Source organism: Citrobacter sp. Cf088 (assembly GCF_030334295.1).
Taxonomy (GTDB): Bacteria; Pseudomonadota; Gammaproteobacteria; order Enterobacterales; family Enterobacteriaceae; genus Citrobacter; species Citrobacter freundii.
The window spans coordinates 399,567-457,237 of sequence record NZ_JAOWEE010000053.1 but is presented as its reverse complement, the minus strand read 5'-3'; the positions used below and the strand labels follow the sequence as shown (position 1 = coordinate 457,237).

General features: G+C 48.7%; 54 protein-coding genes, 1 pseudogene and 1 other annotated feature (1 of these 56 only partly in view). Of the genes and pseudogenes, 11 read left to right on the top strand and 44 right to left on the bottom strand.

The features are described from left to right. The 3 genes in view from phsC to phsA are tightly spaced (at most 14 nt apart) and all read right to left on the bottom strand, a layout consistent with a single transcriptional unit that may run on beyond the window. A protein-coding gene (phsC, locus tag OGV71_RS14975) for a thiosulfate reductase cytochrome B subunit (RefSeq protein WP_003838979.1) crosses the window boundary here: on the bottom strand, nucleotides 1–21 show its beginning. The gene continues 747 nt to the left of window position 1, outside the view; only the first 21 of its 768 coding nucleotides appear in the window; the start codon lies at nucleotides 19–21; the stop codon falls past the left edge of the window. Continuing rightward, nucleotides 18–596 carry a thiosulfate reductase electron transport protein PhsB gene (gene phsB, locus OGV71_RS14970; RefSeq protein WP_003838976.1) on the bottom strand — a complete coding sequence of 193 codons (579 nt, stop codon included), beginning with the start codon at nucleotides 594–596 and terminating at the stop codon, nucleotides 18–20. The genes phsC and phsB overlap by 4 nt, the downstream gene beginning before the upstream one ends. 14 nt (nucleotides 597–610) lie before the next feature. Continuing rightward, nucleotides 611–2,884 (bottom strand): thiosulfate reductase PhsA, encoded by a 2,274-nt coding sequence (gene phsA / locus OGV71_RS14965; protein ID WP_046670014.1) that lies wholly within the window; start codon nucleotides 2,882–2,884, stop codon nucleotides 611–613. A gap of 400 nt (nucleotides 2,885–3,284) precedes the next feature. Between phsA and sbcB the strand changes: the two genes are divergently transcribed. Continuing rightward, nucleotides 3,285–4,709 (top strand): exodeoxyribonuclease I, encoded by a 1,425-nt coding sequence (gene sbcB, locus OGV71_RS14960; RefSeq protein ID WP_220393190.1) that lies wholly within the window; start codon nucleotides 3,285–3,287, stop codon nucleotides 4,707–4,709. 59 nt (nucleotides 4,710–4,768) lie between these two features. On the opposite strand, the gene plaP is transcribed toward sbcB, so the two are convergent. From plaP to OGV71_RS14945, 4 genes and pseudogenes are all read right to left on the bottom strand, one after another. Beyond that, nucleotides 4,769–6,130, bottom strand: coding sequence for a putrescine/proton symporter PlaP (plaP, locus tag OGV71_RS14955; RefSeq protein WP_003030167.1), 1,362 nt, complete (start codon nucleotides 6,128–6,130; stop codon nucleotides 4,769–4,771). Then, the gene (yoeI, locus tag OGV71_RS25500; RefSeq protein WP_099045591.1) at nucleotides 6,120–6,182 is read right to left on the bottom strand and encodes a membrane protein YoeI; all 63 of its coding nucleotides are present in this window, start codon (nucleotides 6,180–6,182) and stop codon (nucleotides 6,120–6,122) included. Before yoeI ends, plaP begins: the two co-directional genes overlap by 11 nt. 162 nt (nucleotides 6,183–6,344) lie before the next feature. Then, nucleotides 6,345–7,329: pseudogene (locus tag OGV71_RS14950) on the bottom strand (LysR family transcriptional regulator). Nucleotides 7,330–7,370: 41 nt separating this feature from the next. After that, on the bottom strand, nucleotides 7,371–8,195 hold the full coding sequence (locus OGV71_RS14945; protein ID WP_003030163.1) for an SDR family oxidoreductase: 825 nt from the start codon (nucleotides 8,193–8,195) through the stop codon (nucleotides 7,371–7,373). A gap of 174 nt (nucleotides 8,196–8,369) precedes the next feature. Here OGV71_RS14945 and hisL point away from each other — a divergent pair, with 174 nt between their 5' ends. The 9 genes from hisL (at nucleotide 8,370) to hisIE (ending at nucleotide 15,601) form a co-directional block, all read left to right on the top strand. Next, nucleotides 8,370–8,417 carry a his operon leader peptide gene (gene hisL / locus OGV71_RS14940; protein ID WP_100250077.1) on the top strand — a complete coding sequence of 16 codons (48 nt, stop codon included), beginning with the start codon at nucleotides 8,370–8,372 and terminating at the stop codon, nucleotides 8,415–8,417. Continuing rightward, nucleotides 8,393–8,515 (top strand) — a sequence feature (His leader region). (Overlaps the previous gene by 25 nt.) 46 nt (nucleotides 8,516–8,561) lie before the next feature. Next, complete coding sequence (gene hisG / locus OGV71_RS14935; RefSeq protein ID WP_003030161.1) at nucleotides 8,562–9,461, top strand: ATP phosphoribosyltransferase; 900 nt, start codon at nucleotides 8,562–8,564, stop codon at nucleotides 9,459–9,461. 5 nt (nucleotides 9,462–9,466) lie between these two features. Further along, nucleotides 9,467–10,771, top strand: coding sequence for a histidinol dehydrogenase (hisD, locus tag OGV71_RS14930; RefSeq protein ID WP_204583467.1), 1,305 nt, complete (start codon nucleotides 9,467–9,469; stop codon nucleotides 10,769–10,771). Beyond that, nucleotides 10,768–11,847: a histidinol-phosphate transaminase gene (hisC, locus tag OGV71_RS14925; protein ID WP_048218054.1), complete on the top strand. Its 1,080-nt coding sequence runs from the start codon at nucleotides 10,768–10,770 to the stop codon at nucleotides 11,845–11,847. The genes hisD and hisC overlap by 4 nt, the downstream gene beginning before the upstream one ends. Beyond that, nucleotides 11,844–12,911 carry a bifunctional histidinol-phosphatase/imidazoleglycerol-phosphate dehydratase HisB gene (gene hisB, locus OGV71_RS14920; protein WP_071697561.1) on the top strand — a complete coding sequence of 356 codons (1,068 nt, stop codon included), beginning with the start codon at nucleotides 11,844–11,846 and terminating at the stop codon, nucleotides 12,909–12,911. Before hisC ends, hisB begins: the two co-directional genes overlap by 4 nt. Continuing rightward, on the top strand, nucleotides 12,911–13,501 hold the full coding sequence (gene hisH / locus OGV71_RS14915) for an imidazole glycerol phosphate synthase subunit HisH (protein ID WP_060854673.1): 591 nt from the start codon (nucleotides 12,911–12,913) through the stop codon (nucleotides 13,499–13,501). Before hisB ends, hisH begins: the two co-directional genes overlap by 1 nt. Beyond that, nucleotides 13,501–14,238, top strand: coding sequence for a 1-(5-phosphoribosyl)-5-[(5-phosphoribosylamino)methylideneamino]imidazole-4-carboxamide isomerase (gene hisA, locus OGV71_RS14910; protein ID WP_204583466.1), 738 nt, complete (start codon nucleotides 13,501–13,503; stop codon nucleotides 14,236–14,238). The genes hisH and hisA overlap by 1 nt, the downstream gene beginning before the upstream one ends. After that, nucleotides 14,220–14,996 carry an imidazole glycerol phosphate synthase subunit HisF gene (hisF, locus tag OGV71_RS14905; RefSeq protein ID WP_019077116.1) on the top strand — a complete coding sequence of 259 codons (777 nt, stop codon included), beginning with the start codon at nucleotides 14,220–14,222 and terminating at the stop codon, nucleotides 14,994–14,996. Before hisA ends, hisF begins: the two co-directional genes overlap by 19 nt. Next, entirely contained in the window at nucleotides 14,990–15,601 is a 612-nt protein-coding gene (gene hisIE, locus OGV71_RS14900) for a bifunctional phosphoribosyl-AMP cyclohydrolase/phosphoribosyl-ATP diphosphatase HisIE (RefSeq protein WP_046670018.1), read from the top strand. Before hisF ends, hisIE begins: the two co-directional genes overlap by 7 nt. A 60-nt stretch (nucleotides 15,602–15,661) precedes the next feature. On the opposite strand, the gene wzzB is transcribed toward hisIE, so the two are convergent. Then, the gene (gene wzzB / locus OGV71_RS14895) at nucleotides 15,662–16,645 is read right to left on the bottom strand and encodes an LPS O-antigen chain length determinant protein WzzB (RefSeq protein ID WP_286533572.1); all 984 of its coding nucleotides are present in this window, start codon (nucleotides 16,643–16,645) and stop codon (nucleotides 15,662–15,664) included. A gap of 398 nt (nucleotides 16,646–17,043) precedes the next feature. On the opposite strand from wzzB, the gene OGV71_RS14890 reads away from it, so the two are divergent. Further along, a complete protein-coding gene (locus OGV71_RS14890; protein WP_286533570.1) occupies nucleotides 17,044–18,048 on the top strand; it encodes an NAD-dependent epimerase in 1,005 nt (334 codons plus the stop codon). A gap of 58 nt (nucleotides 18,049–18,106) precedes the next feature. Here OGV71_RS14890 and ugd read toward each other — a convergent pair whose 3' ends face one another. The 36 genes from ugd to OGV71_RS14710 all read right to left on the bottom strand — a co-directional run bounded on the left by ugd (nucleotide 18,107) and on the right by OGV71_RS14710 (nucleotide 57,447). Beyond that, nucleotides 18,107–19,273: a UDP-glucose 6-dehydrogenase gene (gene ugd, locus OGV71_RS14885; RefSeq protein ID WP_204583464.1), complete on the bottom strand. Its 1,167-nt coding sequence runs from the start codon at nucleotides 19,271–19,273 to the stop codon at nucleotides 18,107–18,109. 198 nt (nucleotides 19,274–19,471) lie between these two features. Further along, complete coding sequence (gene gnd, locus OGV71_RS14880) at nucleotides 19,472–20,878, bottom strand: NADP-dependent phosphogluconate dehydrogenase (protein ID WP_204583463.1); 1,407 nt, start codon at nucleotides 20,876–20,878, stop codon at nucleotides 19,472–19,474. Between the two features lie 149 nt (nucleotides 20,879–21,027). Continuing rightward, the gene (locus OGV71_RS14875) at nucleotides 21,028–22,650 is read right to left on the bottom strand and encodes an LTA synthase family protein (RefSeq protein ID WP_241745222.1); all 1,623 of its coding nucleotides are present in this window, start codon (nucleotides 22,648–22,650) and stop codon (nucleotides 21,028–21,030) included. A 47-nt stretch (nucleotides 22,651–22,697) separates the two neighbouring features. Beyond that, nucleotides 22,698–23,777, bottom strand: coding sequence for a DUF1972 domain-containing protein (locus OGV71_RS14870; RefSeq protein WP_286533566.1), 1,080 nt, complete (start codon nucleotides 23,775–23,777; stop codon nucleotides 22,698–22,700). Between the two features lie 14 nt (nucleotides 23,778–23,791). Next, the gene (locus OGV71_RS14865; RefSeq protein WP_194857600.1) at nucleotides 23,792–24,691 is read right to left on the bottom strand and encodes a glycosyltransferase family 2 protein; all 900 of its coding nucleotides are present in this window, start codon (nucleotides 24,689–24,691) and stop codon (nucleotides 23,792–23,794) included. Further along, on the bottom strand, nucleotides 24,684–25,649 hold the full coding sequence (locus tag OGV71_RS14860) for an EpsG family protein (protein WP_194857599.1): 966 nt from the start codon (nucleotides 25,647–25,649) through the stop codon (nucleotides 24,684–24,686). The genes OGV71_RS14865 and OGV71_RS14860 overlap by 8 nt, the downstream gene beginning before the upstream one ends. Before the next feature lie 66 nt (nucleotides 25,650–25,715). Then, the gene (gene rfbC, locus OGV71_RS14855; protein ID WP_194857598.1) at nucleotides 25,716–26,273 is read right to left on the bottom strand and encodes a dTDP-4-dehydrorhamnose 3,5-epimerase; all 558 of its coding nucleotides are present in this window, start codon (nucleotides 26,271–26,273) and stop codon (nucleotides 25,716–25,718) included. A gap of 34 nt (nucleotides 26,274–26,307) precedes the next feature. Beyond that, on the bottom strand, nucleotides 26,308–27,345 hold the full coding sequence (locus OGV71_RS14850) for a glycosyltransferase family 4 protein (protein WP_257651072.1): 1,038 nt from the start codon (nucleotides 27,343–27,345) through the stop codon (nucleotides 26,308–26,310). Continuing rightward, nucleotides 27,342–28,595: an O-antigen translocase gene (locus OGV71_RS14845; protein ID WP_286533564.1), complete on the bottom strand. Its 1,254-nt coding sequence runs from the start codon at nucleotides 28,593–28,595 to the stop codon at nucleotides 27,342–27,344. The genes OGV71_RS14850 and OGV71_RS14845 overlap by 4 nt, the downstream gene beginning before the upstream one ends. A gap of 23 nt (nucleotides 28,596–28,618) precedes the next feature. Further along, nucleotides 28,619–29,725: a DegT/DnrJ/EryC1/StrS family aminotransferase gene (locus OGV71_RS14840; RefSeq protein ID WP_286533802.1), complete on the bottom strand. Its 1,107-nt coding sequence runs from the start codon at nucleotides 29,723–29,725 to the stop codon at nucleotides 28,619–28,621. Then, a complete protein-coding gene (locus tag OGV71_RS14835) occupies nucleotides 29,712–30,185 on the bottom strand; it encodes an acyltransferase (protein WP_257651204.1) in 474 nt (157 codons plus the stop codon). The genes OGV71_RS14840 and OGV71_RS14835 overlap by 14 nt, the downstream gene beginning before the upstream one ends. Next, on the bottom strand, nucleotides 30,172–30,582 hold the full coding sequence (locus tag OGV71_RS14830) for a sugar 3,4-ketoisomerase (RefSeq protein ID WP_194857594.1): 411 nt from the start codon (nucleotides 30,580–30,582) through the stop codon (nucleotides 30,172–30,174). The genes OGV71_RS14835 and OGV71_RS14830 overlap by 14 nt, the downstream gene beginning before the upstream one ends. Before the next feature lie 13 nt (nucleotides 30,583–30,595). Further along, nucleotides 30,596–31,477 (bottom strand): glucose-1-phosphate thymidylyltransferase RfbA, encoded by an 882-nt coding sequence (rfbA, locus tag OGV71_RS14825; RefSeq protein WP_286533563.1) that lies wholly within the window; start codon nucleotides 31,475–31,477, stop codon nucleotides 30,596–30,598. A gap of 53 nt (nucleotides 31,478–31,530) precedes the next feature. Continuing rightward, nucleotides 31,531–32,430 (bottom strand): dTDP-4-dehydrorhamnose reductase, encoded by a 900-nt coding sequence (gene rfbD, locus OGV71_RS14820; protein WP_003841822.1) that lies wholly within the window; start codon nucleotides 32,428–32,430, stop codon nucleotides 31,531–31,533. Continuing rightward, nucleotides 32,430–33,515 carry a dTDP-glucose 4,6-dehydratase gene (gene rfbB, locus OGV71_RS14815; RefSeq protein ID WP_194857591.1) on the bottom strand — a complete coding sequence of 362 codons (1,086 nt, stop codon included), beginning with the start codon at nucleotides 33,513–33,515 and terminating at the stop codon, nucleotides 32,430–32,432. The genes rfbD and rfbB overlap by 1 nt, the downstream gene beginning before the upstream one ends. A 373-nt stretch (nucleotides 33,516–33,888) precedes the next feature. After that, on the bottom strand, nucleotides 33,889–34,782 hold the full coding sequence (gene galF, locus OGV71_RS14810; RefSeq protein ID WP_286533562.1) for a GalU regulator GalF: 894 nt from the start codon (nucleotides 34,780–34,782) through the stop codon (nucleotides 33,889–33,891). A gap of 165 nt (nucleotides 34,783–34,947) precedes the next feature. Next, nucleotides 34,948–36,342, bottom strand: coding sequence for a colanic acid biosynthesis protein WcaM (gene wcaM, locus OGV71_RS14805; RefSeq protein WP_086504311.1), 1,395 nt, complete (start codon nucleotides 36,340–36,342; stop codon nucleotides 34,948–34,950). Nucleotides 36,343–36,353: 11 nt separating this feature from the next. Beyond that, nucleotides 36,354–37,574: a colanic acid biosynthesis glycosyltransferase WcaL gene (wcaL, locus tag OGV71_RS14800; protein ID WP_086504312.1), complete on the bottom strand. Its 1,221-nt coding sequence runs from the start codon at nucleotides 37,572–37,574 to the stop codon at nucleotides 36,354–36,356. Beyond that, nucleotides 37,571–38,851, bottom strand: a complete 1,281-nt coding sequence (gene wcaK / locus OGV71_RS14795; RefSeq protein ID WP_086504313.1) for a colanic acid biosynthesis pyruvyl transferase WcaK — start codon at nucleotides 38,849–38,851, stop codon at nucleotides 37,571–37,573. Before wcaK ends, wcaL begins: the two co-directional genes overlap by 4 nt. A gap of 23 nt (nucleotides 38,852–38,874) precedes the next feature. Then, nucleotides 38,875–40,353 (bottom strand): MOP flippase family protein, encoded by a 1,479-nt coding sequence (gene wzxC, locus OGV71_RS14790; RefSeq protein WP_204583462.1) that lies wholly within the window; start codon nucleotides 40,351–40,353, stop codon nucleotides 38,875–38,877. Nucleotide 40,354: 1 nt separating this feature from the next. Continuing rightward, a complete protein-coding gene (gene wcaJ / locus OGV71_RS14785) occupies nucleotides 40,355–41,749 on the bottom strand; it encodes an undecaprenyl-phosphate glucose phosphotransferase (RefSeq protein WP_204583461.1) in 1,395 nt (464 codons plus the stop codon). A 54-nt stretch (nucleotides 41,750–41,803) separates the two neighbouring features. Beyond that, nucleotides 41,804–43,174: a phosphomannomutase/phosphoglucomutase gene (cpsG, locus tag OGV71_RS14780; protein ID WP_204583460.1), complete on the bottom strand. Its 1,371-nt coding sequence runs from the start codon at nucleotides 43,172–43,174 to the stop codon at nucleotides 41,804–41,806. A 136-nt stretch (nucleotides 43,175–43,310) separates the two neighbouring features. Continuing rightward, the gene (gene cpsB / locus OGV71_RS14775) at nucleotides 43,311–44,747 is read right to left on the bottom strand and encodes a mannose-1-phosphate guanyltransferase (RefSeq protein WP_204583459.1); all 1,437 of its coding nucleotides are present in this window, start codon (nucleotides 44,745–44,747) and stop codon (nucleotides 43,311–43,313) included. A gap of 2 nt (nucleotides 44,748–44,749) precedes the next feature. Further along, on the bottom strand, nucleotides 44,750–45,973 hold the full coding sequence (gene wcaI / locus OGV71_RS14770; RefSeq protein WP_204583458.1) for a colanic acid biosynthesis glycosyltransferase WcaI: 1,224 nt from the start codon (nucleotides 45,971–45,973) through the stop codon (nucleotides 44,750–44,752). Continuing rightward, nucleotides 45,970–46,449 (bottom strand): GDP-mannose mannosyl hydrolase, encoded by a 480-nt coding sequence (locus OGV71_RS14765; RefSeq protein ID WP_016150604.1) that lies wholly within the window; start codon nucleotides 46,447–46,449, stop codon nucleotides 45,970–45,972. The genes wcaI and OGV71_RS14765 overlap by 4 nt, the downstream gene beginning before the upstream one ends. Nucleotides 46,450–46,451: 2 nt before the next feature. Then, nucleotides 46,452–47,417 carry a GDP-L-fucose synthase gene (gene fcl / locus OGV71_RS14760; protein ID WP_148373894.1) on the bottom strand — a complete coding sequence of 322 codons (966 nt, stop codon included), beginning with the start codon at nucleotides 47,415–47,417 and terminating at the stop codon, nucleotides 46,452–46,454. 2 nt (nucleotides 47,418–47,419) lie between these two features. Beyond that, nucleotides 47,420–48,541 carry a GDP-mannose 4,6-dehydratase gene (gene gmd / locus OGV71_RS14755; RefSeq protein WP_003036748.1) on the bottom strand — a complete coding sequence of 374 codons (1,122 nt, stop codon included), beginning with the start codon at nucleotides 48,539–48,541 and terminating at the stop codon, nucleotides 47,420–47,422. Between the two features lie 24 nt (nucleotides 48,542–48,565). Next, entirely contained in the window at nucleotides 48,566–49,120 is a 555-nt protein-coding gene (gene wcaF, locus OGV71_RS14750; protein ID WP_003036750.1) for a colanic acid biosynthesis acetyltransferase WcaF, read from the bottom strand. 9 nt (nucleotides 49,121–49,129) lie between these two features. Further along, nucleotides 49,130–49,876, bottom strand: coding sequence for a colanic acid biosynthesis glycosyltransferase WcaE (gene wcaE / locus OGV71_RS14745; RefSeq protein WP_204583457.1), 747 nt, complete (start codon nucleotides 49,874–49,876; stop codon nucleotides 49,130–49,132). A gap of 5 nt (nucleotides 49,877–49,881) precedes the next feature. Further along, complete coding sequence (gene wcaD / locus OGV71_RS14740) at nucleotides 49,882–51,099, bottom strand: colanic acid polymerase WcaD (protein ID WP_204583456.1); 1,218 nt, start codon at nucleotides 51,097–51,099, stop codon at nucleotides 49,882–49,884. Next, entirely contained in the window at nucleotides 51,074–52,291 is a 1,218-nt protein-coding gene (gene wcaC, locus OGV71_RS14735) for a colanic acid biosynthesis glycosyltransferase WcaC (RefSeq protein WP_204583455.1), read from the bottom strand. The genes wcaD and wcaC overlap by 26 nt, the downstream gene beginning before the upstream one ends. Next, nucleotides 52,288–52,776 carry a colanic acid biosynthesis acetyltransferase WcaB gene (gene wcaB, locus OGV71_RS14730; protein WP_003036758.1) on the bottom strand — a complete coding sequence of 163 codons (489 nt, stop codon included), beginning with the start codon at nucleotides 52,774–52,776 and terminating at the stop codon, nucleotides 52,288–52,290. Before wcaB ends, wcaC begins: the two co-directional genes overlap by 4 nt. Before the next feature lie 2 nt (nucleotides 52,777–52,778). Further along, on the bottom strand, nucleotides 52,779–53,621 hold the full coding sequence (gene wcaA, locus OGV71_RS14725) for a colanic acid biosynthesis glycosyltransferase WcaA (RefSeq protein WP_003841790.1): 843 nt from the start codon (nucleotides 53,619–53,621) through the stop codon (nucleotides 52,779–52,781). A gap of 72 nt (nucleotides 53,622–53,693) precedes the next feature. Next, nucleotides 53,694–55,856, bottom strand: a complete 2,163-nt coding sequence (gene wzc / locus OGV71_RS14720) for a tyrosine-protein kinase Wzc (protein ID WP_204583454.1) — start codon at nucleotides 55,854–55,856, stop codon at nucleotides 53,694–53,696. Then, nucleotides 55,853–56,302 carry a low molecular weight protein-tyrosine-phosphatase Wzb gene (wzb, locus tag OGV71_RS14715; RefSeq protein WP_003036763.1) on the bottom strand — a complete coding sequence of 150 codons (450 nt, stop codon included), beginning with the start codon at nucleotides 56,300–56,302 and terminating at the stop codon, nucleotides 55,853–55,855. Before wzb ends, wzc begins: the two co-directional genes overlap by 4 nt. Before the next feature lie 5 nt (nucleotides 56,303–56,307). Continuing rightward, the gene (locus OGV71_RS14710) at nucleotides 56,308–57,447 is read right to left on the bottom strand and encodes a polysaccharide export protein (RefSeq protein ID WP_003036765.1); all 1,140 of its coding nucleotides are present in this window, start codon (nucleotides 57,445–57,447) and stop codon (nucleotides 56,308–56,310) included. Nucleotides 57,448–57,671: the final 224 nt, after the last annotated feature.

Below are 57,671 nucleotides of genomic sequence, written 5' to 3'. Positions count from 1 at the left end.
TGCTCCCCAGATAGAATTCATGCTTTACCCTCCTGATGGATCTCTTTACGCCGATAAACACTCACCGGGCCGCTACGCGTATCCTGCTGGCGATAAACCTCTTTTTGATTTATCCAGTGCTGAATTTCCGGGTCGTCACGACGACCAAATTTCAGCGCATCCGTCGGGCAAACGGAAACGCAGGCGGGCGATTGTCCAGTCTCCAGTCGGGTATCTGCACAGAAGTTACATTTGTCGGCAATTCCCGTTTGCGGATTGAGATAACGGACGTGGAACGGACAAGCGGCAACGCAATAGTCACAGCCAATACAGCGAGACTTATCCACTTGCACAATGCCATTTTCGTCGCGAAATGACGCACCGGTCGGACAAACGCTGACACACGGCGCATCTTCACAATGCTGACAGGAAACGCGAACAAACTGGAAGTGGGATAGCACCTCGGGTTCATGTTCGGGTGAACGGATCTGCACCTGTAGACGGCTAAATCCCTCTGGCACGTCATTCAAAACTTTGCAGGCAACCGTACATGCCTGACAGCCGATACAGCGTTTCTCGTCATGCAGCATGACATAAGGGTTTGTTGCTTGATTCATGATGTTCTCCTTTCTCATGCCCGACGAAGCGTAACGCCAGCGGTGTGGACCACCGTACCGGAAACCGGACTGGTGACATGCGGAAGCAAATTACCGCAATGGATACCGTGCGTTGTCGCTGCGGTTTTGGCTCCCGCCTTGGCGCCAAATCCCATATAAACAAACAGCGTATCGGGCCGAATTCCGGCGGTGACCAGCGCTTTGCCTTTTTCCTTGCCGGTCGCATTTTCCAGCCAGATGTCATCGCCGCTTTTGATGCCTTTTTCACGGGCCGTTTGCGGGTGGATCCACACCGCGTTGTCCCACATCAACTCGCTAAGCAGTGGCACGTATTGCGTCGCACCGTTGGTATGAACCGCCACTTTTCCCTGGATAAAATAGAGCTCGCTATCGCCTTTGAGCGCAAAATTGCGCGCGCGCGGAATACCGTAGCCAGGCAGGAGCGTCTCCAGCTCTTCAGAATAAAGTTCTATTTTTCCTGACGGAGATTTAAAGCGCAGTTGCTCGCCATAGGTACCGTCGCTGTCAACCGCCACCGCGCCCGGATAGCGTTCCACAAACTGACGCACCGCTTCAGGTTCACGCAGCAGTAACGGAACACCCCACTCCCGATACCCTTTCTCACGCAGTTCAGCAGACAGCGCATGATCGCCATTAAGCTGGTATAACTGACGCGTTTGCATATCCTGCCATGGGTAGAATTGCCCAAGGCCTAACTGCACGGCCAGCTCTTTCCAGATTTGCCAGCTTGGACGCGCATCACCAATAGGTTCTACTACCTGCTGGCGCAGGGCATAGGCTGGATTCAGACCCGACATGTCTGAAACTTCTTCATCGCGCTCAAGGTAAGTACATTCAGGCAAAAGGTAGTCGGCATACGCCGCGCTTTCGCTAAGATAGACATCACAACTGACCACAAGGTCGAGCTGTTCAACGGTTTTGACCAGATCCGGTCGACATGTAACGGTTTGGAAAGGGTTGTGTCGGGACATAATCCATCCCTTCACCGGATAAGGCGTCTGGTTTAACACAGCATCAATAATGCTTTGCACCACACCACCGCCCGCCGCGATGTACTTAAACTGCGGGGCTACCAGATCGATACGCTGCGCCGTTGGCTTGGGTAATTTGACATCGGGTTTTGCCAGCACCGGAGCGACCTTCTCTCCGGCCAGCTTATTATAAGTTGCCGCCGCTTTTTTCTGGTACAAACCGCCTTCACGCTCAATATTGCCAAGCAGCACATTGAGGGTAAAAATCATGCGCCGCATATCAATTTCTTCTTGCGAGAACGTCGCGCGATGGCCCGGGCTGACAATAGCATGAGGCGCGCAGGCGGCCATTTCTCGGGTGACCCGAACAATGACATCAGCAGGCACATCAGCTTGCTTTTGCGCCCATTCCGGCGTGGTCTCTTGTACTGCTTCTGCCAGTTGGTCAAACCCTGTGGTGTAGCGCGCAACGAAGTCCGCGTCATACAATTTTTCATTGATCATGACGTGACACATGGCCATCAACACCGGCAAGTCGCCGCCCGGTTTGAGCGCATGCCATTCATCCGCCTTGCTGGAGAAGACGGACAGACGGGGGTCGAAGCTGACCATTTTTGCGCCCTTTTCCTGCGCCGTCATCAGTTCATGCGTTTCGGCAACCTCAATCCCTTCATAAAGGTTGTGACCAAAAGAGACCATATAACGGGTATTGGCGATATCCATGGCCAAATCGCCGCCCATCATCACTTTGGCGGCAATCGATTTTCCGGCAGGGCATGTCGACGCGTGCGTAAAGGTGTTTGGCGATCCGAAAGCCGTCGCCAGTTGAAATAAATGCCCTGAAAGCGAACCGGATTTAGAAGAAAACACGACGCCCTGAGGGCCATGCTGCGTTTTAATTGCCGTCATTTTTTCGGCAATTTCTTTATACGCTTGTTCCCAGCTAATAACCTGCCATTCTCCGCTCCCGCGAGGTCCTGTGCGTTTCATGGGTTTAACAATGCGATGAGGGTCGTTGACCAGGCTAACGCCGCTGCCGCCACGAGCGCAGACACGCGTGCCTTGTTGAGGCGCATTAGGGTTCCCTTGAATAAAAACCGTTTTGTTATTAATTACCTGCGCCTGTATCGGGCAACGATAAGAACACATTTCACACAAACTTGGCGTCAGGGATGTCTTCCCTTTGATACTCTCAGGAGAATTTCGTGCCAGTGCCCCAGGCGGGAAACTGCCTATCGCACAGGCTGAACAGCCTATACCCACTCCTCGCAAAAAATTACGCCGACTAATGCTCATATAACCTCCTGTTATTAGATATATCCAATAATTATATGGCGTTTAGAATATTTATTTTTTACATCAATCACATTTCATTACAATGCATGACAGCGAATTGGCACAAATAAAAACTCTTTGTTTATAAAAGACTTTTAAAGTTTCCAGAACACAATAAAAGAAGAAGAAAATAACAATAATGGTTATCAGTTAGATTATTTACAAATCCGCAACCCCAAGATATTTTATTTCCGTAATTTATTTTAACAGTGCGGAATTTATTTATTAATTCTATAAAAGTCCTGTTTATCTCAACTTTATTGCGTACACAATCCAGCTTCGATAATACCATAGCTGATTATCTCACTATTTTTTGGTATTCTTGGACGAGCGCTAAATTGATCCCGGACATAACTGAACAATGAATGACGGCAAGCAGCAACCTGGTTTTCTCTTCCACGATTACGAGACCTTTGGTACCCATCCGGCGCTGGACAGACCCGCGCAATTTGCGGCTATCCGCACAGATAATGATTTCAACATCATCGGTGAACCAGAAGTCTTTTATTGCAAACCCGCGGACGATTATCTGCCGCAGCCTGAGGCGGTGTTGATTACGGGTATCACACCGCAGGAAGCACGTGAAAAGGGAGAGAATGAAGCCGCTTTTGCCGCGCGCATCCACGCCCTGTTCACCGTGCCGAAAACCTGTATCCTGGGCTATAACAACGTGCGCTTCGATGATGAGGTGACGCGCAACATCCTGTATCGCAATTTCTACGATCCCTATGCCTGGAGTTGGCAGAACGATAATTCGCGCTGGGATCTGCTGGATGTCATGCGCGCCTGCTATGCCCTGCGCCCTGAAGGCATTAACTGGCCGGAAAACGACGACGGCTTACCCAGCTTCCGCCTGGAGCATTTGACTAAAGCCAACGGTATTGAGCATGCCAATGCTCACGATGCGATGGCGGACGTATACGCCACGATCGCAATGGCGCAATTAGTGAAGTCGCGCCAGCCGCGTCTGTTTGATTATCTCTACAGCCATCGTAATAAGCACAAGCTGGCCGCGCTGATTGACGTCCCGCAAATGAAGCCACTGGTTCATGTCTCAGGCATGTTTGGCGCATGGCGCGGTAACACCAGTTGGGTGGCGCCATTGGCGTGGCATCCGGAGAATCGTAATGCGGTTATTATGGTCGACTTAGCTGGTGATATTTCGCCGCTGCTCGAACTCGACAGCGACGCCCTGCGCGAGCGGCTCTACACGTCTAAAGCGGATCTGGGTGATAACCCGGCCGTACCGGTTAAATTGGTGCACATCAACAAATGCCCGGTACTGGCTCAGGCGAATACCCTGCGTCCGGAAGATGCCGACCGTCTTGGCATTAACCGCCAGCATTGTCTGGATAATCTCAAAGTTCTGCGCGAAAACCCGCAGATACGCGACAAAGTGGTCGCGATCTTTGCCGATGCGGAACCCTTTACTCCATCAGATAACGTGGATGCCCAACTGTACAACGGCTTTTTCAGCGATGCTGACCGTGCGGCGATGAAAATCGTTCTGGAAACCGAACCACGCAATTTACCGGCGCTGGATATCTCCTTTGTCGATAAGCGCATTGAAAAACTGTTGTTTAATTATCGTGCACGTAACTTCCCGGGAACGCTGGACGAAGCTGAACAGCAGCGCTGGCTGGACCATCGTCGTCAGGTATTCACACCGGAGTTTTTGCAAAATTACGCCAATGAATTGCAGCTATTGAGCCAGCAATATGCGGATAACAAAGAAAAGTTGATGCTGCTGAAATCACTCTGGCAGTATGCCGAAGAGATTGTATAAATCCCACGTATAAAAAAACGGAGAACATGTCTCCGTTTTTTTTCAGCTAAATGCAGTTATTACGCGATATCTTCGTCGTACTGCGGGACCGGGTTACGGAAGCTTTTGGTCACGCAAGCCAGGTAGATCAGACCGATACCCGCCCAGATCAGGCCCAGAACCATTGAGCTTTCTTCCAGGTTCACCCACAGCGCGCCAACGGTCAGCGCACCGCACATTGGCAGGAACAGGTACTGGAAGTGATCTTTCAGCGTCTTGTTACGCTTCTCACGGATCCAGAACTGGGAGATTACCGACAGGTTAACGAAGGTAAATGCCACCAGCGCACCAAAGTTAATCAGCGCCGTCGCCATCACCAAGTCGAAGTTGATTGCCAACAGAGCAATCGCCCCAACCAGAATGATGTTCATGGACGGAGTACGCCATTTCGGGTGTACATAACCGAAGAAGCTTTTCGGGAATACGCCGTCACGACCCATCACGTACATCAGACGCGCAACGCCTGCATGCGCCGCCATACCGGACGCCAGTACGGTAATGGTAGAGAAAATCAGCGCGCCGACCTGGAAGAACTTACCGGCAACATACAGCATGATTTCCGGCTGCGAAGCATCTGGATCCTTAAAGCGCGAAATATCCGGGAAGTACAACTGCAACAGATAGGTGGAGACGATAAAGATCAGGCCACCAATCAGCGCGGTCAGGAAAATCGCACGCGGGATCACGCGCTCAGCGTCTTTGGTTTCTTCTGACAGGTTGCTGATACCGTCAAAACCGGTGAACGAGAAGCACAGGATGGTCGCACCGGTGATCATCGGGATCACGTGGGCATCACCAGACCAGAATGGACGGCTGCTCGCCAGCGTACCGGCACCTTCCCCTTCGAACACGCCATAAACGACCATGCCGAGGATCACCGCAATCAGCACCACCTGCAACAACACGATTACGGTGTTGAAATTCGCAACGGATTTAAGGCTACGCAGGTTGAAGGCGGTCATAAAGGCCACCAGCGCCACCACGAACATCCACGATGGAATCGAGGGCACCAGCGCTTCAAAATAAATTTTCGCCAACAGAATGTTGATCATCGGGGCGAACAGGTAGTCCAACAGTGATGACCAACCCACCATAAAGCCAACTGTCGGGCTAATGGATTTCTGGGCGTAAGTGTAGGCAGAGCCTGCAGACGGATAGCGGCGTACCAGTTTACCGTAGCTCAGTGCGGTAAAAAGGATGGCGATCAGTGCAAAGGCGTAAGCTGTCGGGACGTGACCATCGGTCATTCCTGATACGATACCGAATGTATCGAACAGCGTCATCGGCTGCATATAGGCAAGGCCCATCATGACAACCGGAACCAGCGTAAGCGTTTTACGTAATTCCACGCGAGAGGTGTTTGGAGTAGCGTTATGCGACATGGTTATCCCCCATTACGGCGAAAACCGTCGCGTAAGCAAAAAATTGCCCCATTTTTTGTTAATCCTCAGCGACAACAACTGTCGATTTTTAAGTAAGTATCTATCCGGTACGAAGCCCGGCCTCTTTTATGAATGATTGGTTTGATGCAAAAAAATAACCGACGCGTATTAAAACGTCGGTTAATGTCATTTTTTGCAAGCGGCGTATTTTGCACTAAATTGGGGAGAAATAACAAGAGATTGAAGTGGCCACAAAAGAATATTTTTTCTTAACTGATTGATTTGTCAGCAGCCGTTTTAACATACACCCCCGCAATAGCACTATTTGCTAAAATTTCATCCCGCCACCAGGCACTGGCCAACCCGGCGGTCTGTTCATTCCAGCCTATCCACACGGGTTCAAGGACAATTTGCGCGACCACTTTTTTCTCAATCAGTGCGCCGCTCTCCAGAAATCGCTGCGCCAGATAGCGCGGAATATAGCCACATCCCAGGCCGCTGATTTGTAGTTCCAGCTTGGTTTTGAAGTCAAAAACGGTAATGGCTTCCTGATCGTCAAGCACCTGAGAACCTGAGACGTTGGCATGCTGCGCATTGTCGCCCACTACAATGGCGCGAAAACGGCGAATAGTACGACGATTTAACGGTTCCTGTTCCTGCGCCAGCGGGTGATGCGGCGCAACCACGAATATCTGTTCCAGAACCCCTAGCCGCGCAAAACCAAATTCGCTCGCTGCAGGGGGTTCATGCATGGCACCGACAATAATATCCGCCCGGCCCTGAGTGAGGGCATCCCATGAGCCACCCAGTACGCCATTGATAAATTTCAGACGCGTCACGCTGTGGTGTTGATAGAAAGACTCGATGAGTGGGGCCAGCAGTGAAAAGGGAAACGTATCATCTACGCCAATAACCAGTTCATTCTCCCAGCCTTCGTGTAGTTTAATAGCCTGCTTTTCGAGTTCACGGACGATATGTAGCACCTCCCGCCCCTTTTCCAGCAGCATCTGTCCGGTGCGGGTGAACTTAGCCCGGTGCCCGCTGCGATCGAGTAGCTGAATATTAAGATCGCTTTCCAGCTTATGGACGGTGTAGCTAAGCGCAGACGGCGTCTTAAACAATTTTGCCGACGCCGCCGCGAAACTGCCCTCTTTTTCTAAGGCATCGAGGATGATAAGAACGTCCAGCAGTGGTTTCATACTCGCCCCCTGGCGGTATACAGCGGCACTCTGCTGGCTTGTCACTCCATCGGCATCACCAGCGGATCAGGATACTGGTACTCAAACCCAAGCTCATTACAAATACGGTTGCCATCAATGACTTTACCTTTACCGTTATCCGTACCGTCGCGAAATTCCGGCGGCTCCATCCCCAACTGGCGGGCCATCTGCGGATAGAACACGTTACGCGCCGGATGCATAGGCGCACATATATTATAGATGTGTCCCCCTTTAGGCGCTTGCAGCAGTAACGTGATGGCAGAAACCACATCGTCCAGATGCACCAGATTGACGCCATGATGTCCGTCTGGTGCCGTCTTGCCGGCAAAGAAGCGACCAGGATGTCTTCCCGGACCAACTAACCCGGCCAGACGCAAAATATCCACCGACGTGCCAGGTAAATTGTGCAACCAGTCTTCAAGTTCTTTCAGAACACGACCACTTGCCGTGACCGGATTACGCGGCGTCCCCTCTTTCACTGTTCCTTGAACGTCACCATAGACTGACGTCGAACTGGTAAAAATAATCCGAGGGATCCGATACGCCAGCGCGCTGTCGACCAGTTCCTGCATTGCCTGCAGGTAAAATGCTTCCCCAGGACCGCTACGGCGTGCAGGCAGCGTAATAACCAACGCATCGGCGTCCATCAGTGCGTCGAGATCGTCAGCCTCACAGACCAGTTCAGGTTCCAGGCGCAGCGAGTAACTCTCGATACCGCTCATGCGGGCCGCTTCCACCCCATCCAATGTGGTTTTGCTGCCGGTAACCTGCCAGCCTCTCGCCGCCAGCGACATGGCTAACGGCATGCCTAACCAACCTAATCCGACAATTGCGACCTTTTTCATGCCTTCTCTCCTGACTTTTGGCCTATAACGCAAGGCTACGCCAGCCCACGGTGGCTGACAATTCATAGTATCAATATGAAATGAATTAATGATCAAAAAAAGCCCTTGCTTTCCGTAGCTAAAGTGGTTTAGGTTAAAAGACATCAAATGAATAAACATTCATCGAGAAAATTTATGACACGCGCTCAATTCAAACACCATCATCACCATCATCCTGACTAGTCTTTCAGGCGATGTGTGCTGGGAGACATTTAAATCTTCCAGCGGTGCATGAGCGTATGAGAAAGCCCCCGGAAGATTTCTTCCGGGGGCTTTTTTTTTGTGCGTGACCCAAACTGATTCAGACAGGATAACGAGGAATAAAGAATGTTAGACAACACCCGTTTACGCATAGCTATGCAGAAATCTGGCCGTTTAAGCGATGATTCACGCGAATTGCTGGCCCGTTGTGGCATTAAAATTAATCTTCACACCCAGCGCCTGATTGCAATGGCAGAGAATATGCCTATCGATATTCTGCGCGTACGTGATGACGATATCCCGGGTCTGGTGATGGATGGCGTTGTTGACCTCGGCATCATCGGGGAAAATGTTCTGGAAGAGGAACTGCTCAACCGCCGGGCACAGGGTGAAGACCCTCGCTATTTTACCCTGCGTCGTCTGGACTTCGGCGGCTGCCGTCTTTCGCTGGCAACCCCGGTTGATGAAGCCTGGGATGGCCCGGCAGCGCTGAACGGTAAGCGTATCGCTACCTCTTACCCACACCTGCTCAAACGTTATCTCGATCAAAAAGGCGTGTCGTTTAAATCCTGTCTGTTAAACGGCTCTGTAGAAGTCGCTCCCCGTGCGGGTCTGGCCGACGCGATTTGTGATCTGGTGTCCACCGGCGCAACGCTTGAAGCCAACGGTCTGCGTGAAGTGGAAGTCATTTACCGCTCTAAAGCCTGCCTGATTCAGCGCGACGGCGAAATGGCCGACGCCAAGCAACAACTGATCGACAAATTGCTGACCCGTATTCAGGGCGTTATTCAGGCTCGTGAATCCAAATACATCATGATGCACGCGCCGAGCGAGCGTCTGGACGAAGTTATCGCCCTGCTGCCTGGCGCTGAGCGTCCGACCATTCTGCCGCTGGCCGGCGACCAGCAGCGTGTTGCCATGCACATGGTCAGCAGCGAAACCCTGTTCTGGGAAACGATGGAAAAACTGAAAGCGCTCGGTGCCAGCTCAATTCTGGTGCTGCCAATTGAGAAGATGATGGAGTGATAGCCATGAGCTTCAATACCCTGATTGACTGGAATAGCTGTAGCCCCGAGCAGCAACGCGAACTGCTGATGCGCCCGGCTATTTCCGCCTCGGAAAGCATCAGCCGTACGGTGGCCGAGATCCTTGAGAACGTCAAAAATAACGGCGACCGGGCGCTGCGTGAATACAGCGCGAAGTTTGATAAAACCGAGGTCGGCGCGCTGCGCGTCACCGAGGAAGAAATCCAGCAAGCCAGTAGTCGCCTGAGCGACGAACTGAAACAAGCTATGCAGGTGGCGGTGCGTAATATTGATACTTTCCACACCGCGCAGATCCTGCCACCGGTAGATATCGAAACTCAGCCGGGTGTGCGCTGCCAGCAGGTTACCCGCCCTATCACTTCCGTGGGCCTGTATATTCCTGGAGGTTCGGCGCCGCTGTTCTCTACCGTATTAATGCTGGCGACCCCGGCGCGCATCGCCGGCTGCAAAAAAGTGGTGCTGTGCTCACCACCGCCGATTGCCGATGAAATTCTCTACGCCGCGCAGCTGTGTGGTGTAAAAGAGGTGTTTAATGTGGGCGGCGCACAGGCCATTGCCGCGCTGGCGCTGGGCACCGAATCTATTCCTAAGGTCGATAAAATCTTCGGGCCGGGCAATGCGTATGTGACCGAAGCCAAACGCCAGGTCAGCCAGCGTCTTGACGGCGCGGCGATCGACATGCCTGCTGGCCCGTCCGAAGTGCTGGTTATCGCCGACAGCGGCGCGACGCCGGACTTTGTTGCCTCTGACCTGCTTTCTCAGGCAGAACACGGCCCCGACTCGCAGGTTATCCTACTGACGCCAGACGCTACGCTTGCCGAAGGCGTTGCCAAAGCCGTTGAACGCCAGCTCGCTGAGCTTTCCCGCGCCGACACCGCCCGCCAGGCGCTCGCCGCCAGTCGGCTGATTATCGCCAAAGATCTGGCGCAGTGCGTGGCCATTTCTAATGCCTACGGTCCGGAACACCTGATTATTCAGACCCGCAACGCACGTGAACTGGTTGATGAGATCACCAGCGCCGGTTCGGTGTTCCTCGGCGACTGGTCGCCGGAATCCGCAGGCGACTATGCTTCTGGCACCAACCACGTTCTTCCGACTTACGGCTATACCGCGACCTACTCAAGCCTTGGTCTGGCTGACTTCCAGAAACGGATGACTGTGCAGGAATTAACCCCACAAGGTTTCTCTGGCCTGGCCTCAACCATTGAAATACTGGCCGCTGCTGAACGACTGACTGCCCACAAAAATGCCGTTACCCTGCGCGTTAACGCTCTGAAGGAGCAAGCATGAGCACTGACAACTTTCTCAGCGTCACTGATTTAGCCCGTAAGAATGTTCGCGAATTAACGCCCTATCAGTCTGCCCGTCGTCTCGGCGGTAACGGCGATGTCTGGCTCAACGCGAATGAATATCCCACCGCCGTGGAGTTCCAGCTCAGTCAGCAAACGCTGAACCGCTACCCGGAGTGTCAGCCGAAAGCGGTGATTGAGAATTACGCGCAGTATGCTGGCGTCAAACCGGAGCAGGTGCTGGTCAGCCGCGGCGCAGATGAAGGGATCGAACTGCTGGTGCGCGCGTTTTGCGAACCCGGTAAAAACGCCATTCTCTACTGCCCGCCGACTTACGGCATGTACAGCGTAAGCGCCGAAACGATTGGCGTCGAATGCCGCACCGTTCCGACTCTTGATAACTGGCAACTGGATTTGCAAGGCATCGCGGACAAGATTGATGGCGTGAAGGTGGTCTACGTTTGCAGCCCTAATAACCCAACCGGCCAGTTGATTAACCCGCAGGATCTGCGTTCACTGCTCGAAATGACGCAGGGTAAAGCTATTGTGGTCGCTGATGAGGCCTATATTGAGTTTTGCCCGCAGGCCACGCTGGCAGGCTGGCTGTCTGAGTATCCGCATCTGGTGATATTACGCACGTTGTCAAAAGCGTTTGCTCTCGCCGGTTTACGCTGCGGGTTTACGCTGGCGAATGAAGAGGTTATCAATCTGCTGTTAAAGGTGATTGCCCCTTACCCACTCTCTACGCCGGTGGCAGATATCGCCGCCCAGGCCCTGACGCCGCAAGGGATTTCCGCCATGCGTAAACGCGTAGAGCAGATCCTGGAAGAGCGTCAGTATCTGGTAGATAACCTGAAAACAATTCGCTGTGTAGAACAGGTTTTCGACTCTGAAACCAACTATGTTCTGGCGCGCTTCACCGCATCAAGTAGCGTATTTAAATCTTTGTGGGATCAGGGCATTATCTTACGAGATCAGAATAAACAACCTTCGTTAAGCGGCTGCCTGCGAATTACTGTCGGAACCCGTGAAGAGAGCCAGCGCGTCATTGACGCCTTACGTGCGGAGCAAGTATGAGCCAGAAGTATCTTTTTATTGACCGTGATGGAACCCTGATTTCCGAACCGCCAAGTGACTTTCAGGTCGATCGCTTTGACAAACTCGCCTTCGAGCCGGAAGTTGTTCCCGTTTTGCTGAAACTGCAAAAAGCAGGTTTTAAGCTGGTTATGATCACTAACCAGGATGGACTAGGAACGCAGAGTTTCCCACAGGCTGATTTTGACGGTCCGCATAACCTGATGATGCAAATTTTCACCTCTCAGGGTGTGACATTTGATGAGGTACTGATTTGCCCGCACCTGCCAGCGGACGAGTGCGATTGCCGTAAGCCAAAAGTGAAGCTGGTTGAACAGTATCTGGTTGAACAGGCCATGGATATGGCGAACAGCTACGTGATTGGTGATCGGGCAACCGATATTCAGCTCGCTGAAAACATGGGCATTAGCGGAGTACGTTACCATCGCGACACCCTGAACTGGGCAATGATCGGCGAGCAGTTGACCAAACGTGACCGCTACGCACACGTTGAGCGTAATACTAAAGAAACGCAGATTGACGTCAAAGTCTGGCTGGACCGCGAAGGCCGCAGCAAAATCAATACCGGCGTTGGCTTCTTTGACCACATGCTGGACCAAATCGCCACCCATGGCGGTTTTCGCATGGAGATAGCCGTCAAGGGCGATCTATATATAGACGATCACCACACAGTTGAAGATACCGGTCTGGCGTTGGGTGAAGCCTTAAAGCTGGCATTAGGCGATAAACGCGGCATCAATCGTTTTGGTTTTGTGCTGCCGATGGACGAGTGCCTGGCGCGTTGCGCACTGGATATTTCCGGCCGCCCGCACCTGGAGTACCGCGCGGAGTTTACCTACCAGCGCGTTGGCGATCTGAGCACAGAGATGATCGAACACTTCTTCCGCTCACTCTCTTACACCATGGGCGTCACCCTGCACCTGAAAACCAAAGGCAAAAATGACCACCACCGTGTGGAGAGCCTGTTTAAAGCCTTTGGCCGTACGCTGCGTCAGGCGATTCGCGTCGAAGGCGACACGCTGCCCTCTTCAAAAGGAGTGCTGTAATGGACGTGGTGATTCTGGACACCGGCTGCGCCAACCTGCACTCGGTAAAATCCGCCGTCGCGCGCCATGGATACGACCCGGTTGTCAGCCGCGACCCTGACGTGGTGCTGCGCGCCGATAAACTGTTTCTGCCGGGCGTCGGTACCGCCCAGGCGGCGATGGACCAGTTGCACGAGCGTGAACTGATTGAGCTGATCAAAGCCTGTACGCAACCAGTGCTGGGGATCTGCTTAGGCATGCAACTACTGGGCCGTCGCAGCGAAGAGAGTAACGGTGTCTCCCTGCTGGGCATTATTGAGCAAGACGTCCCGAAGATGACCGATTTCGGTCTACCGCTGCCGCACATGGGCTGGAATCGCGTCTATCCACAAGCGGGAAATCGTCTGTTCCATGGCATTGAAGATGGCGCGTATTTCTACTTTGTACACAGCTACGCTATGCCGGTAAACCCGTGGACCATCGCCCAGTGCAATTACGGCGAACCATTTACCGCGGCAGTACAAAAAGACAATTTCTTTGGCGTGCAGTTTCACCCGGAACGTTCGGGCGCGGCTGGGGCACAGTTGCTGAAAAACTTTCTGGAGATGTAATGATTATTCCGGCATTAGATTTAATCGACGGCACGGTGGTGCGTCTTCATCAGGGCGATTACGCTAAGCAACGTGATTACGGTAACGATCCTCTCCCCCGTTTGCAGGATTACGCCGCCCAGGGTGCTGAAGTGCTGCACCTGGTTGATTTAACCGGCGCGAAAGACCCGGCACAGCGTCAAATCCCTCTGATCAAAACGCTGGTCGCTGGCGTCAATGTTCCAGTTCAGGTTGGCGGCGGCGTGCGTACGGAAGCAGACGTGGCGGCGCTGCTTGACGCTGGCGTGGCGCGCGTGGTGGTGGGTTCGACGGCGGTAAAATCTCCCGAGATAGTCAAAAGCTGGTTTGCCCGTTTTGGTGCCGACGCGCTGGTGCTGGCGCTGGACGTTCGTATTGACGAAAACGGTAATAAACAGGTCGCGGTCAGTGGCTGGCAGGAAGATTCCGGGGTTTCACTGGAAGAACTGGTTGAGACCTATTTACCTGTCGGCCTGAAGCACGTGCTGTGCACCGATATCTCCCGCGACGGCACGCTGGCAGGCTCAAACGTCGCACTTTATGAAGAAGTGTGCGCCAAATATCCGCAGGTGGCGTTTCAGTCATCTGGTGGTATTGGTGGAATCGAGGACGTAGCGGCCCTGCGCGGGACCGGTGTTCGTGGTGTTATCGTCGGACGAGCCTTGCTGGAAGGTAAGTTCACCGTTGAGGAGGCCATACAATGCTGGCAAAACGCATAATTCCCTGTCTGGACGTTCGCGATGGGCAGGTGGTAAAAGGCGTCCAGTTCCGTAATCATGAGATTATTGGCGACATTGTCCCACTGGCAAAACGTTATGCCGATGAAGGCGCAGATGAACTGGTGTTCTACGATATCACCGCTTCCAGCGATGGCCGCGTAGTGGATAAAAGCTGGGTATCACGCGTAGCGGAAGTGATCGATATTCCGTTCTGTGTTGCCGGTGGCATTAAATCCATTGACGATGCGGCACGTATCCTCTCTTTCGGGGCGGACAAAATCTCCATCAACTCCCCTGCGCTGGCCGAACCGGAACTTATCACCCGTCTGGCGGATCGCTTTGGCGTGCAGTGCATCGTGGTGGGCATTGATACCTGGTATGACGCCGAAACCGGCAAATATCACGTTAATCAGTATACCGGGGATGAAAGCCGTACCCGCGTCACACAGTGGGAAACACTGGACTGGGTGCAGGAAGTCCAAAAACGCGGCGCGGGCGAAATCGTCCTGAACATGATGAATCAGGACGGCGTACGTAACGGTTATGACCTGGAACAGTTGAAAAAAGTGCGTGACGTTTGCCACGTCCCGCTGATTGCCTCCGGCGGCGCGGGCACCATGGAACACTTTCTCGAAGCCTTCCGGGATGCCGACGTTGACGGCGCGCTTGCCGCCTCCGTCTTCCACAAACAAATTATCAATATTGGCGAATTAAAAGCGTACCTGGCAACACAGGGCGTGGAGATCAGGATATGTTAACGAAGCAACAATGCCGCGAGCTGGACTGGGAAAAAACCGACGGACTGATGCCAGTCGTCGTGCAGCATGCGGTTTCCGGTGAGGTGCTGATGCTGGGTTATATGAATCCGGAGGCGCTGGATAAAACGCTCGAAAGCGGCAAAGTGACCTTTTTCTCGCGGACTAAGCAGCGCCTGTGGACCAAAGGAGAAACATCCGGTCACTTCCTGAATGTGGTGAGCATTGCGCCTGACTGCGACAACGACACTCTGCTAGTGCTGGTTAACCCGATTGGCCCAACCTGCCATAAAGGCACCTCAAGCTGCTTTGGCGACACCAGCCACCAGTGGCTGTTCCTGTATCAGCTTGAGCAACTGCTGGCCGAACGTAAAACCGCTGACCCAGCCAGTTCCTACACCGCGAAACTGTATGCCAGCGGCACCAAACGCATCGCACAGAAAGTGGGTGAAGAAGGCGTAGAAACCGCGCTAGCTGCGACGGTGAACGACCGTTTTGAGCTGACAAATGAAGCCTCTGATCTGATGTATCACCTGCTGGTGCTGCTGCAGGATCAGGACCTTGACCTGACGACGGTGATTGAGAATTTACGTAAGCGTCATCAGTAAGTTGCAGAGCAGATATGAAAAAACCGGGCACTGCCCGGTTTTTTGTTGTCAGGTTCAGGCTTACTCTGCTTTTGCGTTGTAACCACGCAGAACATTTCGCCCCAACACCACACCGGCACCAATCATTCCACCGAGCAGAACCGCCAGCACGAGGGTAATCGCTTTTTTCGGACTGTCACGACGAACCGGCAACGTTGGTTTCATCACATAGCGATAGGCGTGTAACTCGGCCCCCTCAAGCTTAAGATTTTCGATATCCAACAGCTTTTGCTTAGTCTGAAAGTAGTTGTCAGATAATATTAACGGACGCGTAGATTCGTGCTCAATCATGGACTTCAGGGCATCACTACCCAACAGGAACATGCTGTCCTGTGTAACATCCTGCGTCTGCTGAATTTGCGGCTTAGTCACACCCGCTTGCAGTGCATACCGCAGCGCTTCCTGGATTTGCTTGATTCGCAGATCTTTTTGCTCCTGAGCGACCACTTCCTGAGTTTTCAGAGAGTCTTGCAACGTAGTTGTTTGCAATTTGATGTTATCAACCAGGTCAAGTTCCAGCTCTTTGGCAACCTTTTCATCTGTTTGTTGAATGTATTCGGCGAGCTGACGCTGAGCGTCTTCTGGTGAGCCACCCACATAAGAAACCGCCAACGGTAATGGTTGCCCTTTTACAGACTGCTCAATCGATAGTTTTTCAGGCTTTTGCTGATTATCCAGCGTTTCCGCCAATGCAGAAAATGACGTGCTAAAACGGCCAATCACGTTTGCCTGTAACTCAGTAACCTTAGGGGCGCTGACACCATACAACACGTTGAGTGCGTTGTTATACGTGGCAATCTGTCCGACATCCGGTTGAGTGATAATGGCTGTTGAAGTCCATTTCTCCTTAGCAACTGCCAGGTAGCCCACAGCAAGCACTACAGCAATAACAATCGCAATAACGATTGTTACTTTCCCGCGCCACAACTGTACCAGTAAATCAATCAGATCAATCTGTTCCGGATCATGACTGCGCCCGGACATGTTGTTATCACTTACAGACATAGAAACCCTAGATAAGGAAAGTCTTAAACTGGGATTAGTTTAGCTATAAATTGAGGCAATGCCATAGGATTAATGATAAAAAATCAAATTGTTTGAGGGATTTTGATTGGTATTTCAATCACTACTGAAAATCAATACGATTAAACAAAAGTGTAATTACTCAAAGAACACTTTCATGAACAAAAAAACAGCAACAATCAGATTTCATGTCCGCCAATCGTTGCCCTTTACAATTCATTTTAATGAATCCATGTCATGAATATTTACCGTCTGACCAGTAAAAATGGTAAGCGTAAAAAATATAACAATTAGCTTTTTTACCATCTAACGGTATCATTCCACTTTTTAGTAGCGCCTGTTGGTGCCTGGCTGTTATTTAGCCAAAAAGAGGAATAAACATGAAATACCTGGTTACGGGTGCCGCTGGTTTCATCGGCTTCCACGTTAGCAAACGCCTCCTTGAGGCTGGCCATCAAGTAGTCGGTATTGATAATTTGAACGATTACTACGACGTCAGTCTTAAACAAGCTCGTCTGGAATTACTGGCACAGCCTGGTTTCCAGTTTCATAAAATTGATTTAGCCGACCGCGAAGGCATGACTGAACTCTTCGCATCCGGGCATTTTGAACGTGTCATTCATCTTGCCGCACAGGCTGGCGTTCGTTATTCACTCGAAAATCCGCATGCCTATGCAGATTCAAATCTCACAGGCTTTCTGAACATACTGGAAGGGTGTCGCCATAATAAAATTCAGCATTTACTCTACGCCTCATCCAGTTCAGTTTACGGCCTGAATCGCAAAATGCCTTTCTCTACGGATGATTCCGTCGATCATCCCGTGTCGCTGTATGCAGCAACCAAAAAAGCCAACGAGCTGATGGCTCATACTTATTCCCACCTGTACGGGTTGCCCACCACCGGGTTGCGTTTTTTCACCGTGTACGGTCCATGGGGGCGACCAGATATGGCGCTGTTCAAGTTCACCAAAGCGATGCTGGAAGGGAAAAGTATTGACGTCTATAACTACGGCAAAATGAAGCGTGACTTTACCTATATCGATGATATCGCAGAAGCAATCATTCGCCTGCAGGATGTCATTCCACACGCAGACACACAATGGACCGTTGAAACAGGCACGCCAGCAGCCAGCATTGCGCCCTGGCGCGTCTACAATATCGGCAATAGTTCACCGGTTGAGCTAATGGACTATATCCAGGCTTTGGAAGATGCTCTGGGTATTGAAGCGAAGAAAAACATGCTACCACTACAGCCAGGTGATGTACTGGAAACCAGCGCAGACACTAAAGCACTGTATGAGGTAATTGGTTTTAAACCTGAAACCACGGTAAAAGATGGGGTGAAGAACTTTGTTGACTGGTATCGTAATTTCTACAAAGTTTAATTACTGACCTGATTAAAATAAAAAGGCCTTTTATAAGGCCTTTTTTATGGAGACGAGATTAATCACTACCAAACAAATCGCGGGTATACACTTTATCGGCAACATCAGCTAATTCTGACGTCATGCGGTTAGAAATAATAATATCCGCTTCATTTTTGAACGCATTAAGATCACGCACAACTCGGGAATGGAAAAATTCATCCTCTTCCATGACCGGTTCATAGATAATAACGGGTACGCCCTTGGCTTTAATGCGCTTCATGATGCCCTGAATCGATGATGCCCGGAAATTATCGGAACCACTTTTCATGATCAAACGGTACACGCCGACCACCTTAGGCTTACGCGCAAGAATAGAATCTGCAATGAAGTCCTTACGCGTACGGTTCGCATCAACAATCGCGCCAATAATGTTATTCGGTACAGACGCGTAGTTAGCCAGCAACTGCTTAGTATCTTTCGGCAGACAGTAGCCGCCATAGCCGAATGACGGATTGTTGTAGTGATTACCGATACGCGGATCCAGGCACACACCTTCAATAATCTGCCGTGAGTTCAAGCCAAGACTTTCTGCATAGCTATCCAGTTCGTTAAAGTAGGCCACACGTAACGCCAGATAGGTGTTAGCGAACAACTTGATGGCTTCGGCCTCAGTCGAGTCTGTAAACAGCGTCGGAATGTCTTTTTTAACCGCACCTTCCTGCAGCAACGCGGCAAAACGCTCAGCTCGTTCGGAACGTTCACCAATAACGATACGGGACGGATGCAAGTTGTCGTATAGCGCACGACCTTCACGCAGGAATTCTGGCGAAAAGAAAATATTGTCGATACCCAACTGTTCTTTAATCGAGTTCGTAAAGCCAACCGGAATCGTTGATTTAATTACCATCACCGCATTTGGGTTGATTTCGACCACATCGCGGATCACTGACTCGACGCTCGATGTGTTAAAGTAGTTGGTTTTCGGATCGTAATCAGTCGGTGTCGCGATAATAACGTAGTCCGCGTCGCGGTAAGCATCATACTTATCGGTCGTTGCACGGAAATTCAGCTGTTTTGTCACCAGATATTCTTCAATCTCCTTATCAACGATCGGCGATTTTTTCTGATTCAGCATCTCGACCTTCGTCGGAACGATATCCAGAGCGACCACTTCGTGGTGCTGGGCAATCAGAATACCGTTCGACAAACCTACATAACCTGTTCCTGAGATAGTTATCTTCATTCGCTGTGTAACTTCTTCCGGTTGAACATTTGAGGGTGAACACGCTGCCAACAACGTGGCGCATCGGCTCTGCATTGCGCCAGTATATCGTGATTTGCTACAACACCGGATATCGGACCTGACTGAATCCCATTTTTTGGCAATAAAAAAGCCCGGAGGAACGCTCCGGGCCTGCATTTACAGTTTGACTAAATCAGATTAATCCAGCCATTCGGTGTGGAACACACCTTCTTTATCGGTGCGTTTATACGTATGTGCACCGAAGTAGTCGCGCTGGGCCTGGATCAGGTTAGCCGGCAGTACCGCAGAACGGTAGCTATCGTAGTAGGCTACTGCTGCAGAGAAGGTCGGTACCGGAATACCGTTCTGCACAGCGTAAGCCACTACATCACGCAGCGCTTGCTGATATTCATCAGCAATGTTTTTGAAGTACGGGGCCAGCAGCAGGTTCGCGATGCCTTTGTTTTCAGCATAGGCGTCGGTGATTTTCTGCAGGAACTGCGCACGAATGATGCAGCCCGCGCGGAAGATCTTCGCGATTTCGCCGTAGTTCAGATCCCAGTTGTATTCGTCAGATGCGGCACGCAGTTGAGAGAAGCCCTGAGCATAAGAGACGATTTTGCCCAAATACAGCGCGCGACGGACCTTCTCAACAAACTCTGCTTTATCACCAGCCAGTTTAGCCTGCGGGCCAGACAGCACTTTAGATGCCGCAACGCGCTGGTCTTTCAGAGAAGAGATGTAGCGAGCGAATACGGATTCGGTGATCAGCGACAGCGGTTCGCCCAGATCCAGAGAGCTCTGGCTGGTCCATTTACCGGTACCTTTGTTGGCCGCTTCGTCCAGGATCACGTCAACCAGGTATTTACTCTCTTCATCTTTTTTGGTGAAGATATCTTTGGTGATGTCGATCAGATAGCTGCTCAGCTCGCCTTCATTCCACTCAGTGAAAGTAGTTGCCAGCTCTTCGTTAGACAGGTTCAAACCGCCTTTCAGCAGAGAATAGGCTTCCGCAATCAGCTGCATATCGCCATATTCGATCCCGTTGTGAACCATCTTCACATAGTGACCCGCGCCATCGGCACCGATATAGGTCACGCACGGTTCGCCATCTTCAGCGATCGCTGCAATTTTAGTCAAAATCGGAGCAACCAGTTCGTAGGCCTCTTTCTGCCCGCCAGGCATGATAGAAGGGCCTTTCAGGGCACCTTCTTCACCGCCGGATACACCAGTGCCTATGAAGTTAAAGCCTTCTGCAGAGAGTTCGCGGTTACGACGAATGGTATCCTGGAAGAAGGTGTTGCCGCCATCAATGATGATGTCGCCTTTGTCCAGGTGCGGCTTCAGGGAATCGATGGCAGCATCGGTGCCAGCGCCCGCTTTCACCATTAACAGGATACGACGAGGGGTTTCAAGAGACTCGACGAACTCTTTCACCGTGTAATAAGGCACCAGTTTTTTACCCGGGTTCTCGGCAACAACTTCCTCAGTTTTTTCACGGGAGCGGTTGAAGATGGAGACGGTATAACCACGGCTTTCGATGTTGAGCGCCAGGTTGCGCCCCATCACTGCCATACCGACGACGCCGATCTGTTGCTTGGACATTACATACTCCTGTCAGGTGTGGTCACCGCGCGATGTATGCGCGGCTTGAATTGTGGCTTAGATGTTAACTCAGTTTAAGGTGATGCTGATAGCTAAAGGTGCAACATAAGAGCAGCTTCCTATGATACCCACATCCCCGGTGCGGAATGCTAACCACTAATATTATAAAATTGCTTAATAAGATGCTTAGCTTCACTGTCATCGTTGTAAGGCAACAAGGTAACTGTTCCATCTTTATTAGTCATGAAAAAGTCATCACCAATAGCGGTTGAATGAGAAAACGCTGAGTTACAAGTGGCATCAAACAATGAACAACCCAAGAAATAATTCATTGAATACTGGATACCAAGCATTTGTAACAATGTTGGTGCTAAGCTAAGTGAGTTAGTTCCTTGAGCATCTACAACTTGCGGCTTAACGTTTTTCCCGAGGATAATTAATGGGATGCGATTCACAAAGAATGGTGCGGTGCTATTGAAACTTTTTTTATAGTCAGTTGATGGAAATGTTGCATGATCTGTGGTGATGACCAGCAATGTGTTGTCATAAAAACTGCTGTTCTTAAAGAAATCAACAAACTTTCCTAATTGATAATCATAGTTATAGAATTTATTGTAATATGCATTCTTGCCGTCAGAAAATTTCTCATTAGGGCTATCTTGCCCGTGGTGTGTCCCCGAAGGATAAACACCAATAAAAAATCGTTCATGATCTTTTTCTTTTGAACGCAAAAAATCTTGCAATGCGTTGAATGTCTGTTTGTCTGTCATTCGATCATTTTGATAACCGACAAAATTCCCCATCCCTAACACGTTATCAAACCTGAGCGTTTTAAGCATTGTGTTCAGCGGACTACTTTTCTCCGTAGACGCAATAAAATAATTATGATAACCGAATTTAGTTAAAATTTCCGGGAGAGAAACCTGACGATGAAGATAGATATTATCAATTTCCGTTGTTGATAATTGATCTATACCTGTGCCTTCATTTGTAACTCCGTCACGATACTGAAAACCCGATGTCAACTGTCCGCGCAAGCCACGAAAAGTTGCAGCGGTATGATTGAAATAATTCGTGAAATTTATCCCTTCATTTTTCAATCGATCAATATTGGGGGTAACAGAAAACGTTCGGCCATTCGTTTTACCAATAACCTCGGAGGATATTCCTTCCGCAAAAATAACAATCACATTATAGTTTTTAAAATTTAAACTTGATTCTATTGGTTGCGTAAAAAAATTAGATTTTAAAAAAACATTTCCCGCCTCACCGATTTTTGCATTAGGTTTGAATGTCACCTGTAAATAGTAATATTTTACTGTTGTATACAACTCGTAAATAGGTCCCTGAGCAAAGAATGAAACAATCAGAGAAATAATCGCAAATGTAATATTTACTATTTTATTGGTTGTTGCTCTACCACGCCAGACTGAGACTTGTGAGAATAAGACAAAAACAAGAAATACGCCCACGACTTTGACGAACGTTTTTATACCCAACGCCTCAAACTCTGCACTATTCGATAATGCAAGCGGCATCAGGTATTGCCCTGACGAGAATAAAGATGCGGCCTGAATACCTAAAACAACAAAATAAAGGCCCCATACTATTCTTTTTATAATAGCGACAGTGATAAAGTTGAGCGCAACGCAAATAAAGATAAATTCGATAACAAAGCAAAACAACAGATCTAATCTATCGGCATACACTAAAATCGCAGCATATAGTAATGCAGAACTTAAAATGCATACCACTAGTTTATTTAGTTTCATTATAATTCAACATTAATGATTCAGTAAAATAACAATCACATGAAAATTTAAAACAATCTTTCGTAAAATGCGGCTATGTTTTTCCAGCAGTATTTTTTGTTAGCATATTCTTTTAATTCTTGCCCCATATTCGTATTTAGTCCACGCTGTAATTCATCAACAGCAAGTTTCAACTCATTGGTATCTGAAAAATAAAGGGCAAGATTATCGGTTGTATATCTGTTAAAGGTACAATCGAATGCAATTACAGGAATACTGAAGTGCATTGCTTCGACCAACGATGGATTAGTACCACCTGCGGAATGACCATGAATATATGCAATGCAATGTTTACGCAAAGAATATAAATTGGCAATGTTATAATCTGGATCAAGGATATCAATATTCGAAAAGGTCATGTATTTTTTCTTTAACGCTATGCCATATTCACTATTATCCCAGTTTCCCATAAATTTCAGACGTACATCCGATGCAGAAAATGATTCGAGAATCATGTCTACATTATTTTCTGGTTCAATTCTACACAGTGCAAAGAAATAGTCCTGCCCTACATTTTTGTCTAAATGGATTTCAGTATTGACTGCAACAGCGTGATCACCGCCATAGGCAATAACTTCACTCTTGCGCCCATACTCACTCTTCACATATTCAGCAATCGCCTGATTATCCGAAATGACAATATCAGAATATTTAACTGCAATTTTTTCTGATTTTTTCAGGAACCATTTAGCTTTATTGCTCCACTTATTCCGACGCCATTCAAGGCCATCTATATTGGTTATTACTCGTGATCTGGAGAATAAACGATAAAAAGGTAAAAATATGCATCCAGAAACACCGAGAACTAACACCACATCAGGTTTCTTAATTAAGCATACCAGCAGACACAGAATATCGTATAAAATACTAGATGGACCATTCGCATTAAGAGGCAGATAAATTAGTTCAGCATTGTGATAACTTTCCAATTTTTTATCATATTTTGGGGATGAGCAAAAAACCTGATATTTTATATTGTCAGATTGATAATCAACCAAGTTTTGAACTAAAGACTCAAATCCACCATAACATGCTGGTATACCAACCGTACCTACCACAGCAATTTTTTTACACGAAGAGCTACTCATTTTACACCTTTAAATTAATTACCTTTATTCATCTTCTTAAGAAATGCATCAGAAATCGCTTTCCAAGCAACTCCTATCGATTTTATTTTATTTTTTGAGTAAAGCACTTCAAAAATAATATTCTTTGCAGAGTGAAAGAATAGATGATATCGATATTTAAATTCATAATCTGAATACAACATAAGATAAAGTGCGTTACGTATTTTGTAATAATTTCTGAATGAATTATGAATTGTCACAGAACGACCAGCAAAATTCTTTTGCCCATAACCTAGTTCATGAGAAATCATTACTGAGGGAGTTTGCACCGTTTTATATCCCTTTGAATGTGCACGCCAACACCACTCGGTATCAACCCAGTCAATAAACAAGTCCTCACGAAAAGGCCCAACCGTTTCCCAGGCATCTCTGGAGATTAGCATTCCAGAGGCAATTACATGTGATGGAAAGAGATCTTCTGAGTCGCTCTGAGAGATTGTTTTAGTACTTGTAAATAAATTTAATGATACAGAGGGATGAACATAGCCAGTCCGATGATCGTTAAAAAAAGGCGATACACAGCCAATATTTTTATCATGTGCAGAACTGTGTAAGTTAAAACAGGTAAGCAATTTTTCAATCGTATCTGAAGGAAACACAGTATCCTGATCTGAAAAAAAGAGATACTGAGCATCATATTTTTGAAGTGCCGCCTCTACCCCACGATTTTGTGCAAATGCGATGCCTTTATTCTCATTCAAAAAGATAATTTCAGTACTATCGCTTTTCAATTGCTCTAGTTCTTCTGCTTTATCAGAGCCGTTATCAACAATAATAACCCTATCAACTTGCTTAACTAAAGAATCAATACATTCATACATCCTGGCTATTATAGGATTATAAGTTACAATTACAGCACCAATATGCTTATCCATTAACAACTCCGAAAAGAACATGATAGTAAAATGCCAAATATATAATTATAATAATTTTCCCCAAAAGAGGCAGTAAACCCGGTTTGTCTTTATTAATGAAGATATCTATTGTCAACATCAAGAATAAATACATCTCCAACACTCTAAATGCTAAGACAGGCAGGGAAAACAGTACAAATATAGTGTATTGCAGAATAGCAAAACTAAAAAAATAACGATAGAGGCCCCGAACTTTAGATTCGATAACCATCATCGAAAGTATATACCATGCAACAAATGTCAATGACAGTGAGTTAATCAGATTAACATGATCATCATTGCCAATTTTCTGCCCAAGACCATATTCCCGTATTGAAAGAATCAATCCTTCAGAATAGCCCATCAAAAATATTAGAATCAGAGCGATACCAATTATGTTACCTAAGAGTCTTATATTTTTACTATGAACATATGGATATAACAACAGGAATGGTAGCGCTGACCAGTGAGCAGTAATTGCCAGACAAACAGCCAGATAATATAAACCTAATTGTTTGTTAAATAAATAATACATTGAAAACATTAGTACTGAAACACAAAGCCCATTTCTAAACTGGGTGTAATCAAGTAACCATACAGCTATTGAAGCATAATAAATAAGAAAAACAAGCAAAGCCTGGTTATTCTTTGTGTATCGAGCTAAAAAACGCAACTTAATGAGCATAGCTAATAATGAGACTATCAGAATTATATACTCATAGTTTCTGGTAAACAGCATTAATACTCGATAAAAAAACTCTAATACTACACCAGACTCCTGTCCAGAAAATATTAATTTGTAATTCTCATAATCACGGCTGAAGCCAATAAACTGAGTGTTAGACAGGAAAAAACCAATAACAGAGAGAGAGAACATTACAAAATATGAAATGTTCATGAAATTTGTATTGCGATTGTTTAGTTTATTATCATAACTCATATAAATACTATAGGTATAACAACATTTAATTTTCTGTTGCCTTTCATGATAAAGGCAACAGTTCGGTTAGAATAAATCTTGAACTTTTAACGATTCAAACAACACCGCATCTTTATCTTTCGCTGATAATATATAATCAATACCAATTTCAGGCCAAGCTATGTTTAAAGTAGGATCATTGTATGCAATAGCTTTTTGAACTTCAGGAGCATAGTAATCAGTTGTTTTATATAAAAACTCAGCCTCCGTACTTGTCACCAAAAATCCGTGAGCAAATCCTTCCGGGATCCAAAATTGTCGCTTATTTTCTGCGGAAAGAGTCACCCCCACCCATTGTTTGAAGGTTGGCGAATCCTTACGCAGATCAACTGCTACATCAAACACTTCACCAACAGTACATCTAACCAGTTTACCTTGAGCACATGGATTCAGTTGGTAATGTAAACCTCGCAGAACGCCCATCACAGATTTTGAGTGATTGTCTTGTACAAAATTCACTTGTTTGCCAATGGCATTTTCAAAAATCTGTTGATTAAAACTCTCCATAAAAAAGCCACGCGAATCGCCGAAAACTGCTGGCTCGAGCACTAACAAATCAGGGATAGATGTTTCGATGATCTTCATGTTTCGTTTCTTTCCATACTTTTAGCATAATGCATTACTTATGAAGTATTGCGTTTAATTTACGTCCAACTACGTCCCAGCTATACTGACTTACTGCAAGCATATTCTGTTGTATCTCATGATCAAGTTCTTCACTTTTCAGTGAAAATGCCTTTTCTATTTTTGTAGTAATAATAGCGCTATCAAAAGTTGGGATGCTGAAATTACTACTTGTATCTATTAGCGGCGCATAATTGGATATCACTAAACAACCGCAAGCCATAGCTTCAGCACAGGGATAATGAAATGCACCATCCTCAATAAGTCCAGTAGCTATGACAAGTTGATTTCTTTTGTAAAAGGCTGACAGTTCCTCATCACAAGCTATATCGTAATAATTCCAATTAATTTTTGCTTTCTCTAGTTTTTGCTTATTTTCATCACTAAGGTAAATAGCAACATTTAGAGTAATGTTACTAGTAATTTTCAAGTTACAGATCAGATCAACAGTTTCATTAGTTCCTTTATGTCTTTCTTTCCGTCCAATTATGCCTATACATCTTACAGGCTCAGAACGAACCGGTAGTTCTGGCCTGAATAAATTCAAATCAATCCCTGCGGGCACAACACCTTCAATATTATTGATTTTTTTTGGTAGCAAATCCTTGTGGTTTACTATTTTTCGCAGCGGTAGAAGATACGTTACATAGGCAATTAAACGAGACAGGTTATTTTGACCAAACATGACCTCATATGCTTGTATATAGTAAAATTTCTTTGAGGTTGCGATAGGTAACAGCGCAACTAAATAAGCAACAAGGTGAAGGTTCGCTATGACTGCATCAGGTTTCTCTCGTAAACAAGCGCGCCATAAATTAAAATAGCGACTAAAGAATCTGGCTACTTTGCTTCCTTGCTTATTAAACTTACTATACTTGACAGTGGCGGAAGTCTGATAATATGGTTCACCACTATGCTCTGGTGCTATGAAAACCACATCATGGCCAAAGTTTTTTAATTCTGTTGCTAACTTTGAAAGCACGCGCTCACCACCGGCTTTACCAAACCCGACAACAGGGATAATAATCTTCAAAGAGCACCCTCGTTTTTACGGCTTTTAACATTTACAAAATTTGTAAATATAAATGCAAATATGAAATAAGCTGTATAGGTAAATGTATAGGCTAAATTAGCTCCATGCACACCATAAATCCCGACTAATACATAACAGCTTGCAACAAATAATAGCGAAAATAAAATTTCCGTGCTTATAAATAGCTTTGTATGCCCTTGCGCTTGTAAAGGGTATGCATACATAAAACCAGCTATTTTAATTACATCGCCAATAAGCTGCATACCAAACAGTTCTCTGGCAGTTCTAAACTCTTCTGTGAAAAGCAAGGTAATGCTAAAATCACGAAGAAGGTAAATAACTAATGCCATACAGACTGTTATCCCCATTACATAGGGAAGAGTGGTATTTATTTCTCTCTTTATTAAGATACTATCTTTCAAAATTGCCAGTTTGGGTAGAAAATATGTTGCAAGCGCAATAGTCACAACACTCAGATAAACCTCAGATATTTTCCAAACGGCTTGCCAGTGTCCGGCATCACTCCAATTAGTTTGGTCTACTAAAATATTACGAACACAGATAAGAGAAACAGGGCCAGCTGCAGCCGTAGTTAATGCCATCAAAGTATATTTCCCGATAGCTTTCATATGATACGGTTCCGTTTTACCAAACCAAAAACGGAACCTTAGCCAGGACTGTTTAATACATGACAGGAACAGCACAATGCCAGCTATTGCGCCATTTAGTGCCGTCGCAATAAGTGCTCCATTAATACCAAAGTAGATGACCAAAAGTGACATGATGGCGGTTGAAATAATAACCGACAACATACCTAAAAAAATGAATTTTTTGAAGTGCTGTTGCCCATTAAGAACAGATGCGATCATTGTATTAACTATAGAGCATGGTAGAACACAAGATGCAAATATAATTAACCATCCATACTTTTGGGTTTCAAAAAGTAGCAATGACAGCTGAGTTGAAAATAGGATTGTAAGAGGAACAATAGTTAAAAAAAGTACAGCGGAGATTTTCGCACATGCGCGCCACCATGGCACGCATGCTTGCTCACCCTCTGGCCATGTTTCAGCTGTATATCTCACCAATCCGGTACTAACCGGAGCAGCTGTTATTCCAGTTATTATGGTCATCAAGCTTTGTATTTGACCCAGCATTGCTAATCCCGCTGGGCCAGTATAAATAGCGACAACTTTCCCCACAACAAATCCTGCGACCATTTTCAAAAACGTATAGATCGCAGTTAACATCGTAACCTGGAGAAATTTTTTCATTATTTATAATTATTTATCACTTCAATAACATAATCCACTTCATCATCATTCATTACCGGACTTATCGGAAGTGATAATACTTCTGCATGAATCTTCTCTGATATTGGTAATTGAAGGTTTTCGTACTGCTTATAAGCAACTTGTTTATGTGGTGGGATCGGGTAGTGAATCAGGGTCTGCACTCCATGTTCAGCTAAATAGGATTGCAGAGTTTCCCTCTCTGAGGTTCTTATAACAAACAAATGCCAAACATGTGATGCTTGCTGAGAAACCTTAGGCAGAGTAATTTTACTATTCTTAATTTCATTAAGATAACGATTAGCGATCGTTTGTCGAATCAACGTATCATCAGCCAAGTACGGTAATTTTGCACTTAAAAATGCTGCTTGTAATTCATCCAGACGGCTATTCTGTCCTAAATATATATTTTCGTATTTTTTATGTGACCCATAATTCCGCAATGCCTTAATTGCATCAGCCAGTTTAGGATCATTAGTTGTGATAGCACCAGCATCCCCTAAGGCACCGAGATTTTTACCCGGATAGAAGCTAAATCCTGCAGCATCACCTAAAGCACCACATTTGATACCGTCTAATTCAGCACCATGTGACTGAGCACAATCCTCAAGAATCAGAAGATTATGTTTTTTAGCAATTTTCTGAATAGAATTCATATCACATAATTGCCCATATAGATGAACAGGCAGAATAGCTTTTGTTCTATTCGTGATATGCTTCTCAATTAATTCTGGATTAATATTATAAGTATCGATATCTGGCTCAACCATGATGGGTATGAGCTTATTTTCAGTAACAGCCAGAATGGATGCAATATACGTATTAGCAGGAACCAGGACTTCGTCACCTTCATTGATAAGGCCAAGCTCTTTCCATGCTCTGAGCACTAAAACAAGCGCATCTAACCCATTGGCAACACCAATACAATATTTAGCGCCACAGTATGCAGCAAATTCTTCTTCAAATTTCTTTAATTCTTCACCCATTATATACCAACCAGACTCTAAGACTCTTGTAAATGTCTGTGTTAGTTCCTGAGCTTGTCGTACATTAATAGCTTTTAAGTCTAGAAAATTAATTTTTTTCATCATTGTTTATCCATTTGACAACTTTAGCTGGATTACCGACCACAACAGCATAAGGTGGTACATTTTTAGTCACGACACTTCCAGCCCCTACAATTGCTTTTTCCCCTATTTCAATTCCTGGTAAAATAGTGGCGTTAGCACCAATAGATGCCCCTTTTTTCACAATGGTTTTCAGAAAGGCCGCAGGATACATTTTTGATCGGGGATGTTTATCATTAGTAAATGCTACACAAGGCCCAATGAATACATCATCTTCAATCGTTATACCATCCCAAATATATACGCCACTTTTAACAGTGACGTTATTACCAATAATAACATCATTTTCAATCATCGTATTGGCGCATATATTACAATTACGGCCAATAACTGCATTTTTTAGAATTACAACAAATTGCCAGATACGAGTATCTTCGCCGATATTTGTTGACTGAACATCACTTAATTTATGAATATTCATTGTCATCAATCATTCTCATAAAATCGTCATAATCACGAATGTAGTCTTCTTCGTTATAATAATCACTAGCAATGACCATAAGTATGCAGTCTTCGCTGAAGTCATACATTTCATGCCAGACGTAGGGTTCAATAAGTAAACCAACAGCAGGATCGCTTAACTCAAGCTCCTCTGTATGTTTCCCGTTGTCCATATGAAATTTACACGATCCTCGTGCGACAACTGCAACCTGACGAGTTGCTTTATGAGCATGAAATCCACGCCTCACTCCTTGAAGCGTATCAAATATGTAGTAGATGCGTTTGATTTCGAAAGGAATGTTTCTTTGTTCTTCGAGCGCTACTAATAAACCCCGAGCATCACCATGCTTTTGCAATGGAATTAATTGAAGATCCATCAGGATTCTCTCTTTAATATTTGTTATTAATCATTTTCAATAAGTATTGCCCGTACATATTTTTTGATAACGGGCGAGCGAGATTTATCACCTGTTCGGCATCAATAAACCCTTTGCGATATGCAATTTCTTCCGGACAAGAAACTTTTAATCCCTGACGTTCTTCAATTGTCGCAATAAAGTTGCTTGCCTCGATTAAGCTTTGATGAGTACCTGTATCCAGCCATGCATAGCCACGTCCCATCATTGCAACAGATAACCGCCCCTGCTCCATGTAAATTCGGTTAATGTCTGTAATTTCCAACTCGCCACGTGCTGAAGGTTTTAAGTTCTTTGCCATTTCAACAACATCGTTGTCATAGAAATACAGCCCTGTCACCGCATAATTACTTTTTGGCTCAAGTGGTTTTTCTTCCAGGCTAATCGCTGTGCCATCCTTGTCGAACTCTACAACACCGTAACGTTCAGGGTCGTTTACATGATAGGCAAATACAGTTGCGCCACTTTCTTTATTTACGGCTGTTTCCATTAATCTAGGAAGATCATGGCCGTAAAAAATATTGTCGCCAAGCACTAAAGCACAATCATCATTACCGATAAACTCTTCACCAATAATAAATGCCTGAGCAAGGCCATCCGGCGTCGGTTGTACTTTATATTGCAGATTTAGTCCCCACTGACTACCGTCACCCAGTAACAGCTCAAATCGAGGGGTATCCTGTGGAGTACTAATAATCAGAATGTCACGAATCCCAGCTAACATCAGCGTGGACAGCGGATAATAGATCATTGGTTTATCATAGATCGGAAGCAATTGTTTACTAACAGCCATTGTCACCGGATAAAGACGTGTTCCAGAGCCACCAGCTAATATAATGCCTTTACGCGTTTTCATTTCATGATCTCTTTATATGTCAAAATGCCCATTAAAGGGCATTTAAAATAATTTTAAGCTGTCGTAGTTGTAAATAATTCAGCCAGCATACGTCTGACACCACTCTCCCACTCGGGTAATACCAGATCAAATTTGTTCTGGAATTTATCAGTGTTTAGCCGAGAGTTATTTGGTCGTCGCGCAGGGGTAGGATATGCACTGGTAGGAACGGCATTGAGCTTGTTAATAGCCAGTTTTATTCCCGCTTTACGTGCTTCATCGAATACCAGTGCTGCATAGTCATGCCATGTGGTCGTGCCACTAGCCACCAAGTGATACAGTCCTGCAACCTCAGGTTGTTTAAGCGCTACACGTATTGCATGAGCCGTACAGTCCGCTAGCAATTCAGCTCCTGTGGGCGCACCATACTGATCGTTAATCACCGACATTTCTTCGCGCTCTTTTGCAAAACGTAGCATGGTTTTTGCAAAGTTATTACCTTTACCCGCGTAAACCCAACTGGTACGGAAAATTAAATGCCGGACACAATTATCCTGAAGCGCTTTCTCACCCGCCAATTTTGTTTCACCATAAACATTCAACGGTGCAGTAGCATCATCTTCACGCCATGGAGTTTCCCCAGTACCAGGAAAGACATAATCAGTCGAATAATGCACGACCCATGCCCCTGTTTCTGAAGCAGCTTTGGCGATAGCTTCGACACTTCGCGCATTGAGCAGTGTTGCAAACTCAACTTCTGACTCAGCTTTATCTACTGCCGTGTGCGCAGCCGCATTCACGATCACATCTGGGCGGATTCGACGTACGGTTTCCGCAACGCCCTCTGGGTTACTGAAATCGCCGCAATAATCTTTCGAGTGGACATCAAGCGCAATAATTTTTCCAAGAGGTGCTAATGCGCGTTGAAGTTCCCAACCCACCTGTCCATTTTTGCCAAAGAGGAGAATATTCATTACTGACGCTCTCCGTAATTCTGTTCAATCCAGGTTTTATAAGCGCCACTCTTCACATTCTCAACCCACTGGGTATTATTCAAATACCACTCCACCGTTTTACGGATACCGCTTTCAAATGTTTCCTGCGGTTTCCAGCCCAGCTCATCACTGATTTTTGCTGCATCAATCGCATAACGACGATCGTGACCGGGGCGGTCAGTGACGTAGGTCAGTTGATCGCGGTAAGAACCCTCTTTAGGCACAATCTCATCGAGCAGATCGCAAATAGTATGTACCACATCCAGGTTTTTCTTCTCGTTATGCCCACCGATATTGTAGGTTTCACCGACTACACCCTGGGTCACCACGGTATACAGTGCTCGGGCATGATCTTCAACATACAGCCAGTCGCGAATCTGATCGCCTTTACCATAGATTGGCAATGCCTTACCTTCCAGCGCATTAAGAATCACCAGCGGGATCAGCTTTTCAGGGAAATGATACGGCCCGTAGTTATTGGAGCAGTTGGTGACAATTGTTGGGAAACCATAGGTACGTAACCATGCGCGAACCAGGTGATCGCTGGATGCCTTAGAAGCAGAATACGGGCTACTCGGCGCATATGCTGTCTTTTCCGTAAACAGAGGCAACACGCTACCGGCAGATACTTCGTCTGGGTGTGGCAGGTCGCCATATACTTCATCCGTAGAGATATGGTGGAAACGGAACGCCGCTTTCTTATCCGCATCCAGAGTATTCCAGTAACTACGAGCGGCTTCCAGTAACACATAAGTACCGACGATATTCGTTTCAATAAACGCTGCCGGCCCCGTTATAGAGCGATCAACATGACTTTCTGCCGCCAGATGCATCACCGCATCTGGTTGATGAGTGGCAAAAATGCGCTCCATTGCCGCTTTATCACAGATATCCGCATGCTCGAAGTGATAGCGATGACTTTCGCTGACTTCAGCAAGAGACTCAAGGTTACCGGCATAGGTTAGTTTATCGACATTAATAACGGTATCCTGAGTATCTTTAATAATATGACGAACAACTGCAGATCCAATGAAACCCGCCCCACCAGTAACAAGTATTTTCACGTTTTAATTCCGAATATCGTTTATATGACTACTATTAAAATGCTGGTGTACAATGCCTGCGTCTGGATATTTACGCACGCTACCGCCCCTGGCCTTACAGCAACCAGAGCACTACTTGATGGATAAAGATGTAACCAGCCCCGCCAGCTTTCGCAAAGCACGCTAAATTCAAACGCTAATTGTCTTACCAAATGCAGTCGGAAACAAGGAAAAATCCAATCAAAAACAGATTAAACTTAGTAGGTTAACTTCTTGTTATCTATTGTTTTTAAAATAAAAAGCGACAGTAACACCCCTCAGCATAAAGCATAGAGACTGGGATGTTAGCTGCCGCTATTTTTTCTGGCTTACCGTCACAAAGGCTTGTAAATATCTACTCGCTAAGAAGCTTCTCAATGCTCTTACGGAACTTCGGCCCTTCTTTCAGGTTACGCAGCCCATACTTAACGAATGCCTGCATGTAGCCCATCTTTTTACCGCAGTCGTAGCTGTCACCCGTCATCAGCATAGCATCAACAGACTGTTTTTTAGCCAACTCTGCAATGGCATCAGTCAGTTGAATACGTCCCCAGGCACCTGGAGCAGTTTTTTCCAGCTCTGCCCAGATATCAGCAGAAAGCACGTAGCGTCCTACGGCCATCAGATCGGAATCCAGCGTTTGCGGCTGATCCGGTTTTTCAATAAATTCAACGATACGGCTGACTTTACCTTCGTTGTCTAAAGGCTCTTTGGTTTGAATAACCGAGTACTCAGACAGATCGCCATCCATGCGTTTAGCCAGTACTTGGCTGCGCCCGGTTTCATTGAAACGTGCCACCATGGCAGCGAGGTTGTAGCGCAGCGGATCCGCACTTGCGGTATCCAGAATAACGTCAGGTAATACCACGACAAACGGGTTATCACCAATGATAGGACGAGCACAAAGAATGGAGTGACCCAGACCCAGTAACTGAGCCTGACGGACGTTCATGATAGTCACGCCCGGAGGACAGATAGACTGCACCTCGGCTAATAACTGGCGCTTAACACGCTGCTCAAGCAACGATTCGAGTTCGTAAGAGGTGTCGAAGTGGTTCTCAACCGCGTTCTTAGACGCATGAGTTACCAGAACGATTTCTTTGATACCCGCAGCTACAATTTCGTCGACAATGTATTGAATCATCGGCTTGTCTACGATCGGCAGCATCTCTTTAGGGATTGCCTTCGTGGCAGGCAACATGTGCATCCCCAGGCCCGCTACCGGAATAACTGCTTTAAAATTAATCATTAAGTCATTCACCTATTCATTAGTTGCTGAATTATAGCTTTTTAGCTTGTTTTAGCCAGTATGAATTACATTGTACAGTTGCCGCGTATGTTACGCCGCTTATCTGTAGAATGCAGTAATCTTAAGCTCAAGTATGTGCGACTTGAGCCAGGAATGGTCGCAAAGTTACCTCCCCTGCCCCGGTAGTCGAAAATTCACCGCTTCGACATTCACTACCTGATGGTTTATACGGTCAATGTCAACTGAACTTTGCCCAGCTTCGTTTACTGCATGTACGTTGGCCAGTGAGAGTAGTGTGTCCTGCCTGGCCATAAACTTACCGCGTACGTCCTGGCGCAGATCGAAGTGCATCTTAAGTGCGGGCCCCGTGGCCGATTGCTGCATCACCCTGACGTTACGTAAAAAAAGGTGCTGCGGTTGGTTGTGCAACTCAAGCGTGGCACGCTTCATCTCCACGTTGGTGATGGCCACGAATGACGTTGCATTACCAGAGGAGATCTGAATTCCGCGTAATTTGTATTCACGTTTGGTGTTATCGAGATGGATATTATTTAGCTTAAAGTTTTGTGGAATGGATAAATATCGACCTTTGATGACGCCATAACCAATGAGCATACCTGCGCTGTTCTCCATATTGATATTATCAATCACGAAGTTATCACATCCATAAATAGCAACCGTCGCATTATCAATGCCTGCTTTCTTACTGAAATCCGGGGTGATATTTCGCGCGGTAATATTACGAATGATAAAATGCTTGCCGTTCTCCACATGAACTAACTGCCGACAGTCGGTACCGGTGATGTTCGCCACCACGAAGTTTTTTACCGCCAGTTCATCGGGATAGCTATTATCATAGGTACTGCCTGCCAGCCCGATACCGATGCCCCAGTTCACATTGCCATTGGTACAGTTAATACGTTCAATGACATGGTCAGAAATGAGGATGTTGCTGTCGTTGATCGCCACATTCCACTCAATGGCATCTCCCTGGAGATCGCTAAAACGGCAGTTTGTAATCTTTACGCCATCCATTCGGTTATGAAAACCCTGACGCAAAATCCCATAGTTAGCGCGTGTGACAGTAATATCATCGATAATCAGATTACGCATCAGCCTTGAAGTTTTACCGCCGATATAGATTTGCGTCACCGGACCGAAACCGCTCATGGCAATTCTTTTTATTACACAGTCCGAACCACGCACATCCAGGGTAACGTTCTTCAGGCTCCCGCCCTGCTCGCCCACCACTTTGCATCCATCCTGCAGAATAAAGCGCCCACGGCCATTGCCACTTATTCGCCCTTGTATGAAGAGCGTTTTGCCTGGCGGAATAACAATAGCAGTATTGAGATCCTTACATTCCAGGCCTTTTGGTACGACGACCATTTGCCCTTCTTTGAACGCCTGCCTGAAAGAGGCCACCCAATCCTGTGGGTTGTAATCCTGAATGTTGACGCTGCCCGATGATTCAAGCGCGCGAACAACGGGAGAATGCAGCACGACAAGCGCAGAGCCCGCCGTCAGAAAAGTACGGCGTGAGAGTTTGTTCTCTGACATACAACCTCGATTTACATCGTTTGCAGCAGACTGGCTAACTGTTTATTGATAGCTAACTGATTAAATTCATTTTCAATTTTTTCGCGCGCACACTGAACAATCGACTGTACCTGCTCACTGTCGAGCAGGCTAAATGCCGCTAAACGCTCTGCCAGTGCCTGCGCGTCGTTTTCCGGTGCCAGCCAGCCTGATTTACCCGACTCGACCAGCTCCGGGATCCCGCTGTGAACGGTGGAAATCACCGGAATACCCACCGCCATTGCCTCCATCAGTGCCACCGGGATCCCTTCCATATCGCCGTCTCTTCCGGTGATCGAAGGCAGCAAAAATACATCCGCCTGTTCAAGCATCTCCTTTACTTGATGACTGGGCTTAAAGCCGGGCATCTCAATAACGCCATCGAGTTGATATTGCTCGATCAGCGTACGTAAACGACGCTCCCAAGGGCCGATACCCAGAATTCGATAACGAAATGAAACGCCCTGCTCTTTTAACTGACGACAAGCTTCGATGGCGAGGTGCAGTCCTTTTTTCTCGGTTAACCGGGCAACAGAGATTATTTCCAGCGGTGCGGCTGGTGCTTTTAGTTGGCGAGGGGTAAAACGCGTCATATCAATGCCCATACGCGAAACCGCGATTTTTTGCGGCGGGCATCCCATGTTTTTTAAACGTCCGGCCCAGAGATTGCTGATGGGTAACATCAAATCTCCACGTTGAAACAGTTGCTGATACTCAGGGGTATAGCGGGCCAAAACGCCCCGGTGCGAAACATCAACCCCATGAAATACCGTGGCGATTTTTCCGCGGATCATCCCAAGCTCACGCAGCTTGGCGGCCGTTACGCCTGCGGGCCCAAAATGAGCAATAAAGACATCCGCCTCAAATGCTCGCGGATTCCCGCCGCAAATAGCAGCCAAAATCAGATTGCGCGCCTCCTCACCATAGCGTGCAACATTAAGCGCTTTCCAGGTCGCTGCGCGGGTAATACCGTGCAGAGCCGCCGCTGCCCTATATTTCAGTTTCGCCAGTTTGCTTTCCGGTTCATTCAGCAACCAGCGAGTTTTTTCACCCAGACGGTAGGTATTAAAGGAGGCATGAGTATTTTCAAGATCGCCTTTCTGCAAAGCGACAATCTCCACGTCATAGCCCATATCAATAAATGCGGTTATCTGATTGAGTACAAATGTCTCGGAGGAGAGCGGAAATTTAAGCAGAAAAAAACCAATCTTCATTTTTCCCCCTCAATACGCGTTAAAACCGACTGCACCATGCGTACCCCACGTTCGCGTTCGCGCATAACCGCGTCGCCGAGACGTATGCGCAGCTCAGGTAACTGTCCGAGAGTATCGGCAACCTTCCCTTCGAGACTGCCATCGAGAAGATGACGAATATCAACAGCCATCTCCGGTAACCCCAGTTGTTGCATGATCCCGGCCGATTTGTGCTCGTAGTTAATGGCGATGGCAGGCGTCATAAAATTCATCGAGATGATGGCAGAATGCAAGCGAGTCCCCACCGTCAGATCGCATGCGCCCAGAATCTTCCCCATCTCCAGATCGTTAAGTTCATCCATCACCACGTGATATCGGGCCGGATCGTTAACATACTGGCGCAGGTTTAACGCCACCATGCGGTCATCTTTGTTGTAACTATCAATACCGGTGCAGGTTGACAGCGCTATCACCTGGTAACCTTCGTCGAGGATGCGGTTCACCACTCCGGAAAAGGCTTGCTCATAGGCCTGCTGCGTTGTCCCCAGACGCTTATCAAAAGGAGCCAGCTCACGCAATGTAATGGCAACGGTCTTCTGTTTAGCCGCCATGTCTAACCAGTGCTGTACCGCATAACCTGGCTCAAAATCCTCATGATGGTTGTCGACCAGCCAGGCCGTATCCACGCCTGTTTCGACTTTATCCGTGGTAATTGCGCTGCGCTTCATCAGATCCAGACTGACGGATTCACGTAAAATCAGCGCATTACAGTGACCAAACACGTAGTTCGCCAGTTGATTAAACTGCTCATCCTGGAATGGCCCCACGCTGTGACCAATCATGTACAGCGGTTTTTTCGCCATAAACGAACACAGGGCATGTTCAAACTGCGGCACGCCATACAGATCGACAAAGAACGATCCGCCGACCTGGATGATGGCGTCATAGCGCGACAGCAGACGGACAAAATCGGTAAAGCCCTGGGCGATAGCGATGTTGCGCAGATTACCGGAATCGGTAACACGCGAGAGCAGTACCTGATGCTGATAGCGACGACGCAGCACTTTCTTCACGCGCCCCATAACCCCTGCTGCGTTGTTATGTTGCTTCATCTGCAAATACAGCGGGTCGCCCATCACCGGGCGGTTTAACAACCACGAAGAGCTCACCGGGTAACGGCTCATCACATCCACTTCGGTCTCGGGACGCAACGCGTTAATGGCATCCAGCAAACCGCGCAGGATCGCGCTATCCCCTCGGTTCCCGCAGGTATGGTTGCCTAAAATTAGTAATTTCATTATGACCTCTTAAAACGTTGTTCTTATCCCGCACGGAGCAAGGTTTTCATTTTTTCACTGCGACAGAGTTGGCGTTTTATTTCCACCACCAGCGGATGGCGCGACAGCACAATCATTAGCGCAAACACCAGTGTTCCTGCCGCTATCTGGATCCCCAGCAGCGCGCTTAATGGCACCTGGTTACGCAGGGTTAAGCCCAACGCATAGCTCACCACAAGGGTTGGTAAGGAGAGATACAACGGCAGCCACAGGCTGAGCATGTACTGACGGTAGCTGGAGCCAAGAACAGGTTTGATCATCACGAAGTAGCTGAGGATCGTGTTAATCACCTGGACCAACAGAAAGCCCAGCGTCACGCCAATCGCCCCCGCCAGATGACCGCCAATGAAAATGGCAGGAATAAACAGAAAGGTTTTGAACACATTGAATTTGAAGCTGATATCGACCCGGGCTTTCGCCATCAAGAGCGATCCTATTGGATTCCCCACCGAGCGCAGCAGACCCACAATGCACAATAGTTGCAGGACCGGAATAATGCCGTTCCACTTCTCGCCAAACACCAGCGGCACCACGTTGTCCGACACCACCATCAGTCCCAGTAGCGCCGGGAAGTTGATAATCCCAACCACTGACAGCAGCTTGTAAAAATTCACCCGTAGTTTTTCGCTGTCGTCCTGGATTTTGGCAAACGCCGGAAACAGCACGCGGGTGATAATCGGGTTCAGTTTGATCGGCGGGACAACCGCCACGTTCCAGGCGAGATTGAATCCGCCCGCCACGCCAGCTCCCAACGTGCGAGCTAAAACCAGCGTGGAAAGGTTGGTATTGATGTAATTGATGATGCTGTCTGCCGTCAGCCATGCGCCAAAACGCAGGTTCGACGAAACGGATGCCAGTGAAAAATGTAGCCCCGGACGGTAAATCCGGCGGCCAAAATAGCCGAACAGCAGCGTACGTAGCGTACTATTCACCAGATACCCAAGAATGGCCGTCAGCGCGAGCGGCCAGAAATGGGCGCTGACCACGGTAAAGGTAAATCCAGCCAGCACCGAACTGGTTTCAATCATGCCAATTTTGTTGAAGGCCAGCTCTTTTTGCATCAGCGCGCGAAACTGCTGCCCGTGCGGTATCACCACAAACGCCAGTGATAAGGTTTTGATGAGCGGTGCCAGTTCTGGGTTATTGAGCACATGGGCAATCGTCTCGCTCAGCAGAAACATCGCCACGCATACCACGATACCCAGCCCAACGTTTAGCCAGTAAAGCGTCGTCAGCTCCAGATAACCAATCTCTTTGCGTTGAATAATTGAGTTGGCGATACCGAAATCCGACAGCGTATCGGCCAGCGCTATGATCACCAGCGACACGGTTAACAACCCGAACTGGTGGTTATCAATAATTCGCGCCAGGACAGTCATCTGAATAAGTCCGAGCCCAATAATGATCACCGTGGCAATCGCCGACCACTTTGCGCCATTAAGCGTTTTTTCTCGTAAACTCATGTTAATACGCCGCTTTGTTAACAAAGCCTTTGAATATCGTCAGAAAAACAATTTTGATATCGAACCACACGCTCCACTCGCGAATGTATTCGAGGTCAAACTCCACACGTTTCTCCATTTTTTCCAGCGTATCGGTTTCACCGCGCCAGCCGTTGATTTGCGCCCAGCCGGTAATACCCGGTTTCACCTTATGGCGTAACATGTATCCCTCAATCAGTTGGCGGTACTGTTCGTTATGCGCCACCGCATGCGGACGTGGTCCGACGATAGACATCCCCCCGGTGAGCACGTTAATAAACTGCGGCAGCTCATCGAGCGACGTCCGGCGCAGGAAATTTCCCACAGGGGTAACGCGCGGATCGTTTTGCGTCGCCTGCGTCACCACCGCGTCGTTCTCCATCACTTTCATTGAGCGAAACTTCCAGACTTTGATCGGCTTCCCATCCATGCCGTAACGGGTCTGGCGGAAAATCACCGGTCCTTTGGAGGTCAGTTTTACCAGTAGCGCTATGCCACACAGCACCGGGGAAATAAGCAGCAGGATCAGTGAAGCCAGCACGATATCTTCCGCGCGCTTTAACAGACGATTAATCCCCGAGAGTGGCGTGTCATACAGCGGCACCACCGGAATGCCGTTCATCTCTTCAATCCGTGAATGCAGAATGTTGAAGGTAAAGACATCAGGAATAAGGAGCACTGAACAGGTGGTATCGGCCAACTCGCGCACTAATTTTTTGACGCTGGCACCATCGCTCATCGACATGGCGATATAAACGTTATGAATGCGTGAGGCTTTAGCGTCATCCACCAGTTGTTGCAGATTACCGGCCCAGTCGCGGGAGTTTTTTCCAGGGATAGGGTCGTGATAGATACCTGCTACTTCAAACCCCAGCCACGGTTCATGGCGAAAACTGTCCAGTAGCATTTGTCCAACTGGCAGGTCCCCCGCCACTGCCACCCGGCGAGTGTTGTACCCGCGATTGCGCAGCCATCCCGCGACGTAGCGAATAAACGAACGACTCAACACCAGGCCAACGCTGGATAGCAGATACCACGCCAGCCAGACGGCGAGACGGTTATCAAAATCGTTATTAAAGGCGATCAGACCTGCGCAAAAAATCAGGCTCAGCGTCCAGTTTTGCAGCAACAGCACCAGCTCAGTGGTCATTTTGACACCACGCCAGGAGCGATAAAAATCCGTTATGCCACCGAGCATCTGAAAAACGACCAGCGTGATCAGCGCCACCAGCAGGTGCATGTACAGGAAAGGCAAACCATTAAATTCGCAGATTACCCACAACCCGCCAAACATGGTGGTGATATCTGAAAAGCGTTGCACCATCGAAATTAACGACGCATTGGTTTTGGCGCGCTCGCGCTTCTTTAGATGTGTCATCGTGGTTCCTGTTAGTCACCCTTTGCCCAGAATCGGGCAAAGGAAGCACCAGCATTACTGATTCAGTAACGCCAGAAGAGTGCGCGTTCGCGCTTCCATCAACGGAATATCTCCGCGCGATTCCACGTTCAGGCGCACCACCGGTTCGGTATTGGAAGAGCGTAAATTGAAGCGCCAGTCGACAAACGACATGCTGATACCGTCCGTTCTGTCTACCGTCAGCGCCTCACAGGAAAAATGCTGCTCCACGCGCGCAATCGCTGCCGCCGGCTCTGCCAGCGTGCTGTTTATTTCACCACTCGCCGGGTAGGCCACCATCCGGTCGCGGACCAGTTCGCCCAGCGACTGTCCTTTCAGACAAAGCAGTTCAGCCACCAGCAGCCACGGGATCATGCCGCTGTCACAGTAGGCAAAGTCACGGAAATAGTGATGCGCACTCATTTCACCGCCGTAAATGGCATCTTCATGGCGCATCCGCTCTTTGATAAACGCGTGCCCGGTTTTTGACATCACCGGTTTACCGCCTGCCGCCGTCACCACATCCACGGTGTTCCAGGACAGACGCGGGTCGTGGATAATCTTCGCCCCCGGATTCTTCTCCAGAAACGCCTCCGCCAGCAGGCCGACAATGTAGTAACCCTCAATGAACTGACCTTTTTCATCGAACAGGAAGCAGCGGTCAAAATCACCGTCGAAGGCAATCCCCATATCTGCGCCGTGTTCAATCACCGCGTTGCGCGTGTCAGCCCGACATTCCGGCAGCAGAGGATTGGGAATACCGTTGGGGAAGTTGCCATCCGGCGTATTGTGGATTTTGATAAACTCGACCGGCACGCCCAATGTTTTAAAACGGGCTTCAATGGCGTCCACTACAGGGCCTGCCGCGCCGTTGCCGGAATTGAGCACCAGCTTCATCGGTTTCAGATTGGCGGGATTGATGTAACCCAGCAGGTGGTCAATGTAGGCATCACGGGTAGTAATACGCTGGTAGCGGCCACGTTTTGTCTCATCAACCGCCGGGAAGTCGTTGGCTTCCGCCAGGCGCTGTACGTCGCGCAGACCGGTATCACCGCTGATGGGCCGTGCCCCTTCCCGCACCAGCTTCATGCCGTTGTAATCCATCGGATTATGGCTGGCGGTCACTTCAATACCGCCGTCAATACCCAGGTGGAAGGTGGCGAAATAAATCTCTTCGGTACCCGACATGCCAATATCCAGCACATCCACCCCCGCATCCTGAAGTCCTTTCGCCAGCGCCAGCTTTAGCGTCTTGCTGGTCAGGCGCACATCACCGCCGAGGACAATCGTTTTTGGCTTCAGGAACTCACCGTAAGCGCGGCCAATACGCCACGCGATATCTTCATTCAGCTCTTCGCCCAGCCTGCCGCGAATATCGTAGGCTTTGAAACAGGTTAATTTCGTCATGATTTACCCTTCTTCAGGCAACAGGAGGCCCTGACTCTTAATGAGCCTTTTTAATGAGTGTTAAATGCATTGCCCGGTGCGCTTCGCTTACCGCGCCTACGGTGTTGTAGGCCGGATAAGCGCGGCGCATCCTGCATCAGGCGCGCCCGTATCTGTCCGCAAACCGCACCACATCATCCTCATCGAGGTAAGATCCGGAGCGCACTTCAATCAGATCGAGCGGGATTTTCCCGGGATTCTCCAGACAATGGGTCGCCCCAAGCGGAATATAGACAGACTCGTTTTCAGCGAGCAGTTTGATGTCATCATTGATCGTCACTTTCGCGGTACCGGCCACCACTACCCAGTGTTCAGCCCGGTGATGATGCATCTGCACGGACAATCCCTCACCTGGTTTAACGGTAATTCGCTTCACCTGGTAACGGTCTCCGGCATCAATGGAGTCATACTTGCCCCACGGACGGTAAACTTCACGGTGAATATGGTGTTCATGTCGTCCGTCAGCTTTAATTTGCTCCACCACTTTTTTGACGTCCTGCACCGCGTTGCGATCGGCGATCAGCACCGCATCTTTGGTCTGCACCACCACCAGATCCTTCACCCCGACGGTCGTCACCAGGCCAGATTCGGCATACACGTAGCTGTTCTCCGTTTTGTGGCTAATGACGTCGCCATGATGCACATTGCCTTCAGCAGTATGGGCGCTGATTTCCCACAGCGATGACCAGGAGCCAACGTCGCTCCAGCCTGCGTTCATGGGCATTACCACCGCATCGGCCGTACGTTCCATTACCGCATAGTCCACAGACTCTTCCGGACAGGCGAGAAACGCCTGTTCATCAACGCGGATAAAATCGAGATCGGGGTCGACCGTACTCATGGCATTCACACAAGCCTCAAGAATGTCGGGGCGGTACTTTTCCAGTTCTTCCAGATAACGTCCGGCGCGGAACAAGAACATACCGCTGTTCCAGTAGTAGTCACCGCTCGCCACGTAAGCCTGCGCGGTTTCCAGATTGGGCTTTTCAACAAACTGCGCCACTTCGAACGCCACGGCGTCGGTATTCGTTGGCGAAACCTCGCCACGGCGGATATAGCCATAGCCCGTTTCCGGCTGGTCCGGTACGATACCAAACGTCACCAGCTTACCCGCCCTGGCATAGGACATAGCATTGCGAACCGCCTCGCGAAATGCCTCTTCGTCGGCAATCATGTGATCGGCCGCCAATACCAGCAGCAGCGGATCGTCCCCCGGACACTGACGTTTTGCCGCCAGTGCGGCCAGCGCTATCGCCGGTGCCGTGTTACGTCCGGCGGGTTCGAGAATAATGTTCTCAGTCAGCTTGTGCAGTTGCCGTAGCTGTTCCGCGACGATGAAACGGTGTTGTTCATTACAGATAACCACCGGGCTTTCACACTCCACACCGTTCAGACGACAGATCGTTGTCTGCAGCATGGTGAGATCACCTTTCAGGCACAGGAACTGCTTTGGATACAATACGCGGGACAGAGGCCATAAACGGCTACCCGAGCCACCGGCCATCACTACCGGAAAGAGTTTGCTTTGACTCATCATTAACCCCGAATATCAGCAATAAATTGGCTAAGCACGTTATCTTTATCCAGCGTGCGTTCGGCATAGTCACGTGCCACCGTATTGACTTTTGGCATCCTCAACGCTTGTTGGATACCGCAAACCAGCGCGTTTACCGATTCCGGCTCCACGCATACTGCGATGCCTGGAACAATGTTACAGAGCTGCCCCAGCTCGGTTTCCGGCTCGGCGGTAATCACCGCGTTACCACCAACGGCGAGGATATTGGTCAGTTTGGAAGGCAGTACGGCATCCGCCGCACCGCGCTTTTGTACCACCAGATGACAGTCCGCCATCTTGAGCAGCGCAGGCAGCGCGTCATAAGATTGCAGCGGAAAGAACATCACATTGTTCAGGCCGCGTTCGCTGGCCATACTCTCCAGCCGCGCTTTACCCCCGCCCTGCCCGACAATCACAAACAGCCAGGGCCGCTCGCTCAACAGGGCCGCTGCGTCGATCACACTCTCCAGCCCTTGCTTTTCACCGATATTGCCCGAGTAGAGAATGATTTTTTTTTCATCAGGCAAGCCCAGCTGCTGGCGCAACGCCAGAGCATCGGCGGCGTCCACATCGCGAAAACGCGCTACTTCTGACCAGTTCGGAAAGAAAATAACCTTCTGTGCATCAACGCCCTTTTCCTGTGCTTTGTTCATCATTGAGCGAGAAATGGTCGAAATATGATCCATATTCAACAGCCCACTGCGCTCAAAGGCGCTGGCCAGTTTTGCCACCATACCGCGCTTGCCTTTGCCCGCCATGCCAAGTCCCAACATGGCATCAACTTCGTAATCCTGAATATGCAGCAGCGTGCGCGCCCCGGACAGCTTCGCCAGCAGGCGCATTCCCGGCGTACAAAACAGCGTCGGCACTACCCCAATGATGCGATCCGGCTTCCAGCGGCGTTGCGCCAGCAGTGGGAAGAAACTGCTCAGGGCGAAACTGCCTAAATGCAGTAGACGCTTGAGCGTGGAGGGCTGCTCAGGCACATACAGCGGGCAACGCCAGACGATGGCATCGCCCTCTTCACGACGGTAGCGCCAGGATGAATAGCTACCGTTGACCTTCCACTGCGGATAATAAGGCGGCGCAGTGATCACCCGTACGTCATGCCCCTGTTGCGCCATCCACTCCACCATTTCACCGGTGTATTTACCGATACCGGTCAACTCCGGCGAATAGTTGATGCCATACACAAGGATCTTCATAGCCCGGGTGCTCCGGCCTGACTCTTCTCACAGAAGTAAGCCCGGCTGTTGTCGTGCACGTGGTCACTGGCCAGAATCTCTTCAATTGCCAGCCAGCGGTACGCGTCATGTTGAACGTCAGGCAGTTGCAGGTCGTTTTCCGACACCCGCAGACGAAATCCCAGCACGATGTAATGCGTTGAGAAATCTTCCCCGGAAAAGTTGTCGTCATAGAAGTGCTGCCAGACACCGTAAAACTGCGCAGCGGACAGCGGTAAACGTAACCCCAGCTCAGCTTCAGTAAGCCGCTCAAAGGCCGCGTGCAGCGGTTCATCTTTTTGCACCCGACCGCCGGGCACAAACCAGTACCCCTGCGCAGGACGATTGAGGCGCTTGCCAAGCAGAAATTCACCGTGGGCGTTTTCCACGATCAAATCGATGGAAATCAGCGGAGTTGAACGTACAACGGTGGCAAAATCCTCATGACGTAAAAACATGCTTACCCCCGGTAACGCTGCTGGTTTTCAAGGAACCACTGATATGTACTGGCAAGCCCCGCTTGCAGAGATATCTCGTGATACCAGCCCAACTGATGCAGACGCGTAACGTCGAGCAATTTGCGCGGTGTGCCGTCCGGTTTGCTGGCGTCAAACACCACGCGCCCCTTGTAGCCCACGACCTCCGCAATAGTCTGCGCCAGTTCACGGATGGTGCAGTCCACGCCGGTCCCCACGTTGATATGCGACAGCATCGGCTGGGTATATTCCTGCAACACTTCCTGAGCCAGCTCCATCACGTGGATACTGGCCGCCGCCATATCGTCGACATGCAGAAATTCACGCATTGGCGTCCCGCTGCCCCATACCACCACATCCGGCGCATTTTGCCCGCGAGCTTCATGAAAGCGGCGCAGCAGCGCCGGTATCACATGCGAATTACTCGGATGAAAGTTGTCATGCGGCCCATACAGATTGGTCGGCATCACCGAGCGATAATCACGGCCATACTGTCGGTTATACGATTCACACAGCTTGATCCCGGCAATTTTGGCAATCGCATACGGCTCATTGGTCGGTTCAAGTGTCCCCTGCAACAGTTCACTCTCGGCGATTGGCTGGGTAGCTTGCTTGGGATAAATACAGGATGACCCGAGAAACAACAGTTTATTCACGTTATGCAGATGTGCAGCATGAATAATGTTGCTCTCAATCATCATATTTTCATAAATAAAATCAGCAGGATAAGTATTGTTTGCCACAATCCCTCCTACTTTTGCCGCCGCCAGATAAACCTGGTCAATACGTTCAGCGGCAAAAAACGCCTGCACCGCACTGGCGTCCAGCAGATTAAGCTGGTCGCGGGTACGCAGCACCAGCTCCACATTATTTCGCGGCGACAATTGTCTGACGATGGCGGACCCCACCATCCCGCGATGGCCCGCCACAAAAATACGTTGTGTCTTCATCCTCAGTACTCCAGCGCGATGGCGACCTCGTAACCGTGCGACTTAAGCAGGGAATGTTTCTTCGCCGCATCAAGATCGTTAGCAACCATTTCCGAGATCATCTGGCGCAGCGTGATTTCCGGTTTCCAGCCCAGTTTTTCATGTGCTTTGGCCGGATCGCCCAGCAGCGTTTCCACCTCAGCCGGACGGAAGTAGCGCGGGTCAACGGCAATCATGACATCGCCTGGCTTCACGCCCGGCGCATCATGTCCGGTCACGGAAACCACGATGCCTTTTTCATTCACGCCCTCACCTTCAAAGCGCAATTTAATCCCCAACTGAGCTGCCGCCATTTCTACAAACTGGCGCACGGAATACTGCACGCCGGTGGCAATCACGAAATCTTCCGGCTTATCCTGCTGCAGCATCATCCATTGCATCCTGACGTAATCTTTGGCATGCCCCCAGTCGCGCAGTGAATCCATGTTGCCCAGGTACAGGCAAGACTCCAGCCCCTGAGCGATGTTGGCGATCGCCCGGGTAATTTTGCGAGTGACAAAGGTTTCGCCGCGGCGCGGAGACTCGTGGTTAAACAGAATGCCGTTACAGGCATACATCCCGTAAGACTCACGGTAGTTGACGGTTATCCAGTAGGCGTACAGCTTAGCAACGGCATACGGTGAACGCGGATAGAACGGCGTGCTCTCTTTCTGCGGGATTTCCTGAACCAGACCGTACAGCTCAGAGGTAGACGCCTGATAAAAACGGGTCTTTTTTTCCAGACCAAGGAAGCGGATCGCCTCCAGCAAGCGCAAGGTGCCGATCGCATCAACGTCTGCGGTGTATTCCGGTGAATCAAACGACACCGCAACGTGGCTCATGGCACCCAGGTTATAGACTTCATCCGGTTGGACTTCCTGTAAAATACGGGTCAGATTGGAGGAGTCCGTCAAATCGCCATAGTGCAGATGAAATTTGGGATTGCCTGAATGCGGATCCTGGTAGATGTGGTCCACACGTTCGGTGTTGAATGATGAAGCGCGACGCTTAATACCGTGTACTTCGTACCCTTTTTCCAGCAGGAGTTCTGCCAGGTAAGAACCATCCTGCCCGGTTACGCCAGTAATGAGAGCGACTTTTGACATGTTATAACCTCTTCAGTGATCCCCTCAGGGAGTAACTTTCTCGACGCGTTCGCGCGTGACTACTGCGGGATTTCCCCGACAAATGACATTTGCTGGCAGCGATTTAAATACGCTGCTTCGTGCTCCGACGACGGTGCCATCGCCAATCGTCACGCCAGGCGCGACAAACACATCTGTCGCCAGCCAGCATTTATCGCCAACCACTATCGGTGTGGCGTTAATATCAAAATGTTGGCTGGCATAATCATGACTCCCGGTGCATAAATAACTTTTTTGCGAAATAACTGCGTGGGCCCCAATCGTAATATCACCTAACGTATATAAAACCGCGTCATCACCCACCCAGGCATAATCTCCCAGAGTTAGTTTCCACGGATAAGTAATTTTTACTGAAGGCCGAATGACTACGTTTTTTCCTATTTTTGCGCCAAACATCCGTAATAAAAATGCACGCCAGCGATACATGACCTGTGGAGACCAGCGAAATAATGTTGCTTGCACCGCCCACCATAATTGCACTTTAATAGCGCCGCCGCCGCGAAAACCTCCAGGCACTTTAAATCCGCTTAAGTCTTGCATACTGTGCCCTTACGTTTTTCCATATAAGGTTTTTGTTTTATCGGTTGTGCGCAGACGTAAATATTCTGACAAACCGGTCCAAAAACCTGGCATGTGTAATATCTGGCGCTGTACTTTTTTGGCATCCCGGCACAATTCCAGATTATTCGTCGTTGACACTCCGCCCATAGAAAATTCCGACACCAACCCGCGCAGCTTTTTAAAAGCGTAACCGGACTTGTATAATTTGGCTGCCAACGCGTAATCTGACGATATTTTATATTGCAAATCATAATGCCAGACATTCAGTCCTGAGAGCGGAAAAAATATTGCCTGATGGCTGGCTGGCAGGCTGTGATAAATATACCAACCCGGTTTTGCCCGACGCTTAATTTTGTTGCCATTACCGAAATCCAGCAACGCATCGCCAATGACCATAGTTTGGTCACTCTGCATTTTTAGCTGGCGGATAAAACAAGCCGCATTCGCATGCAGAATATCCCCGGAGTTGAGGAACAGTGCAAACCGCCCGCGCGCCATCGCGATGCCTTTGTTCATCGCATCATAGATGCCGTTATCCGGTTCGCTGACAAACTGTAACCGGTGTTCTCCACTGAGTCCTTCAAGAAACGCCGACGTACCATCCGAGGAGCCGCCATCAACAACAATCCACTCAAAACTGATATCACCCGCTTGCGCCAGATGTGCCAGCGACGCGTGAGTTTTGACGATCCCTTCCAGATTGCGAAAGGCGACGGTAATGATACTGAGCAGCATGTGAGTTACCTCGCGATATTCAGCGCCTTGCGCAAAATAAACGGACACACAATTAAAAATGCGTATTCCGGACTAAATACTGAACCTGTAAAAAACAGTGACAATGGTGTAAAAAGATAAAGCTGCACCCGATAATTCTGATTATCGCCAAACGCATTGATCATCATTTTCATGACTTTCCCCATGTACCATAGGGCTAATATCACCGCGAACCATGAAAAATAAATAATCAGCAGATACAAGCCATTGTCTATTGTTTTACCGACATCTGCACCGTTAAAAATTCCGAATGACGCGACGTATTCATAAAGTGAGCCAAATCTCACTACGCCATCAACGTTCAGTAACGAATAACCGACCATCACTAATGGCCCTACGATACGATAATACGATGACGAACCTTCAGTTCCTAAATCACCAAGCCGCGTTGCGATGTACGGAAAAGCAAATATCACACCAACTAAAAACACGCTCAATGAGATTATCGCCAGAGGTAGTTTCTTTTTTATCGCATCCTTATTTAGGTACTGAAACGCCCATTCCAGGAGGTAAAACAAAATAAACGTCATTACTCCTGAAAACGATCCCGATAATATTATCCCTACCAGAATCATAGCATCGGACTTAGGTGTTTTGATACCAAACTGTTTGATACTGAGCCAAATTGAGATTAATGCCAGAGCGAAGAATGCCGGTTCGAAATAGAGCGCCGTGGTTCGTTTCCCACCAAACTTAATAAAGTTCAGAACATAGCTGTTACTGTAAATAAGATATTTCGAAATAACTTCCATTAAACTGCTGCCGCCGCTGAGAATTATCTGTGCCATTTCAGCTGCAGCTAACCCCACCACCAGTCCCACAACCAGCCAGAAAAAGCGCAAGATTTTAATGTAGTTATGCGGTGAAATGGTTTTGAAGCGAATACTCCATACCATGCCAATAATCACCACGGTATAGATAAACAACATGGCGGACGTCACGTACTTGCTGGCATCCAGTGACTGACCGAACAGATAGTTAAATGCCGTCAGTCCGCCCCCTACGCCCAGCGCGATCATTAATTTTTTGATATTGATGCGCTCGATAAACAGCAACAGCAGAACAGGTAAGAATGTGACGAGGGTTATCGGGAAGCTCTCGCCAAGCTGAGCAAGTTTGACGTTAACCAGCAGATAAAGCAGCGGTAGCACCAGATAGCTACAGATTCTGATAGAACGAGACATATTCCTCCAGCATCTGTTGTCCACTGTATGCCAACCGGCTGCGCTGGCTAAATGCGGCAAGCGACGTGTCAAAAACCGCCTGCGCAATGTCTGATTTTTTCAGCTGCACCAGTTGCAACACTTCAGCTTCGCTGAACGTTTTTCCGCCTGATTTAGCCAGCACTTCCTGCGCGGCATCGCTGTGCGTGGCTATTACCGGTACGCCGATGGACAGCGCTTCGCACAGAATCAGCGGGTAGTTATCGACACGGGAGCTGAACACCAGTCCATCCATCTGATTAAGCGCACTCATCAACGTGCGCTTATCGCTCTCAAAACCGTGATTGATGACGTTATCTCCCGCAAATGGCGAAAATTTGCCGAAGGTATGCAACTCAATTTTGTCTCCGAGCGCGGTAATCGCTCGCACCAGTTGCTGACTGGTTTTGCCGTCATAGCGCAGGTCATGAGCCACCACGGCAATTTTCGGCCGACCGCTCTCCTCAGGCATCGCGGGTAGTTCGGCAAGAATGGTTTCAGTTGCCATATCAATGCCATTATTGATAATGCGGCAGCGTCCCACGCCATACAGGCTGTTGAATGCGTCGGCCACATGCTGGCTGGGCGAGATAAACTGGCAACCCAGCGCCAGCATCGCACGAAACATCTGCCGCTTACCGGGCAACTGCTGATGTGCTTTATCGATTTTTACCGGCGGATAGTTGCTAAGCGTTGGGCATTGCAGACAGCCCGTTTTCCAGCCTTCGCAGCCATCGGTAAAGGCACAGCGCCCGGTCACACTCCAGTGATCGTGCAGCGTCCAGACGAAGGTGATATCCGGTTTATGCGCTTTCACTTTTTGGCAAAAGGAGACTACCTCTTCCAGGTTCAACCAGTAGCTGTGCAACACATGAAAATGCAGTACCAGCGGGCCGTTAGTGCGGGTAACCGTACGATATAGCTTGTCGAGATTGCCGAACATGTCGCGGTTCGCGAAACGAAACAGCGCAATGTTCGCCGCCGACGTCAGGCGCGGCGTATATTTGATAACCTGCGGGTATTTCGCATGGCTGGCGCTTTTTTTACCGCCTTTGCCATAGCCATAGACAAAACGCGATGACAGCCCTTTTTCCAGCGACCTCAGATGCAAATCTAACGCCACGCCTGCCGCCCCACCTTCTGCGAGTCGCACATTAAATTGTAATATCTTCATTTTATTACCTTCACCCGTGCCTTCTCGCCCACGACCAGCGCATTGTCCGGAACGCTATCCACCACGACGCTCCCGGCACCAATCGTCACGTTATCGCCAATAGCAACGTCGCCAAGCAGAGTGACATTGGCCCCCAGCTCAACGCTGTTACCGATTACCGGGCAGGACAAATCGTTGGTGCCAAGATTGCCGATGGTGACGCCGTGACGTAGGGTAAAATCATCCCCCACAACCACGTGTTTATTGATAACCACCCCATAGCCATGATGGATGGTGAAACGACGACCGATTGATGCAGCGGCCTGAATTTCATAGCCAAACAGGCATTCGGTGATAAGGCGGTACATCACCAGTATCGGAGCGGCCCACAGGTTGTTTAAGATGTTTTTTTTACGCCAGACGGAGCAAAAATGGGCAATCCGATAGGCCACCACCATGCAGCAGGGGCGCAGACTCCAGCCGTTCACGCGTAAATCTTCCAGCATAATTAGCGTCCTCGCAGTCCGTCGGCCAGACGCTTACTGTTGCGAACAGAAAGCAGCGTCAGTAGCGTGCGCCAGTTCATCCGTTTATTGCGGATCTGATAGAGGGTAAACAGCTGATATTTCTTGCTGGCCCGGTCAAATTTGCCTTTGTGCTTGCGGTAAAACTGAAAGTAGCCGGAGAATTTATTCGGCGATGAGGTAATGCGCATCTCACCGTGATTTACATGCAGGATCTGCGTCGCCTCTTTGACCTTCCACGGTTTGCCATACGCCACCACCATGCGCAGGAAGATGTCGTAATCCTGCGCCGCTTTCAGCGTGGTATCGAACAGACATGCTTTAAACCGCCATGCCCAGGTAAATACCTGGTTACCAATGATGTTGCGCTTATAAAACCTGCGGCGTGAATAAACGGACTTAGGATAGAGCGGCAGACTGGTCGGCTGCGAATACACTTCACCCTCACAGACATAGTCATTGGCATACAGAAACGCCCGCGTGACCAAATGATGGCGATAGTTGAGAAATACACTCAGTCGGTTCGGCGTCCATTCATCATCATCATCAATCCCCGTAATGTATTGCCCGTTGGCCTGCATAATGGCCTGATTACGCACCGCACAGGCCCCGGAGTTGGTGGGATTATGCGTATACGACACGCGCGGATCGTTGAGTTCCTCAACAAACTGCTGCAACTGCTCATATGAGGAAGAGCAATCATCCACAATGATCATCTCCCAGTGAGGATAGTCCTGGCGCAACACCGATTTAATCGCCCGAATGGCCAGTTGCTGGCGGTTCCAGGTTGGCATGTAAATTGAAATTAGCGGGTTTTCTGTGGTCATTTTCGTTTCCAAACAAAGTTGCCTGATGGCACTACGCTTATCAGGCCTACATTCGATATGCGTTGCTGTTAGTTATTTCGAATCCGACGTGTATTCGTATTCGTAGTAGCCGTAATCCTGATACCCGCTCGCGCGGCGGAAGATCGAGTTGAGGATCACTCCTTTCACCTGAATGCCATTTTGCTCGAAGCGACTCAGGCTGGTTTCCACCTCTTTCAGCGTGTTGACCGCATAACGCGCCACCATCAGCGTGGTGCCGACGTGACGCCCCACGATGGCTGCATCGGTCACCGCCAGAATTGGTGGGGTGTCAATCAACACCAGGTCATAGTGCGAACTGGCCCAGGCAATCAGTTCGCCGAAGCGCTCGCTCATCAACAGTTCGGAAGGATTGGGAGGAATTTGACCGCGAGGGATCAGATCAAAATGCGGAATCGATGTCGGTTTAGCGCTGGATGAAATATCCCCTTTGCCAATGAGGATCTCAGACAGGCCGTTAACATTATTGGTCCCCAGCAGTTCGTGGGTATAGCCTTTGCGCATGTCGCAGTCGATCAATAGCACGCGTTTGTTAGTCTGGCTAATAACTGCCGCCAGGTTAGCGCAGACAAACGTTTTCCCAATCGACGGACTGACGCCGGTCAGCATCAATACGTTGTTACGCGCCTGCATCATGGCAAAGTGCAGGCTGGTACGCAGGCTACGGACCGCTTCGATGGCGAGATCCGTTGGATTCCCCACGGCCAGCAGTTGGCTTTGCTTGTAGCGTTTCACACCTTTAATGGTCTGAACGTTATCACGCGCTTTTTGCCATTCAGACAGCGGAATACTGGCATACACGCTGATACCATGCTCTTCCAGCGCCTGGGGGCTTTCAATACCGCGATTAAACAGAGAACGCAGCAGTACGCCCACCACGGAGAGCATTAAACCGAGAATAATACTGCCGAGAATAATCAGCGCCGTTTTCGGCTTCAGCACGCCAGGCTGGGCAATCGCGGGATCGACAATGCGCACATCACCGACCGTACTGGCCTCGGTAATCTTCAGTTCCTGTTGCTTGTTCAGCAACTGCATATAGACCTGCTGACCGGACTCCACATCACGCGTCAGGCGAACAATTTCCTGCTGTGTTTTCGGCATCGCCGTTACACGCCCGTTCAGCTTACTTTTCTCATCTTCCAGCGCTTGGCGTTTTTCCAGCAGCGTGCGGTACGCCGGATGCGCTTTGGTGAACAGCTTGGAAATCTCCGCTTCTTTGAAGGTCAGTTCATTAAGCTGAGCATCGATATTCACCATCGAATCCAGCACCGCTTTGGCTTCCAGCGGCAAATCCACGGAGTCTTTATCCTGACGAAAGGCGTTCAGCTTGTTTTCAGCAACATCCAGACGGTTACGCACTTCGGGCAACTGTCTGGCCAGAAACGCCAAACTTTTGGCGGCTTCTTCGGATTTACGTTCCACGTTTTGTTGCAGATAGTTGCGGGTAATACTGTCGAGGATCTGGCGGATTTGCTCGCGGTCTTCACCGGTAAAAGTCAGGCTCAATACACCGGTATCTTTGCCTGTTTCCGCCACCATCAGATTATTTTGCAGGGTGTTTATCATGCCCAGCGTGGAGAATTTACGGACGGTAAATTGGCTCTCCGGGCTGGCATGAATCGCCTTAACCAGCATCGTCACGCCATCGTGTTCCAACACCTTGCCGACTTGCCCCCGAACGCTAAAACCCCCGTCACTCACCAGTTGATAGCTTTTGTCATTCAGCACATTGAGCGTGAAGGTCTGTTCATTCATTGCCTTTGGCAGCGTGAAGGTAGTCACATTAACCGTTTCGTTCTGACGGCCCATCAGCCGGTCCCAGCCCGCGCCAAAAATAGGGAACGTATCTTTGGTAACGCCGATATCGAGGTTGAGATCGTCTACCGTTTTCCCTAATACCAGTCGTGACTGAATGAGCTGAATTTCCGCTTCCGAGGCCGGGGGTTTGTTCGACAACGCCGAGCCAATATCCTGCACCAGTGAATTTCCAGTATTTTGCTCAATTTGCACCAGCGCGTCCGCACTATAGATGGGGGTGGCGAACAGCGTGTAGACCGCGGCACACAATGCAAAAGCCGCGGTAATGCCAAGTACCCACCAGCGGGCTTCCACCACCGTTGCGACCAGACGACCAATATCGATTTCATCATTGCCCGTTACCGGCGCAGCAGACTGTTTAACTTTTTCTGTCATCGTTTTCCCTGCTCTGCGTTCAGTGCCTGAGCCCATTGGCGGGCAGACCGTTCAAGTAATGTGTACACCGCGTCAAACGCATCACGGCTTTTACGATACGGATCGGGAATTTCGCGCTCGCTGTCCCAGTGACCAAAAAGCATCACTTTGCCGCGCATCTCCGGCACCATTTCACACAGGGCAGAGATATGGCGCTTTTCCATGGCCAGGATCAGGTCATACTCCCGGCACATTCGTCCCGAGATCTGCCGGGCACAATGATTATCCAGTGACAGGTTGTGCGCCTGCGCCACGCTAATGGCGCACGGATCCGCGCCTTTCCCCACCAGCGCCCCAAGACCGGCAGAAGAGACCGTCAACGCCGGGTGAAATTGCCTTAACAAGCGCTCTGCCGTCGGGGAACGGCAAATGTTCCCCACACAGACAACTAAGATTTTGTTAAACATGACGATTACCAGTTGTGAAGGTCGCTGGCCGTGTCCGTCATATAGCGAACACCGCTAATAGTTGGCAGCAACTGATTGATCAAACGGTTCCAGCGAGCAACCGGCGCAGTAGTGACGTACACCACATCATATGGCTGGAGTCGGAATGATGTTGCCATCACCAACGACGTCGCATCGGACATATCAAGCTGATAGATATTGGCGATCTTGCCGTTGTTCCCGCCCTCGCCTTTCAATGGTCGAATAACGAAAATACCGCTGGCATTGGAGGTGGTCAGGTCAATACCTTCGGCATTGCCCAGCGCTTCGGTAAGCGTCATGCCGCTGAAGTCCATTTTGAGGGTGCTCTGTTTTTTCACTTCCCCCATTACAAAGACTTTCAGATCGTCATTACGCGGGACAAACAGAATGTCGCCAGGATAGAGCAGTCGGTTCTGGCTCAGGTCGCCATTTTGCATCAGTGCTTGCAGTGAAATGCGTTGCTCCTGCCCTTTATGAGTCAGCACAACGTTGCGCCAGTCTGCAGCTTCGGTGAGACCGCCAGCGGCGTTAATGGCATCGAGAACGGTAAGCGGCACGTTGGTGATAGCCTGCTGACCGGATTTGTTCACCTGTCCGGAGACATAGGCCTTCTGCGAGCGGAAAGCGGCGATATTAACGTCCACCTGCGGGTCAGCAATGTACTTCGCTAAGCGCCCGGTAATATCACTACGAATCTCTGCCAACGTTTTCCCTACCACGCTGACTTTGCCGATGTAGGGGTAAAACATCGTGCCATCAGGTTGTACCCAGTTGCCGGTATCGCTTGAACTACGGTACTGCCCGGCCGGGGTGGTGAGTTCAGGATGGTCCCAGACGGTCACATTTAGGACATCCCCCGGGCCAACCCGGTACTGATACCCGGCAATCTCCTGGTCCAGCGACATATTAGGTTGTGCAACATTTGGTCGAGGACGTAATTGTTCTACCAGCCGTGGGGTGAGTGGATAAACATTCACCATGCGATCGATATCAAAATCAGCGTCCTGCTGTTTAATCACATCTTTGCCCATCGTAGACATATTGCTGCCCGGAAGCACGGTACAACCGTTTATCAAGATTACCGATACCAATACTGGTATCAATTTAAGTTTGGATTTCATCATTGATTATTTATCACTTTGGCAGAGTAATTATCACATGCAATCTAAATAGCGACTTCGCCTGTACGTATTTACCTTGCCGTTAATTGAAATGGAATTTAACTGGCATCAGTCCTAAAAAAAATGAATTCATCTGCGGTCTCTTGACAGAATAATTTAGGCTTGTTTCAGGCGACCAGACACGCTACCGCCCCTGGCTTCACTAGCTACCAATGCACTGATTAATT

Excerpts from the sequence above, each read along its gene's own strand:
- phsB (WP_003838976.1), bottom strand. The coding sequence starts at position 596 with ATGAATCAAGCAACAAACCCTTATGTCATGCTGCATGACGAGAAACGC.
- phsA (WP_046670014.1), bottom strand. The coding sequence starts at position 2,884 with ATGAGCATTAGTCGGCGTAATTTTTTGCGAGGAGTGGGTATAGGCTGT.
- sbcB (WP_220393190.1), top strand. The coding sequence starts at position 3,285 with ATGAATGACGGCAAGCAGCAACCTGGTTTTCTCTTCCACGATTACGAG.
- plaP (WP_003030167.1), bottom strand. The coding sequence starts at position 6,130 with ATGTCGCATAACGCTACTCCAAACACCTCTCGCGTGGAATTACGTAAA.
- OGV71_RS14945 (WP_003030163.1), bottom strand. The coding sequence starts at position 8,195 with ATGAAAAAGGTCGCAATTGTCGGATTAGGTTGGTTAGGCATGCCGTTA.
- hisG (WP_003030161.1), top strand. The coding sequence starts at position 8,562 with ATGTTAGACAACACCCGTTTACGCATAGCTATGCAGAAATCTGGCCGT.
- hisD (WP_204583467.1), top strand. The coding sequence starts at position 9,467 with ATGAGCTTCAATACCCTGATTGACTGGAATAGCTGTAGCCCCGAGCAG.
- hisC (WP_048218054.1), top strand. The coding sequence starts at position 10,768 with ATGAGCACTGACAACTTTCTCAGCGTCACTGATTTAGCCCGTAAGAAT.
- hisB (WP_071697561.1), top strand. The coding sequence starts at position 11,844 with ATGAGCCAGAAGTATCTTTTTATTGACCGTGATGGAACCCTGATTTCC.
- hisH (WP_060854673.1), top strand. The coding sequence starts at position 12,911 with ATGGACGTGGTGATTCTGGACACCGGCTGCGCCAACCTGCACTCGGTA.
- hisA (WP_204583466.1), top strand. The coding sequence starts at position 13,501 with ATGATTATTCCGGCATTAGATTTAATCGACGGCACGGTGGTGCGTCTT.
- hisF (WP_019077116.1), top strand. The coding sequence starts at position 14,220 with ATGCTGGCAAAACGCATAATTCCCTGTCTGGACGTTCGCGATGGGCAG.
- hisIE (WP_046670018.1), top strand. The coding sequence starts at position 14,990 with ATGTTAACGAAGCAACAATGCCGCGAGCTGGACTGGGAAAAAACCGAC.
- wzzB (WP_286533572.1), bottom strand. The coding sequence starts at position 16,645 with ATGTCTGTAAGTGATAACAACATGTCCGGGCGCAGTCATGATCCGGAA.
- OGV71_RS14890 (WP_286533570.1), top strand. The coding sequence starts at position 17,044 with ATGAAATACCTGGTTACGGGTGCCGCTGGTTTCATCGGCTTCCACGTT.
- ugd (WP_204583464.1), bottom strand. The coding sequence starts at position 19,273 with ATGAAGATAACTATCTCAGGAACAGGTTATGTAGGTTTGTCGAACGGT.
- gnd (WP_204583463.1), bottom strand. The coding sequence starts at position 20,878 with ATGTCCAAGCAACAGATCGGCGTCGTCGGTATGGCAGTGATGGGGCGC.
- OGV71_RS14875 (WP_241745222.1), bottom strand. The coding sequence starts at position 22,650 with ATGAAACTAAATAAACTAGTGGTATGCATTTTAAGTTCTGCATTACTA.
- OGV71_RS14870 (WP_286533566.1), bottom strand. The coding sequence starts at position 23,777 with ATGAGTAGCTCTTCGTGTAAAAAAATTGCTGTGGTAGGTACGGTTGGT.
- OGV71_RS14865 (WP_194857600.1), bottom strand. The coding sequence starts at position 24,691 with ATGGATAAGCATATTGGTGCTGTAATTGTAACTTATAATCCTATAATA.
- OGV71_RS14860 (WP_194857599.1), bottom strand. The coding sequence starts at position 25,649 with ATGAGTTATGATAATAAACTAAACAATCGCAATACAAATTTCATGAAC.
- rfbC (WP_194857598.1), bottom strand. The coding sequence starts at position 26,273 with ATGAAGATCATCGAAACATCTATCCCTGATTTGTTAGTGCTCGAGCCA.
- OGV71_RS14845 (WP_286533564.1), bottom strand. The coding sequence starts at position 28,595 with ATGTTAACTGCGATCTATACGTTTTTGAAAATGGTCGCAGGATTTGTT.
- OGV71_RS14840 (WP_286533802.1), bottom strand. The coding sequence starts at position 29,725 with ATGAAAAAAATTAATTTTCTAGACTTAAAAGCTATTAATGTACGACAA.
- OGV71_RS14835 (WP_257651204.1), bottom strand. The coding sequence starts at position 30,185 with ATGAATATTCATAAATTAAGTGATGTTCAGTCAACAAATATCGGCGAA.
- OGV71_RS14830 (WP_194857594.1), bottom strand. The coding sequence starts at position 30,582 with ATGGATCTTCAATTAATTCCATTGCAAAAGCATGGTGATGCTCGGGGT.
- rfbA (WP_286533563.1), bottom strand. The coding sequence starts at position 31,477 with ATGAAAACGCGTAAAGGCATTATATTAGCTGGTGGCTCTGGAACACGT.
- rfbD (WP_003841822.1), bottom strand. The coding sequence starts at position 32,430 with ATGAATATTCTCCTCTTTGGCAAAAATGGACAGGTGGGTTGGGAACTT.
- galF (WP_286533562.1), bottom strand. The coding sequence starts at position 34,782 with ATGATTAATTTTAAAGCAGTTATTCCGGTAGCGGGCCTGGGGATGCAC.
- wcaM (WP_086504311.1), bottom strand. The coding sequence starts at position 36,342 with ATGTCAGAGAACAAACTCTCACGCCGTACTTTTCTGACGGCGGGCTCT.
- wcaL (WP_086504312.1), bottom strand. The coding sequence starts at position 37,574 with ATGAAGATTGGTTTTTTTCTGCTTAAATTTCCGCTCTCCTCCGAGACA.
- wcaK (WP_086504313.1), bottom strand. The coding sequence starts at position 38,851 with ATGAAATTACTAATTTTAGGCAACCATACCTGCGGGAACCGAGGGGAT.
- wzxC (WP_204583462.1), bottom strand. The coding sequence starts at position 40,353 with ATGAGTTTACGAGAAAAAACGCTTAATGGCGCAAAGTGGTCGGCGATT.
- wcaJ (WP_204583461.1), bottom strand. The coding sequence starts at position 41,749 with ATGACACATCTAAAGAAGCGCGAGCGCGCCAAAACCAATGCGTCGTTA.
- cpsG (WP_204583460.1), bottom strand. The coding sequence starts at position 43,174 with ATGACGAAATTAACCTGTTTCAAAGCCTACGATATTCGCGGCAGGCTG.
- cpsB (WP_204583459.1), bottom strand. The coding sequence starts at position 44,747 with ATGAGTCAAAGCAAACTCTTTCCGGTAGTGATGGCCGGTGGCTCGGGT.
- wcaI (WP_204583458.1), bottom strand. The coding sequence starts at position 45,973 with ATGAAGATCCTTGTGTATGGCATCAACTATTCGCCGGAGTTGACCGGT.
- OGV71_RS14765 (WP_016150604.1), bottom strand. The coding sequence starts at position 46,449 with ATGTTTTTACGTCATGAGGATTTTGCCACCGTTGTACGTTCAACTCCG.
- fcl (WP_148373894.1), bottom strand. The coding sequence starts at position 47,417 with ATGAAGACACAACGTATTTTTGTGGCGGGCCATCGCGGGATGGTGGGG.
- gmd (WP_003036748.1), bottom strand. The coding sequence starts at position 48,541 with ATGTCAAAAGTCGCTCTCATTACTGGCGTAACCGGGCAGGATGGTTCT.
- wcaF (WP_003036750.1), bottom strand. The coding sequence starts at position 49,120 with ATGCAAGACTTAAGCGGATTTAAAGTGCCTGGAGGTTTTCGCGGCGGC.
- wcaE (WP_204583457.1), bottom strand. The coding sequence starts at position 49,876 with ATGCTGCTCAGTATCATTACCGTCGCCTTTCGCAATCTGGAAGGGATC.
- wcaD (WP_204583456.1), bottom strand. The coding sequence starts at position 51,099 with ATGTCTCGTTCTATCAGAATCTGTAGCTATCTGGTGCTACCGCTGCTT.
- wcaC (WP_204583455.1), bottom strand. The coding sequence starts at position 52,291 with ATGAAGATATTACAATTTAATGTGCGACTCGCAGAAGGTGGGGCGGCA.
- wcaB (WP_003036758.1), bottom strand. The coding sequence starts at position 52,776 with ATGCTGGAAGATTTACGCGTGAACGGCTGGAGTCTGCGCCCCTGCTGC.
- wcaA (WP_003841790.1), bottom strand. The coding sequence starts at position 53,621 with ATGACCACAGAAAACCCGCTAATTTCAATTTACATGCCAACCTGGAAC.
- wzc (WP_204583454.1), bottom strand. The coding sequence starts at position 55,856 with ATGACAGAAAAAGTTAAACAGTCTGCTGCGCCGGTAACGGGCAATGAT.
- wzb (WP_003036763.1), bottom strand. The coding sequence starts at position 56,302 with ATGTTTAACAAAATCTTAGTTGTCTGTGTGGGGAACATTTGCCGTTCC.
- OGV71_RS14710 (WP_003036765.1), bottom strand. The coding sequence starts at position 57,447 with ATGATGAAATCCAAACTTAAATTGATACCAGTATTGGTATCGGTAATC.